45 protein-coding genes and 3 rRNA genes (1 of these 48 cut by a window edge) are annotated in these 57,671 nt (G+C 53.0%); 43 read left to right on the top strand and 5 right to left on the bottom strand.

Annotated features, from left to right (window positions below; genetic code table 11):
• Nucleotides 1-162 precede the first annotated feature (162 nt).
• Both ACXM2N_RS05610 and ACXM2N_RS05615 read right to left on the bottom strand, forming a co-directional pair.
• Complete coding sequence (locus ACXM2N_RS05610; protein ID WP_458490829.1) at nt 163-1,104, bottom strand: DoxX family membrane protein; 942 nt, start codon at nt 1,102-1,104, stop codon at nt 163-165.
• A gap of 280 nt (nt 1,105-1,384) precedes the next feature.
• The gene (locus tag ACXM2N_RS05615) at nt 1,385-2,029 is read right to left on the bottom strand and encodes an MBL fold metallo-hydrolase (protein ID WP_458490831.1); all 645 of its coding nucleotides are present in this window, start codon (nt 2,027-2,029) and stop codon (nt 1,385-1,387) included.
• A gap of 248 nt (nt 2,030-2,277) precedes the next feature.
• Between ACXM2N_RS05615 and uvrA the strand changes: the two genes are divergently transcribed.
• Nucleotides 2,278-5,130 (top strand): excinuclease ABC subunit UvrA, encoded by a 2,853-nt coding sequence (gene uvrA, locus ACXM2N_RS05620; protein ID WP_458490833.1) that lies wholly within the window; start codon nt 2,278-2,280, stop codon nt 5,128-5,130.
• 71 nt (nt 5,131-5,201) lie between these two features.
• On the opposite strand, the gene ACXM2N_RS05625 is transcribed toward uvrA, so the two are convergent.
• Complete coding sequence (locus tag ACXM2N_RS05625) at nt 5,202-5,933, bottom strand: M23 family metallopeptidase (RefSeq protein WP_458490835.1); 732 nt, start codon at nt 5,931-5,933, stop codon at nt 5,202-5,204.
• A gap of 625 nt (nt 5,934-6,558) precedes the next feature.
• Between ACXM2N_RS05625 and infC the strand changes: the two genes are divergently transcribed.
• The 34 genes from infC (at nt 6,559) to bioD (ending at nt 45,477) form a co-directional block, all read left to right on the top strand.
• A complete protein-coding gene (gene infC / locus ACXM2N_RS05630) occupies nt 6,559-7,080 on the top strand; it encodes a translation initiation factor IF-3 (RefSeq protein WP_458491030.1) in 522 nt (173 codons plus the stop codon).
• Nucleotides 7,081-7,113: 33 nt separating this feature from the next.
• On the top strand, nt 7,114-7,308 hold the full coding sequence (gene rpmI, locus ACXM2N_RS05635; RefSeq protein WP_458490837.1) for a 50S ribosomal protein L35: 195 nt from the start codon (nt 7,114-7,116) through the stop codon (nt 7,306-7,308).
• Nucleotides 7,309-7,369: 61 nt separating this feature from the next.
• Nucleotides 7,370-7,753 (top strand): 50S ribosomal protein L20, encoded by a 384-nt coding sequence (gene rplT / locus ACXM2N_RS05640; protein WP_458490839.1) that lies wholly within the window; start codon nt 7,370-7,372, stop codon nt 7,751-7,753.
• Nucleotides 7,754-7,852: 99 nt separating this feature from the next.
• Nucleotides 7,853-8,668, top strand: coding sequence for a TrmH family RNA methyltransferase (locus ACXM2N_RS05645; RefSeq protein WP_458490841.1), 816 nt, complete (start codon nt 7,853-7,855; stop codon nt 8,666-8,668).
• A 179-nt stretch (nt 8,669-8,847) separates the two neighbouring features.
• The gene (gene pheS / locus ACXM2N_RS05650; RefSeq protein ID WP_458490843.1) at nt 8,848-9,903 is read left to right on the top strand and encodes a phenylalanine--tRNA ligase subunit alpha; all 1,056 of its coding nucleotides are present in this window, start codon (nt 8,848-8,850) and stop codon (nt 9,901-9,903) included.
• A gap of 55 nt (nt 9,904-9,958) precedes the next feature.
• A complete protein-coding gene (gene pheT, locus ACXM2N_RS05655; RefSeq protein WP_458490845.1) occupies nt 9,959-12,478 on the top strand; it encodes a phenylalanine--tRNA ligase subunit beta in 2,520 nt (839 codons plus the stop codon).
• Between the two features lie 193 nt (nt 12,479-12,671).
• Nucleotides 12,672-13,715, top strand: a complete 1,044-nt coding sequence (gene argC / locus ACXM2N_RS05660; RefSeq protein WP_458490847.1) for an N-acetyl-gamma-glutamyl-phosphate reductase — start codon at nt 12,672-12,674, stop codon at nt 13,713-13,715.
• Between the two features lie 191 nt (nt 13,716-13,906).
• Nucleotides 13,907-15,067, top strand: a complete 1,161-nt coding sequence (gene argJ, locus ACXM2N_RS05665; protein WP_458490849.1) for a bifunctional glutamate N-acetyltransferase/amino-acid acetyltransferase ArgJ — start codon at nt 13,907-13,909, stop codon at nt 15,065-15,067.
• Between the two features lie 33 nt (nt 15,068-15,100).
• The gene (gene argB, locus ACXM2N_RS05670; RefSeq protein ID WP_458490851.1) at nt 15,101-16,042 is read left to right on the top strand and encodes an acetylglutamate kinase; all 942 of its coding nucleotides are present in this window, start codon (nt 15,101-15,103) and stop codon (nt 16,040-16,042) included.
• 83 nt (nt 16,043-16,125) lie between these two features.
• On the top strand, nt 16,126-17,337 hold the full coding sequence (locus ACXM2N_RS05675) for an acetylornithine transaminase (protein WP_458490853.1): 1,212 nt from the start codon (nt 16,126-16,128) through the stop codon (nt 17,335-17,337).
• A gap of 75 nt (nt 17,338-17,412) precedes the next feature.
• Entirely contained in the window at nt 17,413-18,375 is a 963-nt protein-coding gene (gene argF, locus ACXM2N_RS05680) for an ornithine carbamoyltransferase (protein ID WP_458490855.1), read from the top strand.
• Between the two features lie 379 nt (nt 18,376-18,754).
• Nucleotides 18,755-19,240: an arginine repressor gene (locus ACXM2N_RS05685; protein WP_458490857.1), complete on the top strand. Its 486-nt coding sequence runs from the start codon at nt 18,755-18,757 to the stop codon at nt 19,238-19,240.
• A 150-nt stretch (nt 19,241-19,390) separates the two neighbouring features.
• Nucleotides 19,391-20,590 (top strand): argininosuccinate synthase, encoded by a 1,200-nt coding sequence (locus ACXM2N_RS05690; RefSeq protein ID WP_458490859.1) that lies wholly within the window; start codon nt 19,391-19,393, stop codon nt 20,588-20,590.
• Between the two features lie 153 nt (nt 20,591-20,743).
• On the top strand, nt 20,744-22,177 hold the full coding sequence (gene argH / locus ACXM2N_RS05695) for an argininosuccinate lyase (RefSeq protein WP_458490861.1): 1,434 nt from the start codon (nt 20,744-20,746) through the stop codon (nt 22,175-22,177).
• 149 nt (nt 22,178-22,326) lie between these two features.
• Nucleotides 22,327-22,509, top strand: coding sequence for a Trm112 family protein (locus ACXM2N_RS05700; RefSeq protein ID WP_458490863.1), 183 nt, complete (start codon nt 22,327-22,329; stop codon nt 22,507-22,509).
• 67 nt (nt 22,510-22,576) lie between these two features.
• Nucleotides 22,577-23,857 carry a tyrosine--tRNA ligase gene (gene tyrS / locus ACXM2N_RS05705; protein ID WP_458490865.1) on the top strand — a complete coding sequence of 427 codons (1,281 nt, stop codon included), beginning with the start codon at nt 22,577-22,579 and terminating at the stop codon, nt 23,855-23,857.
• A gap of 578 nt (nt 23,858-24,435) precedes the next feature.
• A 16S ribosomal RNA gene (locus ACXM2N_RS05710) occupies nt 24,436-25,962 on the top strand.
• A 444-nt stretch (nt 25,963-26,406) separates the two neighbouring features.
• A 23S ribosomal RNA gene (locus ACXM2N_RS05715) occupies nt 26,407-29,495 on the top strand.
• 121 nt (nt 29,496-29,616) lie between these two features.
• Nucleotides 29,617-29,733 (top strand): 5S ribosomal RNA (gene rrf, locus ACXM2N_RS05720).
• The 16S, 23S and 5S rRNA genes sit together here, the layout of an rRNA operon.
• Nucleotides 29,734-29,839: 106 nt before the next feature.
• Entirely contained in the window at nt 29,840-30,952 is a 1,113-nt protein-coding gene (locus tag ACXM2N_RS05725; protein ID WP_458490867.1) for a hypothetical protein, read from the top strand.
• A 72-nt stretch (nt 30,953-31,024) separates the two neighbouring features.
• Entirely contained in the window at nt 31,025-32,011 is a 987-nt protein-coding gene (locus tag ACXM2N_RS05730) for an HAD-IIA family hydrolase (protein WP_458490869.1), read from the top strand.
• A complete protein-coding gene (locus ACXM2N_RS05735) occupies nt 32,011-32,205 on the top strand; it encodes a hypothetical protein (protein WP_458490871.1) in 195 nt (64 codons plus the stop codon). The genes ACXM2N_RS05730 and ACXM2N_RS05735 overlap by 1 nt, the downstream gene beginning before the upstream one ends.
• Before the next feature lie 89 nt (nt 32,206-32,294).
• Nucleotides 32,295-33,113, top strand: coding sequence for a TlyA family RNA methyltransferase (locus ACXM2N_RS05740; RefSeq protein ID WP_458490873.1), 819 nt, complete (start codon nt 32,295-32,297; stop codon nt 33,111-33,113).
• Between the two features lie 4 nt (nt 33,114-33,117).
• Nucleotides 33,118-34,068: an NAD kinase gene (locus ACXM2N_RS05745; protein WP_458490875.1), complete on the top strand. Its 951-nt coding sequence runs from the start codon at nt 33,118-33,120 to the stop codon at nt 34,066-34,068.
• A gap of 57 nt (nt 34,069-34,125) precedes the next feature.
• Nucleotides 34,126-35,865 (top strand): DNA repair protein RecN, encoded by a 1,740-nt coding sequence (gene recN, locus ACXM2N_RS05750; protein WP_458490877.1) that lies wholly within the window; start codon nt 34,126-34,128, stop codon nt 35,863-35,865.
• Nucleotides 35,866-35,948: 83 nt separating this feature from the next.
• Nucleotides 35,949-37,142 carry a putative cytokinetic ring protein SteA gene (gene steA, locus ACXM2N_RS05755; protein ID WP_458491032.1) on the top strand — a complete coding sequence of 398 codons (1,194 nt, stop codon included), beginning with the start codon at nt 35,949-35,951 and terminating at the stop codon, nt 37,140-37,142.
• Nucleotides 37,143-37,151: 9 nt separating this feature from the next.
• Nucleotides 37,152-38,087 (top strand): copper transporter, encoded by a 936-nt coding sequence (locus ACXM2N_RS05760; protein ID WP_458490879.1) that lies wholly within the window; start codon nt 37,152-37,154, stop codon nt 38,085-38,087.
• Between the two features lie 407 nt (nt 38,088-38,494).
• On the top strand, nt 38,495-38,764 hold the full coding sequence (locus tag ACXM2N_RS05765; protein ID WP_458490881.1) for a hypothetical protein: 270 nt from the start codon (nt 38,495-38,497) through the stop codon (nt 38,762-38,764).
• A 515-nt stretch (nt 38,765-39,279) separates the two neighbouring features.
• Nucleotides 39,280-40,938, top strand: coding sequence for a CTP synthase (locus tag ACXM2N_RS05770; protein ID WP_458490883.1), 1,659 nt, complete (start codon nt 39,280-39,282; stop codon nt 40,936-40,938).
• Nucleotides 40,939-41,013: 75 nt separating this feature from the next.
• The gene (locus tag ACXM2N_RS05775; RefSeq protein ID WP_458490885.1) at nt 41,014-41,670 is read left to right on the top strand and encodes an NUDIX domain-containing protein; all 657 of its coding nucleotides are present in this window, start codon (nt 41,014-41,016) and stop codon (nt 41,668-41,670) included.
• Between the two features lie 26 nt (nt 41,671-41,696).
• Nucleotides 41,697-42,647, top strand: a complete 951-nt coding sequence (xerD, locus tag ACXM2N_RS05780) for a site-specific tyrosine recombinase XerD (RefSeq protein ID WP_458490887.1) — start codon at nt 41,697-41,699, stop codon at nt 42,645-42,647.
• A gap of 368 nt (nt 42,648-43,015) precedes the next feature.
• Nucleotides 43,016-43,897, top strand: coding sequence for a ParA family protein (locus tag ACXM2N_RS05785; RefSeq protein ID WP_458490889.1), 882 nt, complete (start codon nt 43,016-43,018; stop codon nt 43,895-43,897).
• Nucleotides 43,898-43,925: 28 nt separating this feature from the next.
• Nucleotides 43,926-44,744, top strand: a complete 819-nt coding sequence (locus tag ACXM2N_RS05790) for a segregation and condensation protein A (RefSeq protein WP_458490891.1) — start codon at nt 43,926-43,928, stop codon at nt 44,742-44,744.
• A gap of 121 nt (nt 44,745-44,865) precedes the next feature.
• The gene (gene bioD / locus ACXM2N_RS05795; RefSeq protein ID WP_458490893.1) at nt 44,866-45,477 is read left to right on the top strand and encodes an ATP-dependent dethiobiotin synthetase BioD; all 612 of its coding nucleotides are present in this window, start codon (nt 44,866-44,868) and stop codon (nt 45,475-45,477) included.
• 127 nt (nt 45,478-45,604) lie between these two features.
• Here the strand turns inward: bioD and ACXM2N_RS05800 are convergent, their stop codons facing one another.
• Nucleotides 45,605-46,423 (bottom strand): alpha/beta hydrolase family esterase, encoded by an 819-nt coding sequence (locus ACXM2N_RS05800; protein WP_458490895.1) that lies wholly within the window; start codon nt 46,421-46,423, stop codon nt 45,605-45,607.
• Between the two features lie 554 nt (nt 46,424-46,977).
• Between ACXM2N_RS05800 and scpB the strand changes: the two genes are divergently transcribed.
• The 6 genes from scpB (at nt 46,978) to ACXM2N_RS05830 (ending at nt 54,685) form a co-directional block, all read left to right on the top strand.
• The gene (scpB, locus tag ACXM2N_RS05805; RefSeq protein WP_458490897.1) at nt 46,978-47,544 is read left to right on the top strand and encodes an SMC-Scp complex subunit ScpB; all 567 of its coding nucleotides are present in this window, start codon (nt 46,978-46,980) and stop codon (nt 47,542-47,544) included.
• A gap of 142 nt (nt 47,545-47,686) precedes the next feature.
• Nucleotides 47,687-48,658, top strand: a complete 972-nt coding sequence (locus tag ACXM2N_RS05810; protein ID WP_458490899.1) for a pseudouridine synthase — start codon at nt 47,687-47,689, stop codon at nt 48,656-48,658.
• A 15-nt stretch (nt 48,659-48,673) separates the two neighbouring features.
• A complete protein-coding gene (cmk, locus tag ACXM2N_RS05815) occupies nt 48,674-49,381 on the top strand; it encodes a (d)CMP kinase (protein WP_458490901.1) in 708 nt (235 codons plus the stop codon).
• A gap of 20 nt (nt 49,382-49,401) precedes the next feature.
• On the top strand, nt 49,402-51,051 hold the full coding sequence (gene der / locus ACXM2N_RS05820) for a ribosome biogenesis GTPase Der (RefSeq protein WP_458490903.1): 1,650 nt from the start codon (nt 49,402-49,404) through the stop codon (nt 51,049-51,051).
• A gap of 182 nt (nt 51,052-51,233) precedes the next feature.
• Nucleotides 51,234-52,877, top strand: coding sequence for an ABC transporter transmembrane domain-containing protein (locus ACXM2N_RS05825; protein WP_458490905.1), 1,644 nt, complete (start codon nt 51,234-51,236; stop codon nt 52,875-52,877).
• 5 nt (nt 52,878-52,882) lie between these two features.
• Nucleotides 52,883-54,685 carry an ABC transporter ATP-binding protein gene (locus tag ACXM2N_RS05830; RefSeq protein ID WP_458490907.1) on the top strand — a complete coding sequence of 601 codons (1,803 nt, stop codon included), beginning with the start codon at nt 52,883-52,885 and terminating at the stop codon, nt 54,683-54,685.
• Here the strand turns inward: ACXM2N_RS05830 and ACXM2N_RS05835 are convergent.
• Complete coding sequence (locus tag ACXM2N_RS05835; protein ID WP_458490909.1) at nt 54,682-55,521, bottom strand: class I SAM-dependent methyltransferase; 840 nt, start codon at nt 55,519-55,521, stop codon at nt 54,682-54,684. The two genes, ACXM2N_RS05830 and ACXM2N_RS05835, sit on opposite strands and share 4 nt — an antisense overlap.
• A 553-nt stretch (nt 55,522-56,074) precedes the next feature.
• Between ACXM2N_RS05835 and ACXM2N_RS05840 the strand changes: the two genes are divergently transcribed.
• Both ACXM2N_RS05840 and ACXM2N_RS05845 read left to right on the top strand, forming a co-directional pair.
• Nucleotides 56,075-57,064 carry an ABC transporter substrate-binding protein gene (locus ACXM2N_RS05840; protein WP_458490911.1) on the top strand — a complete coding sequence of 330 codons (990 nt, stop codon included), beginning with the start codon at nt 56,075-56,077 and terminating at the stop codon, nt 57,062-57,064.
• A protein-coding gene (locus ACXM2N_RS05845) for an ABC transporter permease (protein ID WP_458490913.1) crosses the window boundary here: on the top strand, nt 57,061-57,671 show its 5' portion. 292 nt of this gene lie beyond the right edge of the window; only the first 611 of its 903 coding nucleotides appear in the window; it begins with the start codon at nt 57,061-57,063; its stop codon lies beyond the right edge, outside the window. Before ACXM2N_RS05840 ends, ACXM2N_RS05845 begins: the two co-directional genes overlap by 4 nt.

Raw genomic sequence — 57,671 nt, forward strand, 5'->3', positions numbered from 1 at the left:
ATTTAACACGAGATGGACCTGTGTTATTTCAGATGAAGAACGAAGTGACTATTTTAGCGAAAACTAGACAGTGTCCGGAGACTCTCGCACTTTCCTACAGAGAAAAGAGGTGTGACGGTCAGTGACCATCACACCTCTTACTAGCTAACTAATTAGTGAAGATTAAATGTTCTTGATCTTCTTCTGTGCCTTAGACAGGGTCTTGTCAGCCTTCTTCTGCAGCTTGTCAGCGCGCTTGCTAGCCTTCTTAGCGGAACGGCCAGCAGACTTTTCTGCCTGAGCGTAAGCTTCGGTTGCGCGTTCCTGAGCGGCGGAAGCAGCCTTTACGGCCTTCTTCTTAGCTACCTTGGCGTTCTTTTGAGCGGTAGCCAACCAATCACCGGAGTTGTCCTTTAGGAAGTCCTGAGCCTGTCCGGATGCCTCACTAACAGACTTCTTTGCGGTTGCTGCGGCGTCGGCAGCAGTAGCCTTCCAGTCATCCTTGTTGTCATTTACGTAGTCGGTAGCCTTCTCGGCGTACTCGGATACCTTATCTGCGGCTTCGCCCAACCAACCCTTGGTTGCAGTAGCCAAAACAGCAGCGTTCTCGCCAGCAGCTTCGGTGAACTTCTCGGTTTCCGACTTGGTAGGAAGAGCCTTCTGAATCTTCTTGTTGGCACGCTGCGCTGCCTTCTCGGTACGCCACTTCAGGCCTGGCTTTCCGGCAGTGTCAGCGGAAGTGATGAACAGACCTCCAAGGAGGGCAACGGAGGTTAGGAAGCCCTGACGACGAGCGACTTTCTCTTCCTTGTCCTGGGTCTCCCAGAAAGCGTGGCGAGCCAAGATGGTTGGGACGGAAGCGAGAGCCAACGTTGCAGCGGAAATGCGTGGCGCCTTGCCAAGTGCCAGCAGCGAACCAGCGCCAACCTTGGTAGCGCCAAGAGCGCGAGTTACGGTCTCAGCATCCTTTGGAAGCTGGCGCGCGTACTTGCGCGGGAGAATGGTGCGAGTGCGATCGAGAACCGCCTTGGTTCCCTCGACATGCGCCTGAGTATTCATAATGGTGTCAGCGCCGTCAGCGATGTAGACAGATGCAACCATTGGTCGTGCAAGCTTGCGGATCATGTGGGATTAGCTCCTTAAGAAGTTGTTTATTAGTGCGGTGAGCAAAAATGTGCGTTGACGGCGTGTGATCACGCCGTTGGCGCAGATAATTAAAAACCGCCTTAGTTAATCGTACCTATCTTTAAACGCCAGCGTGGGAGACTAATGCCTTTTGTAGGGAAACTGTTGGGGCCAGATTTGGTCGTCTCGACCGCCACACCCTGCTCGTTGCCCTGAGGCGTTGTCCACTACTGTGTCGTCAGAAATTGGCTATTTTACGAGGTCTAGCAGGAGTTGTTTACTAGTACCTGCGGTCCCACCATTCCTGGAGATGTGAGCGTTCTGCCCCGATAGTGGTGTTCTTGCCGTGGCCCGGCCACACAATGGTGTCATTGCTAAAAACATCGAAAATAAATGTCTTCACATCAATAAACAGGCGCTCGAAGTCGCTCTCGCTGGTCGTTTTTCCAACTCCTCCAGGAAAGAGCGAGTCACCGACGAAAAGATTGTTCTTGCCGTCGATCTTTACGTTAATTGCAGCGCCACCAGGGGTGTGACCTCTGAGGATCATGACCGGGATTTCGTGGCCGCCGAACTCAATGATGTCGCCGTGATTGAGCTCAACATCTACATCAGCCGGCAATGCGGGGGCGTCAAGGTACGGTGCGTAATGTGTGGCCCCGGTGTGATGGAGCACGTCTTTGAGGGCGCGGACATGGTCCCAGTGGCGATGAGTGGTAAGGACTTTAGTGATCTTGACGCCGGCGTCCTCTGCCATTTTAAGAAGGCCGAGAGCATCGTCAGCAGCATCAACAAGCAGCCCCTCGTCCTCGGTATGGATGAGATAGCAGTTATTGTCCATCTCCGATACGGAGATCGTCTTGAGATGAAGTGTTTGAGGTTGCGCCGTGCGAGATTCTTCTTGCGAATTATTGTTGTCAGTCATAGTGCCCAGATTAGCGAAAACTCGAATTTCGATGTTACGTTCGAAAAGTGGGAATAATATTGTGGCCTAGTCGTTAGAGTAAGGGAATTAAGATTGAGCACACCTCAATTGTGCGAGGGATCGCAGTGATGACTCGCTCATTCGGTATCTTCCAAGGGGGACAGCCGTTGAGTGGTACTGACGCACGTAGTTCCCTTCTTAACAGCTGAGTTGCCAAAACGTAAAACAAAACTAGGAAAGTAGTTGTAGTGGCAGAACGTCTTGTCGTCCGCGGAGCCCGTGAACACAATCTCAAGGGAGTTGATATCGATCTCCCGCGTGATGCGTTAGTTGTATTTACTGGCCTATCTGGCTCTGGTAAGTCATCGCTAGCTTTTGACACGATTTTTGCCGAGGGGCAGCGCAGATATGTGGAGTCCCTGAGCTCCTACGCTCGCATGTTCTTAGGGCAGATGGATAAACCGGATGTGGATTTCATTGACGGTCTCTCTCCTGCGGTGTCGATTGATCAGAAATCCACTAACCGTAATCCTCGCTCAACGGTGGGTACCATTACCGAGGTTTATGACTACTTGCGTCTTCTTTTCTCCCGGGCTGGTACAGCTCACTGCCCGGTGTGTGATGAGAAAATCTCTAAGCAAACGCCACAGCAAATTGTGGATCAAATTTTAGAGATGGAAGAGGGCCAAAAATTCCAAGTCTTGGCTCCAGTAGTGCGCAAGCGTAAGGGCGAGTTTGTTGACCTATTCCAGGAACTAGCCTCCCAAGGTTTCGCTCGTGTGTCTGTAGATGGTGAAACCCATCAACTTTCAAATCCGCCGAAGTTAAAGAAGCAGATCAAACACGACATCGACGTGGTTGTTGATCGCCTTCAAGTAAAGGAGTCCCAGAGGCAGCGCCTTACGGATTCCGTAGAAACTGCCCTAAAACTGGCGGACGGAATTGTCACCATGGATTTTGTGGGTCTCCCAGACGGGGATCCGCTACGGTACCGCAGGTTCTCCGAGAAACTGGCGTGCCCCAACGGCCATGAAATCGGTGTGGAGGAATTAGAGCCCCGCGCCTTCTCCTTCAACTCACCCTTCGGTGCCTGCCCAGCATGTGATGGATTGGGGACGCGAACTGAAGTGGACGTGGATCTTTTAATTCCGGACAAGGATGCTCCGGTCATCGAATCCGTCCAGCCGTGGAACTCAAGCCCAAACAAGTCCTACTTTGGCAAGCTCATTGAAGGACTAGCCAAGATACGCGGGTTTGATCCGAAGACTCCTTACAGTGAGTTGTCTAAAGATGATAGGGACGCGCTTCTCAACGGTTGTGACGAGGTAGTGACTGTCCGCTACAAGAATCGTTACGGGCGCGTACGCACCTGGAGTGCACCATTTGAAGGCGTCCTCAATTACATCACTCGTCGAATTGAGAATTCAGATTCAGAGAGCCAAAAAGAAAGGCTTCTCGCATACACCCGTGAGATTCCGTGCAGCACGTGTAACGGTGCGCGTTTGCGACCTGAAATCTTGTCAGTTCGCCTCGAATCCGAATCCATGGGGGAATTGTCTATCGCTGGTCTTGCGGAACTCTCGGTGGACAAGGCTGCCGAATTCCTAGACTCGCTGAAATTGGGCAAGCGGCAAGAGATCATTGCTGGTGCAGTTTTGCGCGAAATTCAGGCACGGTTGAAGTTTCTGCTGGACGTGGGCTTGAATTATCTCACGTTAAGCCGCAGTGCTGGAACCTTGTCCGGTGGCGAGGCACAGCGTATTCGTCTGGCCACTCAAATTGGGTCTGGTCTCGCAGGAGTCCTGTACGTTCTTGACGAGCCATCAATCGGTTTGCACCAACGGGATAACCAGCGCTTAATATCCACGCTGGAGCGCCTCCGTGATATAGGAAATACCCTGATTGTGGTTGAGCATGACGAAGACACCATTAGGGCGGCTGATTGGCTTGTGGATGTGGGGCCTAAAGCCGGAGAATACGGTGGCGAGATCGTCTACCAAGGGGAGCCGAAGGGCATTGAGAAGTGTTCCGAGTCAATCACTGGCGCCTATCTTTCAGGTAAGAAGATCCTTGGGGTGCCGGACACTAGGCGTCCAATTGACAAGGACCGCATGCTGAAGGTTGTGGGAGCTTACGAAAACAACCTTAAGAACATTGACGTTGACATCCCTCTAGGTGTTCTCGCATGTGTCACTGGTGTTTCCGGGTCAGGAAAATCCACCGTGGTTAACCAGATTCTTGCGAAAACTTTGGCTAATAAGTTGAATCGAGCACGCCAAGTGCCTGGCCGCGCAAAACGCGTTGAGGGCACGGAGCACTTGGACAAATTGGTGCAGGTTGATCAGTCTCCAATCGGTCGTACACCTCGATCCAACCCTGCTACCTACACTGGCGTGTTCGACAAGGTCCGTAACCTGTTTGCAGAAACCACCGAGGCGAAAGTTCGTGGCTACAAGGCAGGACGTTTCTCCTTCAACGTCAAGGGTGGGCGCTGCGAAGCATGCCAAGGTGATGGCACTCTCAAAATTGAGATGAACTTCCTCCCAGATGTTTACGTTCCGTGTGAAGTGTGCCATGGTGCACGCTACAACCGAGAAACTCTCGAAGTGAAGTACAAAGGTAAAAACATCGCTGAGGTACTCGACATGCCAATTTCTGAAGCAGTGGAATTCTTCGAGCCAATTACCTCTATCCATCGTTACCTCAAGACCCTGGATGAAGTTGGTTTGGGCTATGTTCGCCTAGGCCAGTCTGCAACTACTTTGTCTGGTGGTGAAGCTCAGCGTGTCAAGTTAGCCGCGGAGCTTCAGAAGCGTTCGAATGGCCGCACGGTCTACATTCTTGACGAGCCAACAACCGGATTGCATTTCGAAGATATCCGGAAACTCATGATGGTTATCCAGGGGCTTGTGGATAAGGGAAATTCGGTCATCGTCATTGAACACAACCTCGATGTGATTAAGGCTGCTGACTGGATTATTGACATGGGTCCAGAAGGCGGAGCCGGTGGCGGCACCGTCGTTGCCGAAGGCACCCCGGAAGACGTGGCTAAGGTTGACGGTTCCTACACTGGACAATTCCTCAAAGAAGTGTTGGCCTAATTTCGTCCCGGTACTGAGTACGTAAAAAGGTGGCTAGTTCACATGAACTAGCCACCTTTTTACGTCTTAGATTAGTGCGCTACTGAGATCCCCTGGTTTCCGAACCAAGTAACTGGATCAACTGGCGTGGACTCATTTGACCGGATTTCGAAGTGTAGGTGTGGGCCGGTAGAGTGGCCGCGGTTGCCCATCGTTGCGATCTGCTGGCCGGCAGTCACAGTCTGTCCTACTGATACGTTAAACGACTCTACGTGCCCGTAAACTGAGTACTCGCCATTAGCATGGCGTAGGCGAACCCACTGTCCGAAGCCCTGCGCCTGTCCTGCATCGGTGACGGTGCCATCCATGACGGCGTAGATAGGAGTGCCTACGTTGTTTGCAATGTCGATGCCTTGATGCATCCTTCCCCAACGTGGGCCGTAAGGTGAAGTAAACCCACCAGTTGTAGGGAAGACGACCTTGCGGCCGTCAGCAGTCTTACCAACCTTGACGGTGTTCCACGGTGCAAGAGCTGAACCGATTATTGATCCGACTCCCGGAAGCGAGCGAGGATCCAAAATGATGTTGACAGTGCCATTCTGTGTCTTGACCTGAGGGATTACTTCGCCGGCACCAATCGCCTGAAGGCTGGACGCAAAACCGACTGCGGAACTGAGAATCTGGGACACGTCCAAGTTGTGGACATCAGTTTCTGATGATGAATAGACGTTGATAGAAACTGCGTTTGCAGCGGTGGTGGAGCCGAGTGCGGTCGCCATGATCATTCCGAGTGCGATCAGGGCTCGGCGAAGGTATCGCAGCATTATGTTCCAATCTTGAGATGCATATGTCGTTCTCTACAAAGTAATTCCTTTTATATGGCTCCGCAAAGGAAAAAACGCACGTCAATGGGCATAAGTGTTCGAAAACTTTAGGAAATAAGCTGGTAAGCAAGATGTTACTGGTGTGAAAATTGATGTTTAGAGTGACGTAGTTTCAACACCAAAAGGGGGTAAGCTGCGTGTTGCTCTCCTAAATGGCGTGCGCCTGTGCCTAGGGGAGAGTGCTGAGACTTAAAGGTCTGGATTGCATTAAAATTCGATTAATCTGGTTCGATAGATTTCGTTCACATCAAAACCGTCGGCGTGTTTGGCTTGCGCGTTGTGTTATAGCTGTGTAAACTCATTCCAGCTACCGCCTAATTGTGTAGATGCAAATCAACACAGTTGGGTCGCAAGTGGAGATCTTCCCACCTGAAGCCGCCAATCGGTTGGATTAGGGTTAAAGGTACGGCAATAAAACCTTTATGGTTTTCTAGTCGATATTGAGCAAAGATCTCCCGTTCATCCAAAAATGGTGGACGGGTTTTCTACTGCCTAGCCTAGATTTTAGATATCTGCTTTCGAGTACGGTACTTCACATTTTCCATCCGCTACTTGAGGAGTTCCCATCAGCGCTGAAGCTCGTATTAATGAGCGCATCCGAGTTCCCGAGGTCCGCCTTGTCGGCCCTAACGGCGAACAGGTTGGCATCGTTCGAATCGATGATGCTCGCAAGCTCGCTTATGACGCCGACCTTGACCTAGTTGAGGTTGCGCCAAATGCAAAACCGCCTGTCTGCAAGATCATGGACTATGGAAAGTTCAAGTATGAGCAGGCTCAGAAGGCTCGCGAAGCTCGCAAGAACCAGCAGCAGACGGTCGTCAAGGAGCAGAAGTTCCGTCCGAAGATCGATGATCACGATTACGAGACGAAAAAGAACAATGTGATCCGGTTCCTTGAAAAGGGTTCCAAGGTTAAGGTCACCATCATGTTCCGTGGACGTGAGCAATCTCGTCCGGAGCTTGGTTTCCGCCTTCTGGAGCGCCTGGCTGATGACGTTGCCGAGTTCGGCAACGTTGAGTCAAAGCCTAAGCAGGACGGCCGTAACATGACCATGGTCTTCGGCCCGGCTCGCAAGGGCAAGAAGTAAATCTTAAATAAGACGTAAAAGGACGTAAAATCCATGAAGCAGAAGACCCACAAGGGCACCGCTAAGCGAATCAAGGTCACCGGCTCCGGCAAGCTGCGCCGCGAGCAGGCTAACCGCCGCCACCTCCTCGAGGGTAAGCCTTCTACCCGCACCCGTCGCCTGAAGGGCACCGAGGATGTCGCTAAGGCAGACACCAAGCGCGTTAAGCGTCTTCTGGGCAAGGCTTAATCAGCCCCTTCCCACTAAAAATTCAATCATTAGACTTTTAAACCAGTAAGGAAGTATCACAGTGGCACGTGTAAAGCGCTCCCTGAATGCTAAGAAGAAGCGTCGCGAAATTCTGAAGTCCGCAAAGGGCTACCGTGGCCAGCGTTCCCGCCTCTACCGCAAGGCTAAGGAACAGTGGCTGCACTCCATGACTTACTCCTACCGCGATCGCCGCGCTCGTAAGTCTGAGTTCCGCAAGCTGTGGATCACCCGTATCAACGCAGCTGCACGCATGAACGACATCACCTACAACCGCCTGATCCAGGGTCTCCGCCTGGCTGGCATTGAGGTTGACCGCAAGATCCTTGCTGAGCTCGCTGTAAACGACTTCGCAGCTTTCTCCGCAATCTGCGAGGCTGCAAAGGCAGCTCTGCCAGAGGATGTTAACGCTCCAAAGGCTGCTTAAGTATTTGCCTAGAGGCTTTCTTACCCCGTGTTACTTTTTCGAGTAGCACGGGGTTTGTTTTGTGCTTGCATAGAGTAAGGGCTGCTAATCTCTTTATTTATGCACTTGGACTTTGAGAATGCTTTTACGGAACGAACACCACGCATTGTGAACGCGGCTAAACTGCACCGAGCAGCGGCGCGGAGGAAGGCGAAAGCCTTCATTGTGGAGGGAGAAAACTCCGTGGAGGCAGCGGTGGCAACTGGCGCGGCAAAGGACGTGTTTGTCACCGAACAGGCGGCGCAGCGCTTTGAGCCCATCGTTCGGATGGCTGGTCATATGAATGTGTACGTTCACCCAATTACCGATCGTGCGGCAAAACACCTGTCGGATACCACGCAGACAACTGGATTGTTTGCGGTTTGCGAGCCGGTGTTGTGGACAACCGGCAAGGCGTTGGCCGGCAAACCTCAATTGGTGTCGGTGCCTGTATTGACCAATGATCCAGGCAATGCCGGAACGTTGATTAGGGTGTCTGATGCCGTTGGTGCAGACGCCGTGATTTTTGCTGGAGAGACTGTGGATCCGCAATCATGTAAGGCGGTACGTTCGTCGGCTGGCTCCTTATTCCACTTGCCGGTGGCGCGAGACGTCAACGTGAAGGATGTGGTGGGCCAGCTTCGAGCGCAGGGCCTCACAATTTTGGCGACTGCAGCAGACGGTGAAGTAAACCTTGATGAAGCAGGGGAGCTGCTCAAGCAACCAACGGCATGGTTGTTTGGTAATGAGGCGCATGGTTTGGGGGCAGAGCTGTTGGAGCTGGCTGATCACCGCGTGCGGATCCCCATTCGTGGGCGAGCAGAGTCCTTAAATCTCGCTACGGCGGCATCTATTTGTCTGTACGAATCCGCCCGCGCCCAGAATGAGGAAGGGTAATTAGCTTGCCTGCTTAAACCAGCATCGCATCCAGCGGTGCTGGTTTCATTCATTATTGGGGTGGTAGGGGCTTAGATTGTTTCGTGCTTGGCTAATTGGGGTAGTAAGGTATTGGGTTTGAACCCTGTCCAATTTGAGGGCATGAAACTAAAATAATTTGGCTAGAGGAGCACACGAAAGTGTCTGAAACGACGGAAACTTCAGCGATCGAGTTGACCGAAGCAAGTTTGAACGCCGCTGCAGATAAAGCGGAACAGGCGTTTAAGGCCGCGACTAACCTTGAAGAGCTCGCAATCGCACGTCGCGATCACTTGGGTGACAGCGCCCCGATCCCAACCGCGCGCAAGTCTTTGGGCACCCTGCCAAAGGATCAGCGTAAAGAAGCTGGTCGTATTGTGAACATGGCCAGGGGCCGTGTGGAAAAGGTTTTTGCAGAAACCAAGATTGTGCTGGAAGAGAAGCGTAACGCAGAGGTTTTAAAGGCTGAGCGCGTTGACGTCACGGTTCCTACCACTCGTGGTCAGGTTGGCGCACAGCATCCAATCACCACCTTGACCGAGCAGATCGCGGATATCTTCATTGCGATGGGTTATGAGGTAGGAGAGGGCCCTGAGCTTGAGGCAGAATACTTCAACTTCGATTCCCTGAACTTCATTCCAGACCACCCAGCGCGTACGTTGCAGGATACTTTCCACGTTGGTGAGCCAGGCTCTAAGCAGGTTCTTCGTACTCATACCTCGCCTGTGCAGATGCGCACCATGCTTTCCCGCGACGTCCCAATCTATGTCGTAGTGCCAGGTCGCGTATTCCGTACTGATGAGCTCGACGCAACCCACACGCCTGTATTCCACCAGATCGAGGGTCTAGCAGTGGATAAGGGACTAACCATGGCGCACTTGCGCGGCACACTGGACCACCTGGCAAAATCCCTGTTTGGTCCAGAAACTAAGACCCGCATGCGTACCAACTATTTCCCGTTTACAGAGCCTTCTGCGGAGGTAGATGTCTGGTTCCCTAACAAGAAGGGTGGTGCTGGCTGGATCGAGTGGGGCGGCTGCGGAATGGTGAACCCAAATGTGCTCCGCGCTGCTGGCATCGATCCTGAGGAATACTCAGGTTTCGCTTTCGGCATGGGTATTGAGCGTACTTTGCAGTTCCGCAATGGCCTGAACGATATGCGCGACATGGTTGAAGGCGATGTCCGCTTTACCCTTCCATTCGGCGTTCGCGCCTAAGTCCGAGCATTATTGCTCACTTTATCCGTAGATTTTTAATTAGGAGAGAACATCAATGCTTATCACTCAAGGCTGGGTGACTGGACTTCTAGGCCGCAAGAATTCCGGTTGGAAGGTAACCCCTGAGGAACTTGATTCCGGTTATGTTCGCGTTGGATTTGAAACCGAAGGCTACGAGCCGATCCCTGAGACTACCGGCCCGCTGGTCATTGGTCGTGTTGAGTCAATTGAGGAATTGGAAGGATTTAAGAAGCCGATCCGACACTGCATGGTTAATGTCGGCGATGCAAACGGCACTGGCGAGTTGCAGTCCATTGTCTGTGGTGCTCGCAATTTTTCCGAGGGAGATCTGGTAGTTGTTTCGCTGCCGGGCACGGTTTTGCCAGGCAACTTTGTCATCGCTGAGCGTGAGACTTACGGCAAAATGTCTGCTGGCATGATTTGTTCCGCAGCTGAGTTGGGTATGGCCAATCAGCAGACCTCGGGCATCATGACCTTGGATGAGTCCTACGGCAAGCCAGGTGACTCGGCTTACGAGGTGCTCGGTCTTGACGATACCGTCTTCGACGTCAACATCACTCCGGACCGTGGCTATGCACTTTCCGCGCGTGGACTGACCCGCGAGCTCGCCTCTGCCTTTAACCTTGAGTTTGCTGATCCGGCGCAGGACCCATCAATTGCCGGTATCGATGTTTCCGGAGTTCCTTCCGCAGCCGGTTCGTTAATCTCTGTTGACTTGCGAGCTGAGACCAAAGCCCGCCGCTTTGGTCTTCGTAAGGTTACCGGCATCGACCCAACCGTAGAATCCCCACTATGGATGCAGCGTGAACTACTTCTATCCGGTCTCCGCCCTGTCAATGCCGCCACGGACGTCACCAACTACGTGATGTTGCTGCTGGGGCAGCCAATGCACGCGTTCGATGCGGACAAGGTCGCTGGCAACTTGGTGGTTCGTAACGCTACTGAGGGCGAGAAACTGGAGACGCTTGACCACGTAAAGCGTGAGCTTCACTCTGAAGACGTTGTTATTTGCGATGACAACGGCATCCAGTCTTTGGCCGGTGTGATGGGCGGTACGTCCTCTGAGATTGCTGATGACACCACTAATGTCTACTTCGAGGCAGCGACGTGGGATCAGATCACTACTGCGCGTACGTCCCGTCGACACAAACTGTCTTCTGAGGCGTCCCGCCGTTTTGAGCGCGGTGTTGACCCAGCAATTGTTGAGGTTGCGCTTGATGTTGCGTGTGCTCTGCTTGTCGATATCGCCGGCGGCACCATTGTGGCTGGCCGCACCATCGTGGGTGACGTTGAGCAGATGCCTGTGATTGAGATGGCCGCTGCGCGCCCATCCCAGATTGCTGGCGTGGAGTACTCCTTGGAAACCGTTGTCTCCCGCCTTGAGGAGGTTGGCTGCACCGTTGAGGTCAACGGTGACCGCTTGTCTGTGACCCCACCAACGTGGCGTCCTGACTTGGGAGAGTCTGCAGACTTGGTGGAAGAAGTCCTACGTCTTGAAGGACTCGAGGAGATCCCTTCCATCGTTCCTTCGGCGCCAGTTGGCCGGGGCCTCACCCCTGCGCAGAAGCGTCGTCGCGCTATCAATCACGCCCTGGCGTACTCCGGCTATGCGGAGATCCTGCCTACCCCGTTCATTCGACAGGATACCTTTGATGTCTGGGGATTGGATGCCGAGGATGACCGCCGGGACGTAGTTAAGGTTCAGAACCCACTGGATGCTGACTACGCAGTTCTGGGTACTACTTTGCTACCGTCCATGCTCGAATCCTTGGGGCGCAATATTGCTCGCGGACAGGGCCACGTATCGCTCTATGGCGTCCAGCAGGTCACCATCAAGGCCGGCCGAGATAAGTCCCCAATGCCTTCCGTTAAGACACGTCCTAGCGATGAAGAGATCAATGAGGTTCTCGATTCTTTGCCACTGCAGCCGCTGTATGCTGCCACGGTCGCGGCGGGCAACATCGAGTTCGAGGGCCCTTGGGGCACGCACCGCGAATACACCTACGCAGACGCGATCGAGTCTGCGCGAATTGTTGCACGTGCAGCGGGCGTAGAGCTTGAACTCCGCAATGTTGGTGAGGAAGGCTACATGCCGTGGCACCCTGGCCGTTGCGCAGAGCTCATCGTGGACGGCATTGTTGTCGGACATGCTGGCGAACTGCACCCTCAGGTGCTCGAGCGTCTCGGTTTGCCAAAGCGCACCTGTGCAATGGAAATCAATATTTCGGCTATTGCGATTACCGAACCTACACCAGCGCCAGTGTTGTCTGCGTTCCCAACGCTGAACCAGGACCTTGCACTAGTGGTAGATGATGTAACCCCTGCTGAGGATGTTCGCAAGGTAATCGTTGAAGCTGGTGGAGAGCTCTTGGAAAAGGTAGAGCTCTTTGATGTGTACCGTTCTGAGTCCTTGGGAGAGGGCAAGAAGTCTCTAGCTTTCTCGCTCACATTCCGTGCGAATGATCGTACGCTGACTGATGACGAGTGCTCCGAGTTCCGTTTGGCAGCAGCAAAGCTGGCGGAGGAGCGTTTTGGCGCTAGCATGCGCGCGTAGGATCCAGTAGGAAACGCAGTTCAAGGATTACCTTGAACTGCGTTTTTCTGTCTCGGGCGGTTGTACGCTCACTATAGGCTGATTCACCAGCTGGGGGGCGCAGTGTATGTCGACGAATGTCGGAGTGGTATCGGCGTGGATTCACTTTTAATAATAGTTTACATTCTGCTGCATAATATGTAATGTGTAGTGCATGGCAATCAAAGTAGCAATCGCTGGTGCAAGCGGGTACGCGGGCGGGGAGATTCTGCGTATCCTTCTCAATCACCCTGCTTATCTTTCCGGTGACTTGGAAATTGGCGCCCTTACTGCGTCTTCGACGGTGGGCACTGATGTGTACGAGCTTATGCCGCATCTTCCTCAGTTGGCTGGACGCGTCATTGAGCCAACTGATCAGGACACTCTGTCGGGGCATGATGTGGTGTTCCTAGGTCTCCCGCACGGCCACTCCGCGGAGATTGCAGAGCAACTGGGTGATGACGTGGTTGTTATTGACTGCGCTGCTGATTTTCGTCTCAAGGAGGCCTCTGCATGGGAGAAATTCTACGGATCTGAGCATGCGGGATCATGGCCTTACGGTATTCCTGAGCTACCTGGGCATCGTGAACAACTCAAAGGAGCCAAGCGAATTGCCGTGCCAGGATGTTTTCCCACAGGGGCAACTCTAGCTTTGTGGCCAGCTGTTCAGGCGGGTCTCATCCAACCGGACATTTCTATCGTCTCTGTCACTGGCGTCTCCGGAGGTGGCAAGAAGGCTTCAGTGGCACTCTTGGGTTCTGAGACCATGGGCTCGCTGAAGGCATACAACACTGCTGGTAAGCACCGCCACAACCCGGAAATTGTTCAGAACTTGCGGGAAGTTACGGATCAGGACGTGACCGTATCTTTCACACCGGTCTTGGCGCCGCTTCCTCGTGGAATTCTCACCACCGCAACGGCAAATCTGGCGGACGGTGTTGATCTCCAAGCCGCTAGGGATGTGTACCTTAATGCATACGATAATGAGACCTTCATTTACGTTCTGCCAGAGGGTGTGCAGCCTCAGACACAATCGGTCGTGGGGTCAAATATGTGTCATGTGCAGGTAGAAGTTGACGAGCAGGCAGGCAAACTGCTGGTTACTTCCGCCATTGACAATCTCACTAAGGGCACTGGTGGTGCTGCAGTTCAATGTATGAACCTGGCGCTTGGCTTCGATGAAGCTGCCGGTTTATCCCAGGCGGGTGTAGCACCGTAAGGGTGACAGCGGTTGAGGTGTAAGAATTCGGCGTAGTCAGACTGCATTATTTTGTATGAAGGCAGACTAAAATTATGAGTAACGTTTGTAGTCCCGATTCTGCTTTATGCCCCACGTGGTGGGCGTAGCGTGTAGGAGGATGTCATCTGACTTCTGCGTCGGGATTTCGTTACTTTTAAGGATCAGTATTTATGAGCAATATCGGTATCACCGCCCCACAGGGTTTCGTGTCTTCTGGCCTCGTTGCAGGCATCAAGGCCTCTGGAAACAAAGACATGGCGCTTGTGGTCAATCAAGGCCCTGAATTTGTTGCAGCGGGTGTTTTTACCCGCAATCGAGTAGTTGCGAGCCCCGTGAAACTGTCTAGGAAAGCTGTTGAAGACGGTCAGCTGAAAGCGGTTATTTACAATTCCGGTAATGCTAACGCCTGCAACGGTAAGCAAGGCGACGCTGATGCTTTGGAAATCGTGGAGGCAGTAGCGAGCGCCCTGGGTGTTGACGTTTCAGACGTCGCAGCGTGTTCAACCGGTCTCATCGGCGAACCACTGCCCATGGATATTCTGCGGAAAGCGATTGACCCACTCGTGGAGGGGCTGGGGGACAACGGTAAGGATTCTGCGGAAGCGATTATGACCACGGACCTCGTATCTAAGCAGGCGCTTGCTCAAGGCGATGGCTGGAGCGTCGGCGCGATGGGTAAAGGCGTTGGAATGATGGCGCCTTCCTTGGCCACCATGTTGGTATGTCTTACCACTGACGCCATCGTTTCTCCAGAGGTCGCCCAAGAGGCTCTGGTCAAGGCATCCGCTACTACCTTCAATACCCTAGACATCGATGGTTCCACCTCCACCAATGACACCGTCTTTCTACTGTCCTCCGGCGCATCCGGGGTAGAACCCAGTGTTGAGGAGTTCGAGACTGCGGTGCACCAGGCTTGTGCGGACATCGCTGACCAACTCCAAGCAGATGCAGAGGGGGTTACCAAGCGGGTGCGCATCACGGTTAAGGGCACCACTAGCAATGAGCAGGCGTTGAATGCGGCTCGCACCTTGGGGCGTGACAATCTTTTCAAATGCGCCATGTTCGGTTCTGACCCTAACTGGGGACGTACCCTCGCAGCAGTAGGTATGGCTGATGCCGATATGGATCCGGAGAACATCTCCGTCTACTTCAACGGTGAGGCTGTCTGCATCGAATCTACTGGTACGCCTAACGCTCGAGAAGTTGATCTCTCTGGCGCAGACATTGACGTGGTGGTAGATCTCGGTACTGGGGGACCGGGAGAAGCTTTCGTACGCACCACTGACTTGTCCCATGATTATGTGGAGATCAACTCCGCATACTCCACCTAAAGCCCTAATTTCCCCAGATCGAGGTATTTCGCAATGACTGACGCTTACAAGGCACTCGGTAACCAGGATCGTGCAACTGTATTGGCTGATGCGCTTCCATGGCTACAGCACTACCGAGACAAGATTGTGGTAGTTAAGTACGGTGGCAACGCCATGGTTGATGAAGAGTTGAAGTCAGCTTTTGCAGCGGACATGGTCTTCCTGCGCACCGTTGGTGCAAAGCCTGTAGTGGTTCACGGAGGTGGCCCACAAATCAATACTATGCTCGGCAAGCTGGGTATTAAGGGGGAGTTTAAGGGCGGATTCCGTGTAACCACCCCAGAGGTCATGGACATTGTGCGCATGGTTCTCTTTGGCCAAGTTGGCCGTGATCTGGTGGGGCGCATCAACTCTCATGGCCCGTACGCCGTAGGTACTTCCGGTGAAGATGCTGGCTTGTTTATGGCGGAGAAGCGCTTAGTGGACGTGGACGGAGAGCTGACTGATATCGGTCAGGTGGGAGACATTACGCACGTTGATGCCTCCAGCTTGATGGACATTATTGAGGCTGGCCGCATCCCGGTGGTGTCTACCATTGCGCCAGGTTTGGACGGAAGCGTGTACAACATTAACGCTGACACTGCGGCAGGTGCTCTTGCAGCGGCTATTGGCGCCGAGCGTTTGATGATTCTCACCAACGTGGAAGGTATGTACACGGATTGGCCAAACAGGGATTCCTTGGTTTCTCAGATCAGTGAGTCTGAGCTCACTGAGGTTTTACCGACACTGGATAGCGGGATGATCCCAAAGATGGAATCCTGTCTCCGCGCGGTTCAAGCTGGCGTTAAGGCATCTCACGTTATTGATGGGCGTATCGCGCACTCAGTGCTTTTGGAACTTCTCACCTCAGGCGGTATTGGCACCATGGTTGTACCTGATGACCACGTGGGCTTTGGCCTGCCAAGTACCGTGTACCGCGAAGGCAATAAAGCCTAGGCCGTAGACATCCACTATCACATAGTCGACAAAGACCGCTCTCTCACTCCCAGGGCGGTCGCACCTATTTTCAAAGGACACTTATGTCTCAACCTGAATCCACGTTCGATGCGCTGGCTACTTGGCCAGAAGTCATCATGGACACCTATGGCACGCCGGCACTGTCTTTGACGCACGGTGAAGGTTCCAAAGTTTATGACGTCAATGGCAAGGAATACATCGACTTGCTCGCAGGTATTGCCGTTAACGCCTTGGGCCACGCGCACCCAGACATTGTGGCGGCTGTGAGTTCCCAAGTAGCTAAGTTGGGTCATGTTTCCAACCTTTTTGTTCACCAGCCTGTGGTGGAGGTTGCAAGCGAGCTCATCAAGCGTTTTTCTGGCGAGGATAAGGCGCTCGCGGCTAACACCCGCGTATTCTTCTGCAATTCCGGAGCGGAAGCTAATGAGGCTGCATTCAAGATCGCGCGCCTTACCGGCAAGCACCGAATTCTTGCTGCTGTGCACGGGTTCCATGGTCGCACTATGGGATCGCTTGCTTTGACTGGGCAGCCTGACAAGCAGAAGCCTTTCGCGCCGCTGCCGTCTGGGGTGGAGTACTACCCGTACGGTGACATTGACTATCTGAAGAAGCTGGTGGAAGCGAATCCAACTGATGTAGCAGCTATCTTCCTAGAACCAATTCAAGGCGAAACCGGCGTTGTTCCAGCTCCTGAGGGATTTCTTACTGCTGTCCGCGAGCTATGCGATGAGCACGACATACTGTTTGTCTGCGATGAGGTTCAGACAGGCATCGGCCGCACTGGAGATTTCTTCGCTCACCAGCACGAGGGTGTGCTTCCCGACGTCGTCACGATGGCAAAGGGCCTGGGTGGCGGACTGCCGATCGGCGCGACCCTTGCCACCGGCAAGGCCGCGTCGCTTATGACCCCAGGCAAACATGGAACCACCTTCGGTGGTAATCCCGTTGCGTGCGCCGCGGCGAAGGCCGTGCTGAGCAACGTCGATAAGCAATTCATTGCGGACGTGAAGGCGAAGGGGGAGAAGTTTGCCAACGAACTTGAGAAACTTCCTGGTGTTGACCACGTGCGTGGTCGTGGCCTCATGTTGGGTGTAGTGCTGGAGCAGCCGGTAGCTAAGAAGGCAAACGCTCGGGCAGCCGAATTTGGTCTGATTATTAATGCTCCCAGTGACACGGTTATCCGACTTACCCCGCCACTGGTCATCACTGAAGCTGAGATCAGCGAATCAGTAAAGCGCATTGGTGAGCTCCTGGAATCCGTCACAGAGAAGTAATTCCATTGCGATTACCATCGCACCATAACGCTGCTCGTTTACGCTGGGCGGTAATTTGTAGAAAGGGAAACAACAATGACCACTGAAGGCAAGGTCCGGCACTTCTTAGCCGACGATGATCTTTCGCCACAAGAACAGGCCGAGGTTCTTGAGCTGGCCGCGCAATTGAAAAAAGATCCATACTCGAAAAAGACCTTTGAAGGCCCGCAATCCGTTGCTGTGTTGTTTGATAAGACGTCAACGCGCACGCGCTTCTCCTTTGACGCTGGTATCGCGGCCTTAGGCGGAAACGCAATCGTTGTTGATTCTGGCAAAACACAAATGGGCAAGGGGGAGACCTACCAAGATACGGGCGCAGTGTTGTCCCGTTTTGTATCGGCGATTGTGTGGCGCACCTATGCGCACCAGAACTTCCTTGACATGGCGGAAACTGCCACAGTGCCCATCATCAACGCCTTAAGCGATGACCTTCATCCGTGCCAGATCCTAGCTGACCTACAAACCTGCGTTGAAGCGTTGTGTCCTTCTGAAGGGCCAGCAGGCCTACACGGCAAAAAAGCAGTGTACCTAGGCGATGGTGACAACAACATGGCTAACTCCTACATGCTCGGTTTTGCTACCGCAGGCATGAACATTTCCATCATTGCACCTGCAGATTTCCAGCCTAAGCAGGAGTTTGTAGAGCGCGCCGTAAAACGAGGCCAAGAAACTGGGGCAACTGTTACCGTCACGGACAGCCTTGATGAAGTAGCAGGCGCTGACGTTGTCATTACCGATACCTGGGTCTCCATGGGTATGGAAAACGATGGAATTGATCGCCGTACGCCGTTTCTTCCTTATCAGGTCAATGATGAGGTTATGGCTCTAGCTAATGACGGCGCAATTTTCCTTCACTGTCTGCCGGCTTACCGTGGCAGTGAGGTGTCGGCCTCTGTGATTGACGGTCCGCAGTCTTGGGTATTCGATGAGGCGGAAAACCGCTTGCACGCTCAGAAAGCTCTGATGGTGTGGCTCATGGAGCGCAACCGCGAGGCCTAGGACGGGCCACAGTCACTACTGTCTCTCAAGCATCACTAAAAATTCATAAAGTTAATGATTTATGACGGCATAAAATTAGCTAAACTAATTTTTACTGCATATTCTTTGGTGGTATTTTTGAGGGTAGTGAACGAATGCGCTTTCAAGCTGAGAGGAATGATTAAGCCTGTAGCCCTGCATTTCAAGAACACGCTGGCTTTTAACGGTGCTGTTAATACAGTGAAGTTCCCGCCAGTGATTGAGGGAATGTTTGCGCGTTGGTTTAATGATTTATTAATAACGGCTTGGGTTCTTGGGTCACGGGAATGTCTTCTAAAGGGAACAACATTCCAGGCCCTCTACCTCGTCCGAGCAACCGCACAATACGAAAGGGAGCTTAGTGAGCACCAGTCCAATCACGCGCACTGTGCGTCAAGCGCTCATTCTTGATCTGCTGGAACAAAACCAAGTGTCCAGCCAGATGCAGCTTTCTGAACTTCTGAAATCAAAGGGTGTTGAGATCACTCAGGGCACTCTCTCGCGTGATCTAGATGAGTTGGGGGCTAAGAAGGTTCGACCTGACGTGGGTCGGGCTTTCTACGCTGTAGGCCCAGTGGATGAGTCCGCAGCTAACGCTGGAGCCGGTACTCGTGAAAAGCTCCGCAAGATGTTGGATGACTTGTTGGTATCCACCGAGGCATCTGGCAATATTGCCGTCCTTCGCACGCCACCTGGGGCTGCTCCATTCTTAGCTAGTTTTATTGACCGCGTGGGGATGGAGGAAGTGGTAGGAACCATCGCTGGTGATGACACCGTTTTTGTTCTCGCTCGTGACGGCATGACCGGCCGCGAGCTGGGCGATATGCTCGCACAGAGAAAGGCTTAGCCGAACGCTCTGTGTGTTTTATTGCAAATTTTAAACGCAGATTCGCATAAAATGCAGAATCGTGTGTAAAATGCAATGAGCAACAATAAGTACTGTCAAAAGCAGTGCTAAATATCTTTCATTACTTCATTTCAGTAGGAGAAAACCTAAATGACTAACCGCGTAGTGCTCGCATACTCCGGCGGCCTCGATACCTCCGTTGCAATTCCTTACCTCGCAAAGATGACCGGCGGTGAGGTTGTAGCAGTTTCCTTGGATCTTGGCCAGGGTGGCGAGGATATGCAGAGCGTTCGCCAGCGTGCGCTTGACTGTGGTGCAGTTGAGTCCATTGTTATCGACGCAAAGGATGAGTTCGCAAATGAGTACTGCCTGCCAACCATCAAGGCAAACGGCATGTACATGAAGCAGTACCCACTTGTCTCTGCTATCTCTCGCCCCCTGATCGTGAAGCACCTCGTTGAGGCCGCTAAGGAGCATGGGGGTACTCACATCTCCCATGGTTGCACCGGTAAGGGCAATGACCAGGTTCGCTTTGAGGTGGGATTCCGTTCCCTTGCACCTGAGTTGGAGATCATCGCCCCTGCACGTGACTACGCGTGGACACGCGACAAGGCTATTGCGTTCGCTGAAGAAATCAACCTTCCGATTGAGCAATCCGCCGCTTCTCCGTTCTCCATTGACCAGAACGTGTGGGGTCGCGCAGTCGAGACCGGCTTCCTTGAGGATCTGTGGAATCCACCAACCAAGGACCTGTACTCCTACACCGAAGACCCTGCACTGGGTAATGCTCCAGATGAAGTGATCATCTCCTTCGAGGCTGGTGTTCCAGTTGCCATCGATGGCCGCAAGGTCACCGTTCTCGAAGCTATCGAGGAAATGAACCGTCGTGCAGGTGCTCAGGGTGTTGGCCGCCTAGACATGGTTGAGGATCGCCTAGTGGGCATCAAGTCCCGTGAGGTCTACGAGGCACCAGGTGCCATCGCTCTGATCAAGGCACACGAAGCACTTGAGGACGTCACGGTTGAGCGTGAACTCGCTCGTTACAAGCGCCAGATCGACGGCCGCTGGTCTGAAGAGGTCTACGACGGCCTCTGGTACGGCCCGCTGAAGCGCTCTCTTGATGCGTTCATCGAGTCTACTCAGGAGCACGTCACCGGTGACATCCGCATGGTTCTCCACGCAGGTGCTTGCGTTGTCAACGGCCGCCGTTCCAACCACTCCCTGTATGACTTCAACCTAGCGACCTACGACACGGGCGACACCTTCGACCAGACCCTGGCAAAGGGCTTCGTTGAGCTTCACGGCCTGTCTTCCAAGATCGCAAACAAGCGCGATCGTGACGCACGCTAAGCTGTCCTTTCTCAGCGCATTCATACACCTTTAGGAAAGCGGCCAAGTCTCGCCTCGCGATAGTGGGGAAGGCTTGGTCGCTTTTGCCAAGGTGTGACAGACTTTAGGTACTCGATTTTCACTAAAATAGCTTTAAGGAATCAGGCATAACACATGGAAAAGCACGGCACTAATCAAGGCGCCCTATGGGGCGGTCGATTCTCCGGCGGTCCGTCTGAAGCAATGTTTGCCCTCAGCGTATCCACGCATTTTGACTGGGTACTCGCGCCGTATGACGTTCTGGCATCCAAGGCGCACGCGAAGGTTCTCCACTCCGCAGGACTGCTTTCCGACGCCGACCTCGAGACCATGTTGGACGGCCTGACCAAGCTCGGCGAGGCCGTTGCCTCAGGCGAGTTTGGTCCAGAGCCAACTGACGAGGACGTCCATGGAGCCATGGAGCGAGGCCTCATTGATATTGTCGGCCCTGAAGTAGGTGGCCGCCTCCGTGCCGGCCGTTCCCGCAATGATCAGGTTGCAACCTTGTTCCGCATGTGGGTTCGCGACGCCATCCGTGACATAGCCGCTCAGGTCTCTGACCTCGTAGAGGCCCTGAGTAAGCAGGCTGCTGATCATCCAGGCGTAATCATGCCGGGTAAAACCCACTTCCAAGCAGCCCAGCCAGTGCTTCTTGCACACTCTTTACTCGCGCATGCGCAGCCACTGCTTCGCGATATTGAACGACTCCAGGATCTGGACAAGCGCCTAGCTGTAAGCCCGTACGGTTCTGGTGCGCTCGCGGGTTCTTCCTTGAAGCTGAACCCTGAGGCTATTGCCCAGGAGCTGGGTTTTGATTCTGCAGCGGATAATTCGCTGGACGCTACATCCTCGCGCGATTTTGCCTCGGAGACCGCCTTCGTTTTGGCACAGATAGGTGTAGACATGTCCCGTTTGGCGGAAGAAATTATCGCATGGTCCACTCCGGAGTTTGGTTACATCACTCTGCATGATTCTTGGTCTACTGGATCGTCGATCATGCCGCAGAAGAAGAATCCAGACGTCGCTGAACTTACCCGAGGCAAGTCTGGTCGCTTGATTGGTAATCTGTCTGGCCTCATGGCAACCCTGAAGGCAATGCCTCTGGCATACAACCGTGACTTGCAGGAAGATAAGGAGCCGATCGTCGATTCGGTAGCGCAGCTTAACTTGTTGCTACCAGCCATGACCGGTCTTGTTTCCACGTTGGTATTCCACCCAGACCGAATGCTGGAGCTCGCACCAGCCGGCTACACCTTGGCTACTGACTTAGCCGAATGGATGGTTCGCGAGGGCGTACCGTTCCGAGAGGCACACGAGGCATCCGGAGCCTGCGTACGTATCGCCGAATCCCGTGGTGTCGGCCTTGATGAGCTCACTGACGACGAGCTCAAGAGTGTCGACGAACGCCTTACGCCAGCAGTGCGCGACGTTCTCACGGTCGAAGGCGCTGTCGCATCCCGTGCCACCCGCGGTGGCACGGCCCAGGTTCGCGTCGACGAGCAGCGTGGACGCGTTGACGAGCTCAATGCCCAGTATCGTGAGTGGGCAAACACGAAAGTAGTTGGCTAGCAAAAGCAGGCTGCGTGAGGCCGTGAACATCCATTCAACGATGTTCACGGCCTCACTCGTTATCGTTCTCAGTAAAGTGGCGAAGCTACGAACTTCAACAGGGGAGTTGGGCACCACTTTCTATCTACCATGAGGTAATGTTTCAACACATGAGTCTTGATCCACAATTGTTAGAGATCCTTGCGTGCCCTAAGGACAAGGGGCCCCTGACTTACAACGAGGAAAAGCAGGTGCTGATCAACGAGCGCCTAGGTATTGCCTATCGTATTGAGGACAACATCCCAGTGTTGCTCATCGATGAAGCCACCCCGTGGCCGCCACAGCAAGCGTAAACAGGTAACACCAAAACTCCTTTTGCCTAACAATCCCTTAGTTATCAAGAAACGAGCTGACCTAACAATGTCTTCCTCAGCCAACATTATCGACGAACTCTCCTGGCGTGGCCTGATCAACCAGTCCACCGATCTGGACGCACTACGCGAAGCATGTGAAAACCCAATTACTCTCTACTGTGGGTTTGATCCAACCGGAGACTCCCTGCATGCTGGACACTTGGTGCCACTGATCATGCTGAAGCGATTCCAGCAAGCCGGGCACCGCCCACTGACCCTCGCCGGCGGAGCCACAGGCTTCATTGGTGATCCTCGTGATGTAGGAGAGCGGTCAATGCTTTCCCAGGAAACGCTCGAGCACAACCTTGAGGCTATCAAGAGCCAGCTTAGGAAGTTCGTTGACTTCGAGGGATCGGAGAATAACAACGACGCAATCATGGTCAACAATGCTGACTGGACCATGAAGATGTCCGTGATTGACTTCCTGCGCGATGTGGGCAAGAACTTCTCACTCAACACGATGCTGGATCGTGACACCGTTAAGCGACGCCTGGAATCCGATGGCATTTCCTACACCGAGTTTTCCTACATGCTCCTGCAAGCTAACGACTACGTGACGCTGCACAATGAGTACGACTGTGTTCTCCAGATCGGTGGTGGTGATCAGTGGGGAAACATTGTTTCCGGTGTTGATCTCAACCGACGCGTCAACGGAGCTAAGGTCCACGCTTTGACCGTGCCATTGGTCACGGACGCTCAGGGGCAGAAATTTGGTAAGTCCACCGGTGGTGGAAAACTGTGGTTGGATCCGGAAAAGACCAGTGCGTACTCCTGGTACCAGTACTTCCTCAACGCTGGTGACTCTGTAGTTATCGACTACATGCGTTGGTTCACATTCCTGTCACAAGAGGAGATTGCGGAGTACGAGGTAGCTGTATCCGAGCGACCATTCAAGCGAGAGGCCCAGCGTCGCCTTGCTCAGGAGATGACCAATCTGGTTCATGGTGAGGATGCGACGAAGGCAGTGGAGCTAGCCGCTCAAGCTCTCTTTGGCAAAGCTGAACTAACTGAACTTGACGAGGCCACTTTAGCGGGCGCACTGTCTGAAACCAGCGTCGCGGAAATCGCAGCCGATGAACCACGCACCATTGTTGATCTACTAGTAGCAACGGGGTTGGTGGATTCAAAGGGAGCCGCACGCCGAACAATCAAGGAAGGCGGCGCCTACGTTAATAATCAGCGAATCGAATCCGATGACTGGGAGCCGCACAACGATGATCTCCTTCACGGTTCTTGGCTCGTCCTCCGCAAGGGCAAGAAGAACTTTGCCGGAGCAAAGCTTGGATAAGTCCTAAAAAACTTTTCGCCGCCCTTCATTTCCCTTAGTGAAATGAAGGGCGGCTTTCTTAGTGTTTACTAAAATGCATCGTTACCTGCGGATTTGTGTGAAACAACAGTGGGGTGTAACTTTATGTGAGTCGCCGCGACCGACAGCGCCCCCTGATTGCAGGAGATGGCGGGAGGAAAACGAGCGGGACGGTAATCATTTCCCTTGAAGCTTTCGATCATGTTGTGTGGTTGTGTGGTTTTGAGTGGGTGTGTTGTTTGAGAACTCAATAGTGTGCCAATGTACTTTTTATTTTGTTTTGTTGGCTTTGTGGGGCTTGTTGTTTGGTGTGGCCGGCAAGGGTTGTTGTTTTTTCGCCCTTGTTAATCATGTTGAATTAACGTTGGATGGTTCCCGCTTAGTTGTGACGAAGCGTGCAAGAGCAGTTTTTCCTCGTCGGATTGTGTTCTTGTTTTTCATCTATTTATTTTTTTGGACAATCATTTGTGAACAACGTTGTGTTGTTTGTGCTGGTTGTTTGTTTTTTGCCAGTTTTGGTTGGGCTTTTCACGAAGCCTAATAGGTTTTTTAACTTATTTTTTGTGGAGAGTTTGATCCTGGCTCAGGACGAACGCTGGCGGCGTGCTTAACACATGCAAGTCGAACGGAAAGGCCCAAGCTTGCTTGGGTACTCGAGTGGCGAACGGGTGAGTAACACGTGGGTGATCTGCCCCTAACTTCGGGATAAGCTTGGGAAACTGGGTCTAATACCGGATAGGACAGCCATTTAGTGTTGGTTGTGGAAAGTTTTTTCGGTTAGGGATGAGCCCGCGGCCTATCAGCTTGTTGGTGGGGTAATGGCCTACCAAGGCGTCGACGGGTAGCCGGCCTGAGAGGGTGATCGGCCACATTGGGACTGAGATACGGCCCAGACTCCTACGGGAGGCAGCAGTGGGGAATATTGCACAATGGGCGCAAGCCTGATGCAGCGACGCCGCGTGAGGGATGACGGCCTTCGGGTTGTAAACCTCTTTCGACAGGGACGAAGCGTTTTGTGACGGTACCTGTATAAGAAGCACCGGCTAACTACGTGCCAGCAGCCGCGGTAATACGTAGGGTGCGAGCGTTGTCCGGATTTACTGGGCGTAAAGAGCTCGTAGGTGGTTTGTCGCGTCGTCTGTGAAATCCCGGGGCTTAACTTCGGGCGTGCAGGCGATACGGGCATAACTTGAGTGCTGTAGGGGAGACTGGAATTCCTGGTGTAGCGGTGGAATGCGCAGATATCAGGAGGAACACCGATGGCGAAGGCAGGTCTCTGGGCAGTAACTGACGCTGAGGAGCGAAAGCATGGGGAGCGAACAGGATTAGATACCCTGGTAGTCCATGCCGTAAACGGTGGGCGCTAGGTGTAGGGGTCTTCCACGACTTCTGTGCCGTAGCTAACGCATTAAGCGCCCCGCCTGGGGAGTACGGCCGCAAGGCTAAAACTCAAAGGAATTGACGGGGGCCCGCACAAGCGGCGGAGCATGTGGATTAATTCGATGCAACGCGAAGAACCTTACCTGGGCTTGACATACACCGGACGGGTGCAGAGATGTATCTTCCCTTTGTGGCTGGTGTACAGGTGGTGCATGGTTGTCGTCAGCTCGTGTCGTGAGATGTTGGGTTAAGTCCCGCAACGAGCGCAACCCTTGTCTTATGTTGCCAGCGCGTTATGGCGGGGACTCATGAGAGACTGCCGGGGTTAACTCGGAGGAAGGTGGGGATGACGTCAAATCATCATGCCCCTTATGTCCAGGGCTTCACACATGCTACAATGGTCGGTACAACGCGCTGCGAGCCTGTGAGGGTGAGCGAATCGCTGAAAGCCGGCCTCAGTTCGGATTGGGGTCTGCAACTCGACCCCATGAAGTCGGAGTCGCTAGTAATCGCAGATCAGCAACGCTGCGGTGAATACGTTCCCGGGCCTTGTACACACCGCCCGTCACGTCATGAAAGTTGGTAACACCCGAAGCCCATGGCCTAACCACATTTTGTGGAGGGAGTGGTCGAAGGTGGGATTGGCGATTGGGACGAAGTCGTAACAAGGTAGCCGTACCGGAAGGTGCGGCTGGATCACCTCCTTTCTAAGGAGCATTATTTTAAGTCCGCATGGTGGTTACCGTGCGGCATATTTATCCGGGTGGAGCACACCCAAAGGTGTCATGACTGGGAAACACTGATTGTTTCCGGTGGTGCCTGGTTCAGTTAAGTCTTTTAAAGTCAACGTTATAAAAAGACAAAATAAGTTTGAAGTGGTTGGCATGCTGTTGGGTGTCTGGGGCAACATTGTTTGTTCCTGTGGCCAACGATAATAAGTATCGGCACGGTTTGTGTTGGTGGTTGTTGTGGTTGGTGTGTTGTGTGAGAACTGTATAGTGGACGCGTATTTTTTGCATTTTCATCGTGGTCAAAAATTGTGTTTTTTGATTGTGATGTGTGTGAATATGTTTTTTCTTCATTTTTTTGAGTGAAAAGATTCTATTCTTTTTTGTTCTTAGTGTTTTTTGTTTGTGAGTATCTGTTTGTTGTGTTGTTTGGTTAAGGGCACACGGTGGATGCCTTGGCATGCTGAGCCGATGAAGGACGTGTAAGGCTGCGTTAAGCCTCGGGGAGTTGCCAATAGAGCGTTGATCCGAGGATGTCCGAATGGGGAAACCTGGCCGTGGTTATGTGCGGTTACCCTTCAGTGAATTCATAGCTGTTGTGGGGGTTACGCGGGGAAGTGAAACATCTCAGTACCCGTAGGAGAAGAAAACAATTGTGATTCTGCTAGTAGTGGCGAACGAACGTGGATGAGGCTAAACCATGTGCGTGTGATACCTGGTAGGGGTTGCGTGTGTGGTGTTGTGGGGCATGATCGTCAGTGGGCTACCGACTGCTGGAAAATTGCTTGTTGTGTTAACGGAAGTGGCTTGGAATGGTCTACCGTAGTGGGTGAGAGTCCCGTACGTGAAAGCATGATGGTGTTTTTTGATTGTGTTCCCGAGTAGCAGCGGGCTCGTGGAATCTGCTGTGAATCTGCCGGGACCACCCGGTAAGCCTAAATACTCAGTGTGACCGATAGCGGATGAGTACCGTGAGGGAATGGTGAAAAGTACCCCGGGAGGGGAGTGAAATAGTACCTGAAACCGTGTGCTTACAATCCGTCAGAGCCTCCTTGTGGGGTGATGGCGTGCCTTTTGAAGAATGAGCCTGCGAGTCAGCGGCATGTCGCGAGGTTAACCCGGGTGGGGTAGCCGTAGCGAAAGCGAATCCTAATAAGGGTGTGTGAGTGGCATGTTCTGGACCCGAAGCGGGGTGATCTACCCATGGCCAGTGTGAAGCAGCAGTAAGATGCTGTGGAGGCGCGAACCCACTTAGGTTGAAAACTGAGGGGATGAGCTGTGGGTAGGGGTGAAAGGCCAATCAAACTCCGTGATAGCTGGTTCTCCCCGAAATGCATTTAGGTGCAGCGTTGTATGTTTCTTGCCGGAGGTAGAGCTACTGGTTGGTTGAGCGGGACCACAATCTTAGCAATGTCAGCCAAACTCCGAATGCCGGTCAAAGTGAGAGTACAGCAGTGAGACTGCGGGGGATAAGCTCCGTTGGTCGAGAGGGAAACAGCCCAGATCGCCGGTTAAGGCCCCTAAGAGTGTACTAAGTGGAAAAGGATGTGGGATCGCGAAGACAGCCAGGAGGTTGGCTTAGAAGCAGCCACCCTTGAAAGAGTGCGTAATAGCTCACTGGTCGAGTGGTTCTGCGCCGACAATGTAGTGGGGCTCAAGTACACCGCCGAAACCGCGGCAATAACACCACTTTGGTGTTGTTGGGTAGGGGAGCGTCGTGCACGACTGTGAAGCACCAGGGTAACCTGCGGGTGTGGAGTGTGTGCGAGTGAGAATGCAGGCATGAGTAACGAATGATAAGTGAAAAACTTATCCGCCGAATGACTAAGGGTTCCTGGGTTAAGCTAATCTTCCCAGGGTGAGTCGGGACCTAAGGCGAGGCCGACAGGCGTAGTCGATGGACAACCAGTTGATATTCTGGTACCCGTGTGTGCGCGCCCAGTGGTGAATCAATGGTACTAACCACCCACCCACTACCACTGCTTTTCTTTGATTAGTTGTGGTGTGTGTGTGCGTGGGACCTTCGTTGGTAGTAGCCAAGTGATGGGGTGACGCAGTGTGGTAGCCGAGCCACTTATTGGATTGTGGTGTAAGCGTGCAGCCCGTGGCATAGGTAAATCCGTGCCACATTAAAGGGTGAGGCGTGATGCGTACCCATTTGTTGGGGATGTTGGTGATCCTGTACTGCCGAGAAAAGCCTCTAGCGAGTGCACATATGGCCCGTACCCATAACCGACACAGGTGGTCAGGTAGAGAATACTAAGGCGATCGGGTGAACTGTGGTTAAGGAACTCGGCAAAATGCCCCCGTAACTTCGGGAGAAGGGGGACCACTGCTGGTGACAGACTGGTTGAGCTGGTGGTGGTCGCAGAGAATAGAGGGAAGCGACTGTTTATTAAAAACACAGGTCCGTGCGAAAACGTGGAAGTTGATGTATACGGACTGACGCCTGCCCGGTGCTGGAAGGTTAAGAGGACCTGTTAGCAACCCTTGTTGGTTGCGAAGCGGAGAATTTAAGCCCCAGTAAACGGCGGTGGTAACTATAACCATCCTAAGGTAGCGAAATTCCTTGTCGGGTAAGTTCCGACCTGCACGAATGGCGTAACGACTTCCCTGCTGTCTCAACCACAGGCCCGGTGAAATTGCAGTACGAGTAAAGATGCTCGTTACGCGCGGCAGGACGAAAAGACCCCGGGACCTTCACTATAGCTTGGTATTGGTGTTTGGTTCGGTTTGTGTAGGATAGGTGGGAGACGTTGATTCATCATCGCTAGGTGATGCGGAGTCGCAAGTTGAAATACCACTCTGATCGAATTGAGCATCTCAACCTTGGCCCATGATCTGGGTTGGGGACAGTGCCTGGTGGGTAGTTTAACTGGGGCGGTTGCCTCCTAAAACGTAACGGAGGCGCCCAAAGGTTCCCTCAGCCTGGTTGGCAATCAGGTGTTGAGTGTAAGTGCACAAGGGAGCTTGACTGTGAGAGCGACAGCTCAAGCAGGTACGAAAGTAGGGACTAGTGATCCGGCACCTACGAGTGGAAGTGGTGTCGCTCAACGGATAAAAGGTACCCCGGGGATAACAGGCTGATCTTCCCCAAGAGTCCATATCGACGGGATGGTTTGGCACCTCGATGTCGGCTCGTCGCATCCTGGGGCTGGAGTAGGTCCCAAGGGTTGGGCTGTTCGCCCATTAAAGCGGCACGCGAGCTGGGTTTAGAACGTCGTGAGACAGTTCGGTCTCTATCCGCCGCGCGCGTTGAAACTTGAAAAAGGCTGTCCCTAGTACGAGAGGACCGGGACGGACGTACCTCTAGTGTGCCAGTTGTCCCGCCAGGGGCATAGCTGGTTGGCTACGTACGGAAGGGATAACCGCTGAAAGCATCTAAGCGGGAAGCCTGTTTTAAGATAAGGTTTCATTTGAGGTACCCCACAGACTATGGGGTTGATAGGCCAGACCTGGAAGCACCGCAAGGTGTGAAGGCGACTGGTACTAATTTACCAACAAACAACCAACAACAAACCCACAACCAACCAAGAACAAAAACTAGAAGCAACTACGCGTCCACTATGCAGTATCTGACACAACACAACACACCCCACCAAGGCGGTTGTGTCCACACTCAGTAATAGATGTGTCGGTGGTTATAGCGTCGGGGCCACGCCCGGTCCCATTCCGAACCCGGAAGCTAAGCCCGACAGCGCTGATGGTACTGCACTCGGGAGGGTGTGGGAGAGTAAGTCACCGCCGACCAAAAACTTAAAAGTGAACGACAAGAGCGTGTGTAGTGATACAAGGTAGTACCCTTGTCACTACACACGCTCTTTCGTTTTGATTAGATATTTTAGGACTAGTAACAATGGCTGATTTCGAATCCCGTAACAACCGCTCTGGCGGTAACCGCGGACATCGCGGCAACAGTGATCGTCGCTCCAGTGGCCGGGGCGATGGCGAGCGTCGCTACGGTCACCGCAACGATCGAAACGACCGCGTAGGCTACGGCAATCGGGACAGCCATGACGGTGAACGCCGCTACGGTAAGCGCAACGACCGACGCGACAATGATCGCAGGAGTTATGGCGAACGCAATGACAGCCGTGATGAGCGCCGTTCCTACGGCGATCGCGATGACCGTCGTAATGGCCATGGCAAGCGCAATGAGAATCGCGTTGAACGTGGCAATCAGGAAGGCCAGAAGCGTTACGGTGCCAAGGGACGTTCTCACGCCCAGCGTGGCGGCAAGAACCGTGATCACAATAAATCCGGTCCACATCGCAACGGTTACCGCGATGAGCGAATGGCTAAGCGCGCTAACGAGCCGGATTTACCAAGCGATATCGACGTAAAAGATCTAGATCCTCTAGTCCTCCAGGATCTTCGCGTTCTATCTAACGAGAATGCCGATGCAGTTGCTAAGCACCTCATTATGGTGGCTACCTGGTTGGCAGACGATCCACAACTAGCGTTACGTCACGCTCGCGCAGCTAAGGATCGTGCAGGTCGTGTCGCAGTCGTTCGTGAAACCGCAGGTATCGCTGCTTACCACGCTGGCGAGTGGAAGGAAGCGCTCTCTGAGCTTCGTGCAGCTCGTCGTATGAGCGGTGGCCCAGGGCTCATTGCTGTGATGGCTGATTGCGAGCGTGGACTTGGCCGTCCAGAAAAGGCAATCGAGATTGGTCGAGAGATTGATCCGCAGGAGTTGGATGAGGAAACTCGTCACGAGCTCGCTATCGTAATTGCCGGCGCTCGTCAGGATTTGGGTCAGCTTGACTCTGCTGTCACGACTCTAGACCGTGAACGCCCTGATGCTTCTAAGAAGGGTGTTTCCTGGGCACGACTTTCTTACGCCTATGCAGATGCATTAGCTACTGCTGGCCGCATCGATGAGGCTCGCACTTGGTTCAAGAATGCTGATAAGCAGGACGAGGATGGCCTCCTCGACGCCGCAGAGCGATTGAAGGAACTCGGCTAAGATACAAAATCCTCTTACGCACGGTTTTGCCGTGGGTAGGAGGATTTTCTTGTATCTACTAGTGTTAGGTGCATGAGTTTTGCAACTGAGTACGATGCATGGCTTTTCGACTTAGACGGAACGGTCTGGGAAGGAGGGCAGTTGCTGCCTCACGCCCAGGAAGTCATTAATAATTCTCCCGTACCAGTTGTGTACATCACCAACAATGCTTCCCGTAGTCCCTCTGATGTTGCCTCAATGCTGTCGGACTTCGGTATTCCAACGGCTAACGACCAAGTGATTACATCGGCTCAAGCAGCAGTTGAAATGGCGCTCCATCACCTTGAGCAAGGTGACAAAGTCTACGTTCTTGGTTCAGACTCTTTTAAGGCACTGGCGTCCGAGGCTGGATTGGAAGTAGTAGACTCCGCTGCGGACGCACCACGTGCTGTGCTTCAAGGCCACAATCCTGAGACAGGATGGGCACAGATGTCAGAAGCTGCGCTTTCAATCCGGGGCGGTGCGCGTTACTTTGCTTCAAATTTAGACACCACATTGCCAAGCGAGAGAGGTCTTCTCGTTGGTAATGGCTCAATGGTAGCCGCGGTTGTTAGCGCAACGGGGGTATCGCCTGAATCAGCTGGAAAACCTGGTCCAGCGATGTTTCTTTCTGCGGCCGGCAAAGTAGGTTCCAAGAAACCACTGGCTATTGGCGATCGCCTAAACACCGATATTGCGGGAGGTGTCGCTGCTGGCATGGACTCGTTCCATGTTCTTACCGGTGTCTCAGGACATTTCGACGTCCTCCGAGCTAGCCCGGCCGAACGCCCTTCATTCTTGGCAGATTCCTTACAAGCACTAAACGGCCCCGTGGACGAATTGCGGCCTGCCAAGCAAGGTGGTTTCTCAGCTGTGATCAATGGCAACGGTGATCTCGTGGTCTCCGGAGGGGATCCGAAGGGCACTGCCATGAATGCTTTCCGAACGGCTTGTGCTACCGCTTGGTCCTCGCCACTGTTTTCTGGCGACGTAATCCCAGAAGGGGCTAAAGCGACAGAGGCACTGAAAGAGTGGAGATAATGAGCCTAGAACCCAATCCATCCATGATGGCACAGCATTCCCCTAAGCCTCACGATCCTCGCGAGCTGGGTGCTTCGCCGCAGGAAATCCAAGACAGGTTCAACGCTGCTCTGGAAGCAGTGCCTGCCGATCTGCAAGAAGAGGCTGAGATGCTCTCGCGAGCTCACGATATTCTTCACGAAGGTCTTCAGTAGCATTCAGTGCCAAAGCGTTGTAGTTTAAATTGGTTAAACAATTGATACAACAGTAGTTGTATTACCACTTCTGGAAGTCTGGAGTCTTTGTGGCTGGCCGATACCGCCTTGATGCTGAGCTTGTTCGTCGTAAAATTGCCCGCAGCAGGGAACAGGCTCAAGAGATGATCCGCGGCGGACGTGTATACGTAGGCGGAATGTTGGCTTCTAAGCCCGCAACTCAAGTCACCCCTGACGTCTCCATTAGGGTTGAGAATGCTGATGTGGATGACTGGGCTTCCCGTGGAGCTCATAAGCTCTTGGGGGCATTGGAGCACTTTGAGCCTAAAGGACTTAAAGTTTCTGGGAAGAAAGTACTGGACGCGGGTGCTTCCACAGGTGGCTTTACGGATGTTCTTCTTCGCCGCAACGCTTCACAAGTAGTTGCGGTTGACGTTGGATATGGCCAGTTAATTTGGCGTCTCCAAAATGATGATCGAGTAAAGGTGTTGGATCGCACAAATATCCGCCACCTTACTCCCGAAATGACTGATGGTCCGTGTGAGATGATGGTAGGAGACTTATCATTCATTTCGTTGAAGCTCACGCTCCCCGCCATCGTTGAATCCTTATCCGATGGTGCTGATTTATTACCGATGGTGAAGCCCCAGTTTGAGGTTGGAAAAGATCGGCTTGGCAGCGGTGGAGTCGTCCGCAGCTCGCAGTTGCGGGCAGAAGTTACTGCTGATGTTGCACGATTTGCACAAACGCTTGGCTTGAGCTTGATTGATGTGGTGGCAAGTCCTCTGCCTGGTCCTTCTGGCAACGTTGAATACTTCTTGTGGCTCAAGAAAGACGGAGGAGACCAGGCTCCGGCAGAAGATAAGTTAGTTGAGATGATATCGCGAGCTGTGGAGGAAGGTCCCTAAGATCATGGTGCAAGAGATAAAGGCGCCAAAGAAGGTACTGCTTGTCCCACATACCGGTCGATCACGCAACGTTGCATCCGCAGCTTTAACCGCGGAGCTGCTGCATGATGCTGACATCCACGTGAGAGTCGGTGCCCACTCTGCAGATACTGTCATAGAAACCCATCCTGTCCTAAGCCAATTTGAACGAGTTCCTCGTGATGAAAACGCAGTTCGTGATATTGACCTGGTTTTGGTTTTGGGCGGTGATGGTACCTTCCTTCGTGCTGCCGATTTATCGTTTGCGGCAGACATTCCAGTTCTAGGAATTAACCTTGGTCACGTTGGATTTCTTGCAGAGTGGGAGGAAGAATCCCTCAACGAGGCTGTGAATCGCGTGACGTCAGGTGATTACCGGATTGAAGAGCGCATGACCATTAAGGTCACAGTGCGCGATGCTAGCGGTAAAAAGTTGGGTTCAGGATGGGCTCTCAATGAAGTCAGTGTTGAGAACAGCACCCGCAACGGCGTTTTAGATGCAATCTTGGAAGTTGACGGGCGTCCAGTGAGCTCTTTTGGATGCGACGGCGTGCTGGTGTCTACACCGACGGGTTCCACTGCTTACGCATTCTCAGCCGGCGGACCAGTGCTGTGGCCTGAGCTGGACGCTATTTTGGTAGTGCCAAATAATGCTCACGCACTGTTTACTAAGCCACTAGTTGTGAGCCCGCACTCCATGGTTGCCGTGGAAAGCAATCCAGATTCTTATGACGCCATGGCAGTCATGGATGGTTTTAGGAAGCTCCCAGTTCCTCCTGGTGCGCGTGTGGAGGTCACTCGCGGAGAGAAAAGCGTCAAGTGGGTTCGTTTGGACGATCGCCCTTTTACTGATCGATTGGTTACCAAGCTGAGATTGCCTGTTGAGGGGTGGCGCGGTCCATCTGCAGAGGCGGAATCTGAGGTTCAAGACTATTAGTCGTTTCTTTCGCACGGATGTTCGTTAATAGTGGTTGGTTGATGTACCATTGTCCCTATGCTCGCCGATATTGCGATTGAGAATCTAGGTGTTATCCCAAAGGCCACCGCTGAACTCAGTGATGGCCTTACTGTCTTGACCGGTGAAACTGGTGCCGGCAAGACTATGGTGGTTACCGGCCTCAGGCTTCTGAGTGGTGGCCGCGCTGATGCATCTCGTGTGCGCACAGGTTCTGCTCAAGCAAGCGTGGAGGGGCGCTTTGTTATTGATGCGCTTCCAGGGTCTGCAAAGCAGCGGATCGCAGAGATAGCGGAAGCTACGGGAGCCCAGGTCGACGAGAATGGTGAATACATCGCGTCACGCGTAGTCAATGCCTCTGGTAGGTCGAAAGCTTATCTCGGGGGCCGAGCAGTCCCAGCTTCGAGCCTTGGCGATTTTTCGGGCGAGTTGCTCACCATTCATGGTCAAAATGATCAGCTGCGCCTGTTAGGAGCAGATAAGCAGCGGGAGGCCCTCGACCGTACGGATCCAAAAATTGAAAAGCTTCTTGCTGACTACAGAGTTAAGTACGAGCATTGGAAAACCTTAGCTCGAGATCTGGAGGAGCGAACGGCCTCCAAGCGCCAGCTGGCTCAGGAAGCAGATCGCTTAGAGTTTGCTATCAACGAAATTTCCACCATCGACCCTCAACCTGGCGAAGAAGCAGAGCTCATCACCTCGATCAAGCGTCTACAGGATGTGGATGAGCTAAGAGAACAAGTAGTGACGGCGCTCGCTGCTTTGGACGGATCAGCTGCTCTTGCGGAGATCAGCGGGGAGACCGGGGAGGAAGCCTGTGCTTCTGATCTTTTGGGAAAGGCTGAACAAGCTTTAGGTAATAGCGAGGATCAAGACCTCAAAGAGCTTTCCTCTCGACTGTCCGAAGCGACGGCGATTGTGTCGGAAGTAGCAGGCGAGCTTGGCATCTTTATGTCCGATCTACCCGCGGACTCATCAGAGCTTGAAAAATTACTGCAACGTCAGCAGGATCTCAAGGGCCTTACCCGGAAATATGCCCCTGACATCGAGGGCGTAATCGCGTGGAGAGATAAGGCAGCTCGAAAGCTTGCCAAGATTGATATCTCACCTGAAGCGCTGGAGCAGTTAAAAAAAGAAACTGTGCAAGCAAAAAAGGTTATGCTTGGCGCCGCCAAGAAGCTATCAGCTGCGCGTGTGCGCACGGCTTCTGATCTAGCTGGCAAGGTGACAGAGGAGCTCCACGGCTTAGCTATGCCTAAGGCTCGATTCGCTGTGGATATCAGTGAGGTAGAACCAGGCCCATGGGGAGCTGACGAAATTGAGTTCAAACTAGCGGCAAATTCCCAAGCAGAGCCTCGACAGTTAGCTACATCTGCTTCAGGTGGCGAGCTTTCGCGAGTAATGCTGGCACTCGAAGTCATTCTCTCTTCCGGGAGCTCTGGGTCTACGTTGGTGTTCGATGAGGTTGATGCTGGCGTAGGTGGCAAAGCGGCGGTCGAAATTGGGCGCAGGCTTGCCCGCTTGGCGCAAAGGAACCAGGTCATCGTAGTTACTCACCTTCCTCAGGTAGCGGCTTTCGCGGATACACATCTCCACGTAGCTAAGGATGTCACCGACACATCGGTGACATCTGGGGTTGAGACGTTAACTGATGAGCGCAGAGTAGAGGAACTAGCCCGCATGTTGGCTGGTTTGGACAATACAGAGACTGGCAGAGCCCACGCTCAAGAGCTGTTGAAGACTGCGCGAGAAGAAGTTAAGACTTTTCGCGGCGCATGAGGGTGGGGAAATAAGAATTTAGACAAACTTCCACGTCGAAATTCCTGCGCGCCTAACCTTATTTGGCAGACACATTCGCCAAAATTATTGCCATGAGTCTGTTCTCCCGATCTTCCGATTTGCCAGGTTTCGAAGGCGTAGCGCGTGATTGCCAAGTGACCGGCAAAGGTTTCAAAAAGCTAGGTAACGGCGATATAGCGGTCATCGATGCGCAGGATATTTCTCGCGCTTTTGCCCAAAAGCTTATCGACGCCAAGCCGGCAGCAGTAATCAATGCGGCTAGTTTCTCTTCCGGAGCCGTTCCAAGTTTCGGGCCTCAGCTGATGCTTGACGAGGGCATCACTCTTATTGAAGGCGTCGGCGCTGAAATTTGGTCTGGTTTTAAGGATGGCAAGAAACTCCGCATTACCGAAGACGGCGGATTATTCAGTGGCGACAAGATGGTTGCCTCCGGTACGGTGCTTACCCTCGATACTGCTGATAAAAACTTCAGTGAAGCTCAGCAGTCACTCGTAGACCATATGGAGGCCTACTTCGGAAACACGATTCAGTTTATTCACTCCGAGTCGCCACTGCTGATTGACGGCTTGGGTATTCCTGATTCGGGTGAGCTACTCCGTGGTAGGAAAGTGTTAGTTGTAAGCCCTGGAATAGGCCACCGTAGCCAGGTCAAAGATCTACGAAACTTTATTCGTGAATACACGCCTGCACTCATAGGTGTCGGAGGCGCTGCTGACACCTTGGTTGAGCTTGGTTACAAACCTGACTTCATTGTTGGCGATCCCGCTGATATTGGCAATGAAGCGCTGCGTAGTGGTGCTCGCGTAGTGTTACCAGCAGATCCGGATGGTCACGCTAATGGTCTCGAGCGAATTCAGGATCTAGGCGTGGGCGCTACGACGTTCCCTGCGGCGGTTGACTCACCAACTGATCTAGCGCTGCTCTTATCTGAGTACCACGGAGCCGAAATGATCGTTAACGCCGGTGCTCCACTGAATCTAGACGCGATTTTCGCGGGCAAGGAAGAAGCTTCGCCTGCCGCTTTGCTGACTAGGACAAAGCTCGGGCCAAAGCTAGTGGATGCTGCCGCGATTTCGAATCTCTACACCGTCCGCACCGGAACTGGACTCGGTTGGCTGTGGGCTATCCTCGGCATTCTTGTAGCGTTGGCAGTGATTGTTGTCATTGCTGGAACTAGTGGTGATAGCTCCTTCAGCCAGAACCTGATTGATACATGGAACAACTTCGTAGTGTGGTTCCAAGGTCTGTTTAGCTAGGAGATAGACGTGCCAAGGAAAACAAGTAAAGGCGCCATTATGGGGGCACTTGCGCTGGGTCTTGCCGGAGGCGTAGCGCTGAGCAATTACGTTATCACCCCAAACCTTCCAGGTGGCGCGAACTTTACGCAAGATCAGTTGACTCAAGAGCGTGACCAAAACAGAGAACGGGCTGAGATTGCAGAGTCTCAGGCGGGCACAGCGAACAGCTTCATTGATTTACTTGCTGAAGAAACCCTAGAGAACAAACTTAGTGACCGTGCTGTGTTGGTGTTGGCCAGCGCTGATGCTTTCCAAGATGATATTGACGCAGTTACCGAGCGCCTTGAATCCGCAGGTGCGGTAAATTCCGGTTTCATCAAGCTCGAAGAGAAGTTCTTTGCTCAAGACGGCGCCGATGCGCTGAAGAGTATCGTTGCGAACACGTTGCCGGCGGGGGCTCAGTTGTCCACCGACCAGTTGGATGCCGGTACTCACGCTGGTGAAGCGCTCGGCAGTGCACTCATGCTCGATGCAGACTCCAGTCAACCACAGTCGACTACTGAAGAGCGAGCGATCATCCTCCGTGCTCTGCGTGAGGCTGATTTCATTGACTACGAGGACGGAACAATCCTTCCCGCCCAAGCAATTGTCATTGTTACCGGTGATAAGGATCTATCTAATGATGAGTACGTAGCTACGGCTGAAGTCAATTTTGCCAAAGCGCTTGGTGAAGTTGGGGCAGGCGTAGTGGTTACTGGCCGCATTCACACAGCCGCGGATACCGGTGTAGTGGGACGACTACGGGCCAACGACGTGGCCAGAGAAACGGTATCCACTGTGGACTCAGTGGATACCGTAGTCGGGCAGGTTGCTTCCGTCTTAGCTGTGAAAGAACAACTCGACGGCGAATCAGGGGCGTACGGTTCTGCTGCATCTGCGGACGCAGCTTCTCCTACTCCTTAACTAACGAACAACTGCTTTTTCAACGGCGGCGTCGGTCCTACCGCGCCGCCGTTTTTCGCGCTTTAGTGGGCTGATCACAGTGTGGTGGAGTAGATGGTGTTGCCTACGACGGTGCTTGAAAGACCGTGGTGATCTGAACCGAACTAGCCCCTGAAAGCTGGTCAGGGTTAAGACTGGGCGGTCATGGGGTAGGGCTCATTAAGGATCACACTGCAGGCCAGCTCCACGCTCCATTAGCGTAGACAGTTCACCGGCCCGTAGCACTTGCATGATTCATCACGCCCAGTTTGTTAAGTCGTGACAATTTCCCATATTTAAAACAGATAGCTGATGTATTATTTTTCCAAGCGGGAAACTTCTTGCTCGCTCCCACCTCTTGGCTCAACTCATTTGGAGACGCTATGAAAATGAATCGTCGAATCGCTGCAGCCATCGCGGCAACGGTGATCGCGTGCGCCGCCCCGATTCCTGCAACTGCGCAAGAATCTTCTTCCGTTGCTGGTGTCCCGGTATACGGTGGCCCGTACGGCACTCGGATCGCTTGCAAGCTCTACAACACCGGAACTTTGGTCAGCGATCTTATCTACCGGGATGAATACTGTGTCACTCTGGGCTCATACCAGTTCTACTACATTCCATTCATTGGTCCGCTAGTGAAGGATCTTTTGGGTAAGTAGAAGGTTGAGACGCTCCCCATTATGAACAGCCTACTTGCAGGCTATTCATGATAGGGGGCGTTTTTTCGGGTCGCGGAAGGCTGTTGACTACTTATCCGGCCACAACTCCTACTTAACTTATAAGCACTATGGGGCTGATTTACTCTAGCTGTCTTTTAGCCTTGGGCGGTTTCTCCTCTTCAAGTGATGTCCAGACTGCCTTCTTCTGAAATGGTATTGGCCCTACCGACGTTTTTCTGATCTTTAGTTGATTTATCACGTAATAATTACCTGTCCACCAATTGTTATTGGGGACGGGGCATGTTAAGCTGAAGGCCCGTAGGTCATGACGATCTGCTTCAGCACTGCGCTACACGGGTGAAGAACCTCCGCAGTGGCTTTAGGCAGATCGTTGCGTATGAAGTAAGACCTGCGGATTGTGCTTTTTAGGGCTTATTCGCGCGTTTACGCTTCACGCAGCAGGCATTTTGCACCGTTATCGGGTGCAAAATTTTTAGGACGCTAGGAGAATACCCATGCCACATCGCACTAGTGAGCGTGAGACCAAGTACATTTTCGTAACGGGTGGCGTCGTGTCCTCCCTAGGTAAGGGCCTGACGGCAGCAAGTTTAGGGCAGCTTCTGATTTCGCGTGGGCTATCAGTGACTATGCAGAAGCTTGATCCCTACCTCAACGTGGATCCAGGTACCATGAACCCATTTGAGCATGGTGAGGTCTTTGTCACCGATGATGGAGCCGAGACGGACCTGGACCTAGGCCACTATGAGCGTTTTCTGGATCGAAACCTTACCCAGAACGCGAACGTCACCACCGGTAAGGTCTATTCCACTGTTATTGCAAAGGAGCGTCGCGGAGAGTTCCTGGGCAAGACGGTTCAAGTTATTCCACACATCACGGATGAGATTAAGTCTCGTATTCTTGCAATGGGGGAACCGGATGCAGAAGGTAACAAGCCTGACATCGTCATTTCCGAGATTGGTGGCACCGTAGGTGACATCGAGTCTCAGCCTTTCCTCGAGGCAGCTCGCCAGGTTCGCCATGAGGTCGGTCGCGAGAACATCTTCTTTATTCACTGCTCTTTGGTTCCTTACCTGGGGCCATCTGGTGAGCTGAAGACTAAGCCCACACAGCACTCCGTTGCTGAGCTTCGCTCCATTGGTATCATGCCCGATGCGGTTGTGCTGCGTTGTGACCGTGACGTTCCCCAGCCGCTCAAGAACAAAATCGCGTTGATGTGCGACATCGAGGAAGAAGGCGTCATCTCTTGTCCCGATTCTTCCTCCATCTACAATATTCCAGAGGTGCTGTTCAACGAGCACCTAGACACTTTCGTGATCCGGAAGTTGGGGCTTCCATTCCGCGACGTGGACTGGGCTGTATGGGGCGACCTGCTTGATCGTGTTCACAACCCACAGAAGGAAGTCAAGGTTGCCCTCGTTGGTAAGTACATTGACCTACCGGACGCCTACCTTTCTGTGGCGGAAGCTATCCGTTCTGGTGCATTCGCTCACCACGCTAAGGCAAACATTGAGTGGGTTGCTTCTGATGAGTGTGCTACACCTGAGGGGGCAAAAGAAGCGCTGGGTAATGTAGATGCGATCGTAGTCCCAGGTGGCTTTGGCTTCAGAGGTATTGAGGGCAAAATTGGTGCCATTACTTATGCTCGCGAGAACAAGATTCCAATGCTGGGCCTTTGCTTGGGCCTGCAGTGCACCGTTTTGGAGGCGGCACGCCAAGCTGGAATTGAGAACGCTTCCTCCACGGAGTTTGACCCAGAAACCACGGCTCCAGTGATCGCGACAATGGCAGAGCAGCAGGCTGCTGTTACTGGTGAAGCAGATCTTGGTGGAACCATGCGGTTGGGCGCTTATCCAGCAACTTTGGTTGAGGGTTCTCTCGTTGCTGAGCTCTACGGTGCGACAGAGGTTTCCGAGCGTCATCGACATCGTTACGAGGTGAACAACGCTTACCGTGGCCAGATCGAGGAAGGCTCTGACCTCGTCTTCTCTGGCACCTCACCAGACGGAAAGCTTGTCGAATTTGTTGAATACCCCAAGGACATTCACCCATTCCTTGTAGCTACCCAAGCGCATCCTGAGTACAAGTCTCGCCCAACCCGTCCGCACCCATTGTTCGATGGTTTAATCAAGGCCGCGTTGGAGCGACAAAACTAGGTGAAGAACTGGCACGGTGAAGCGTGGCTTTCCTAGAACCAGGAAAGCCACGCTTTCACGAGTACAGTTAGATGCATGGCTTTCGAATTCACCACTTCCTCATCTGAACTTCTCCTAGACGCACCTATTATCGCAGTGCGCAGGGATTGCGTGACCATGCCAGGCGGAAGAGAGGCAGCTAGGGAAGTGGTGGAGCACTTCGGTGCTATTGCAGTGGTTGCTTTCGACGGCAAGCGTATAGCCCTCGTGACCCAGTATCGCCACAGTGTTGGGAGGCGATTGGTCGAGCTTCCAGCTGGGTTGCTGGATGTAGCGCACGAGGACGAACTTGAATGCGCTAAGCGTGAACTTGTTGAAGAAGCAGGTCTGGAGGCAGCCACGTGGTCCGTTATTGCTGACTTGGTTACCAGCCCCGGTTTCGCGGACGAGGCCGTGCGAGTATTCCTAGCCCAGGATTTAACCGAAACAGCCCGCCCTGACGCTCAAGACGAAGAAGCAGACATGACCATGCAATGGGTGGATTTGGATCAAGCAGTAGAGATGATCCTGCGAGGAGAAATCGTTAACTCAATTGCAATTTCTGGAATTTTGGCTGCGAACCAAGTAATCAACCACGGTGGTAGTGCTCGAGGCGTAGATGCTTCTTTTGATCTCCGTCCACAGGCGCTAGCGAAACGTCGCATTAATGAGGGATTCACCGGAGACATGAAGAGAATCCCCAACAACCAGTAACTGTACTTTCCTCGAAGTCTAAAGACATGAGCGTTGATCCTAAAGTTGTAGCGCGTACGTGGCTAACGCACCTGAGCGTGGAGCGTGGTGTTTCCCCCAATACATTAAGCAACTATCGCCGTGACCTTGATCGCTACCTGAATTATCTCGATGCCGCGGGCATCGATGATCTTGAAAAGGTCCGTGCAACGGACCTAGAGAACTACGTGGCCTACCTCCGTACCGGAGATGGTGACACCGGCCGGGCGCCCTTGGCGGCGTCGTCAAGCGGGCGGGCGCTGGTGGTAGCTCGCGGGCTTCACAAGTTCGCCGTGCGTGAAGGACTGTTGGAAATCGATGCCGCCTCAGAGGTTTCTCCGCCCGCGACGGCTCAGCACCTGCCAGATACTTTAAGTGTGGGTGAGGTAGATCGATTACTTGAATCTATACCGGATGGTGACAGTGCATCTGTCATGGACTTGCGGGAGAAAGCGCTGCTGGAGGTGTTGTATGGTACGGGCGCTCGAATAACCGAGGTCCTGGACCTCATGGTGGATGACCTTTACGACATCATTAATTCCTCTCATAATGATGATCTCGCGATGTTGAGGCTTACAGGCAAAGGCAATAAGCAACGCTTAGTTCCGGTGGGAACGAAAGCAATCGCTGCCATCAAGTCATACGTAGTACGTGCCCGCCCCGCATTTGCCAAAGGTAAATCTGCGGCGTTGTTTCTGAACAATCGTGGCGGAGCGCTGTCGCGTCAAAGCGCATGGAAAATAATTAAGCAAGCTGCTGAGCGCGCAGGGATTGAGAAGGACATCTCCCCACACACCTTGCGCCACAGCTACGCAACGCATCTGCTCGAAGGCGGCGCGGACGTGCGAGTAGTGCAAGAGCTACTGGGGCACGCTTCAGTAAAAACTACGCAGATTTACACCCATGTAACCGCAGATAACCTCCGGCAGGTGTGGGCCACCAGCCACCCGCGTGCTTAGGCTTGGTGGGCACCATCGCTCGCGCGGTCGATCGGCGATCCTGCCTGTTTTAGCCGCCTAGGTGCGCAGTACGGTAACTAGTTTCAAGCGTATACAGAGATTGGTCTTGTAGTGGGCCTAGTTCTACGTCCGCGCGAGGCTCTAAGTACTGCGCTCCTGTTCGTGTTTTCAGTGATGAGTGCTCAATGTCTAGTGTGTAAGCTAGACAAAAAGAGCTGATATCTTACCTCGGGTATACGTTTTGCGCCCCTAGGTTGTAGGCTAGGGGGTAGTAGGAACTACACTGGTGTAAGTATCTATGTTCTCGCTGGCGTTAATGTGACGGGCAGGCGGGCGAGAAATTTCAAAGTCAAGTGAGAGGAATGGACATGAGTGACGCGGGACTGTTCGATGCCCCCGACAATGAGGTGGGCCTAACGGGTCGACCACTTCGTGTGTTCCCTGATCCTGAGCCGTTGACTAAGCATGGGCCCGCCACAATCATCTCGATGTGCAACCAGAAGGGTGGAGTAGGAAAGACCACCTCTACCATCAACCTTGGTGCATGCCTAGCTGAGGCTGGGCGAAGGGTCTTGCTAGTCGACCTTGACCCTCAGGGTGCACTGTCGGCTGGACTTGGTATCCCCCATGAGGATCTAGATACCACCGTTTACAACCTGATGGTGGACAATGAGGCCTCCATTCATAATGCCATTCACAAGACCACCGTTAGCGGGCTGGACTTGGTTCCAGCAAACATTGATCTTTCTGCCGCTGAAATTCAGTTGGTCAACGAAGTTGGACGTGAGCAAACCCTAGCCCGTGCTCTGCGCCCGGTGATGCGAGATTACGATTTCATCATCATTGACTGTCAGCCATCCTTGGGTCTGCTTACTGTCAATGCTCTGGCATGTTCTCACGGCGTTATTATTCCTATGGAATGCGAGTACTTCTCTCTTCGCGGTCTTGCTCTCCTTACTGACACGGTGGAGAAGGTTCGTGACCGCCTGAACTTCAACCTCGAGATCATGGGCATCTTGGTTACCATGTTCGATCGCCGAACTACTCATGCGCGCGAAGTCATGTCTCGTGTGGTTGAAGTGTTCGAGGACCGAGTTTTTGAAACCGTCATCACTCGCACCGTTCGCTTCCCTGAAACTTCCGTTGCTGGTGAGCCAATCATCACGTGGGCCCCTAGCTCGCCTGGAGCCGCGCAATACCGTCAACTGGCGCGTGAAGTCATTCAGCGTACGAACGAGGAATCCTACTAGTGGCTGTCTAGCTGTGAGATAACCAGTAGTGGCGAACAACCAAGTTTCAGACAACCAGCCGGAGATTACCGGCTTCCGAATCGTACTCAAAAACTTTGAGGGGCCATTCGACCTCCTTCTCCAGCTCATCTCATCCAAGAAACTGGAAGTAACGGATGTTGCTCTTGCCCAAGTAACTGACGAATTTGTTGCGTATACCCGCGAGCTCGGTGAGTTTGCTGAGTTGGATGAGATCACCGAGTTCTTGGTAGTCGCGGCGACGCTACTTGACCTCAAAGCGGCAAGCTTGGTGCCACGGGGTGAGGTTGATTCCCTGGATGATCTGGAGCTTTTAGAAACTCGAGATCTTCTCTTTGCTCGGCTGCTCCAATACAAGGCATACAGCCAAGTTGCCGATTTGTTTGCTCAGTGGCAAGCACAGGCGCAACGTAGGTATCCGCGCATTGTAGGTATGGAACAACAATTTGCTGAACTGTTGCCTCCAGTAGTTTTGGGGCATACCCCAGCAAGCTTCGCTGAGCTGGCAGCTGGGGTTTTTCGCCCTAAACCGCCAGAGACAGTGGCCACCAGCCATATTCATCAAGTTGCTGTCTCCGTGCCTGAGCAAGCAGGCAAGATTTTGGACACGTTGCGTATTGCCGGTAAAGATTCATGGTTGACGTTCGCTGCTTTGACACGCGACTGCAGCATTTCCATGCAGGTGGTAGGAAGATTCCTTGCATTGCTTGAATTGTATAAAGCAAAGGCAATTGGCGTGGAACAAGAAGAGTCCCTAGGTGAACTAAAAGTCGCATGGACAGGACTCGACGTTGATCCTGCCGTCGTAGCTGCAAGCAATTGGTCTTAAAAGCCGCTTTTAGTTTTCCACTGTTTTGGTTTCCTCTAGCGAACGCACTGTTTTTCCCGCAGCGGTTTGGTACAACTTAAGGAGGATGAGAAAGCTTACGCTCACAACATGAGGAGTTAGGGTGGCTGGGGTAATTGTGATCGCAGGTATTGCCACTGATGTTGGTAAGACTACTGCCGCTGCCGCTATCTCTAATCTGCTTCGCTCGAGGGGGCGAGATGTAGTTGTAGTGAAGGTAGCTCGCCTCGAACCACGCCGGCCGATCAAGGATATGGGGACAATCGAGAAGCTCACGGGTGTGCCTGGGATTGATTTATCCGAGGAGCCGGATCCTATTGAAGCAGTGAAAGAATTGGCTGCTGAAGGAAAGACCGTGGTGGTCGAAGGCTCAGGTGGATTGCATGTTCCATTGTTGGGTGAGGACACAATCGCTCACGTAGCAGCTCGTTTAGACGCCCCACTAGTAGTTGTTTCCGGAATGACCCAAGATGCAGTCGCGCTCGCTGTCGAGGCCGTCAACTTCGCTCGCAGTTGCGGCGCCAATGTAATTGGCGTGCTGGGCGGAAAACTTCCTCGAGGGGCTGACTTGAAGACCCGCCTCATTTTGATGCAAGTATCCCGTGCAACAGGGGTTCCTTTCATTGGCAGTATTAAAGAAGGCGCAGGAAATTTGGACTTTGCCGATGAATTTAGGCATCAATTATCCACAATTCACTTACCCGAAGAGCTCTAAAGGCACCTGCTAAGTTTTTGGATTAGTAGGTGCCCGCTGTTTGGCCATTAAATGAGGGTAAGGGTCAAAAAGGGGATGCGGACGAAATCCTGGAGGATTTTCCGCATCCCCTTTTGACTCTTAACCCTTAAATGATGGATTTGAAGAAGCTCCATACTTCGCGTTGGGCCAATCCCGGGAACCAATTGTGACCACCATTTTCCACCCGAATGTGCTTGGTTGGAGCGCTACACCCAGCGGAGGTGTAAGTGGTAGTGCCACTACCAACCGTGCCAGTTCCGCTGATTCCACTCACAGAGCAGTTATTCTTCATTTGGAATTGGCGCACGACTGCATCAATGGAACGGAACGGTGCTCCGTGTCGTGTCCCTCCGTTGTATCCCACCACATCATCATTGGGAGCATGCATGATTAATGCTGGGACTGGAGTCTGGGAACAATTATTAGTAGTTGGGTTGTAGTAGGCACCTGCCACTCCTGCTACTCCGGCTACCAAATCAGGCGCGTGGCAGGCAAGCGCGATGGCCATACCACCGCCGTTGGAATGGCCAACTGCGAACACCTTGTCCCTGTTAACGCTGTAACGGGATGCGAGATCGTTCAGGGCTGCTCTGATGAAGCTAGCATCGCTGTGAACAGTGGTACGCGAATAAGGTGCACCGCCCCAAGCGAAACGAAAATCACTGACAGCTGCCTGAGGGTATAAGATGATTGCTTCTTGTCCTACTTCTGCTTTCAGGCCTGAATAGCCACGAAAAACAACATTAGCGTCTTGCCAACCACCCATGCCTATGATCACAGGGTATTTCTTGGTGGAGTCATATCCTGAAGGAATGTCTGCAATATAGGAACGACCCTTAATGAAACCGATGATAAGGGTGCTGGAGTTGTTTATTGATGAGTTGTATATTGACGCGGTGTTTATTGATGAGGTGCCGTTGGTCAATTCCTCTGGTAAGAAGCTAGAACCATATGACGAAAGTGACGATAGGGGGGGGGCTACTTTGCGCAGTGGCCAAAGGAGGGTTTAGGCCCGTGGCCATAGTTAGGCTGGCGACTAAGGCCAAGAGTTGTTTTTTAATCTTCACCCGATAAATGATACAACAATAACGGGCTAACTTCCGCATACCTTGGAGCTAATTGTAAGAGGATGGGGATCTAAAAGGTGCAACGGGCAATCGGGTATTTAGGCTGGTTAATTGAATGGTGGAAGGAATTTGTCCAATATTTTAGGCCAATTTATTAAACGTCTGTCTATAAAGGGCGCGAATGATTTCGGTGGGAAGAACGTAGCTTAGAACCGAAAACTTCAGGCACATTGGGTGGGAGTCAGGAATAGACCGCCGTAGTAATCATAGGAAGTTGGCTGACGTTGGAGGGCTAGACGCTCCTAGAGGAATCTGTTTGATTAAGAGCGCGTCAGCCGTCTGTAATACTAATTTGTTAGCCTTAAATCTTATAGATGCAGTGTGCATCACACTTTCGAAATCATGGCAGGAGATGACTGTGACAGCAGCAGGATTTGTTTCACGGATTCGGTCTAGTATTGAGTCCATCCTGCTGGTAGTTGATACTCCAGTAACCCCTAGCCAACTCGCAGCAGCAACCGAAGCTGACGTCTCTACGGTCGTTACGGTCTTGAGGGATATTGCCCGCGAATTTGATGACCGTGGCATGGGTTTCCAACTGCGTGAGAGTGAAGAAGGTTGGCGCCTCTATACTCGCCGTGAAAACGCACAGGTAGTGGAGAAGTTCTTGCTTGGTGGGTCCCAAACGAAACTCTCTCGTGCGGCGTTAGAAACCTTGGCCGTCATCGCGTACCGTCAGCCAGCTACTCGTGCGCAGGTATCTGCAGTGCGTGGGGTGAATGTGGATGGCGTTATGCGTACTCTGCAGTTACGTGGGCTCATTAGAGAAGTAGATATGGGTGAAGGGGAACAGCGTGGAGCTCACCATTATGAGACTACGGAGCTCTTCTTGGAGTTGCTTGGAATTGATTCCCTTGAACGCCTGCCTGATTTGGCACCGCTGCTGCCGGATATTGACTCTATTGATGAGGAGTTTTAAATCTTCGTTGTAAACCCTTGTCCATGCTTTCGCAGCATGTGATCTTAAGCGTTTAGGCAGGTTGCATTAGCAAGGGAATGAGTTGTGGGGTAGAGTGGTTGGGTATTTCATAACCTAATATTTTCGATCGATAAGGATTATCGTGAATTCACCCGCTCGCCGAGATGGCACACCGGACAAGGGCAAGCGCCCACACCGTGGACAGGGAAAGCGTTTCAATCAGGAAGCACCTGTCGCGAAGAATCGTAAAGGTAAAGCGAAGCAAGCTAAGCCACAGAGGCAACAGAAGACTCGTAATGATGAGTTCCTAGTCTCCAATGCTCGACCATCGCGCAAACAGCATGTTCGTCGTAGTGACCTTAAAGCCGGAAACTCTTCTGGCGAGGGCATCCGACTGCAAAAGGTTCTAGCTCAAGCAGGTGTAGCATCGCGTCGTCATGCAGAGATCATGATTGACGCCGGCCGTGTTGAAGTAAACGGCAAGATTGTTATTGAGCAGGGCGTTCGTGTGAATCCAAACACGGATGTTATCCGTGTAGACGGTGTTCGCGTTAACGTGAACGAGGATCTTCAGTACTTTGTTCTGAACAAGCCTCGGGGCATGCACTCCACCATGAGTGACGAGCTCGGCCGCGCCTGCATTGGTGACATCATTGGTGAAAAAATCGTTTCAGGACAGCGCCTTTTCCACGTTGGTCGCTTAGATGCAGATACGGAAGGTCTGATCCTTCTCACCAATGACGGCGAGCTAGCTAACCGCCTCATGCACCCTAAGTACGAGGTTTCCAAGACTTATCTTGCCACCGTTCTTGGCGAGCCGGATAAGAAAGCTATCGCGCTACTGAAGAACGGCATTGAATTGGATGACGGCCCTGCTAAGGCAGACTTTGTTCAGGTCGTCGACGCTCACCAAGGCAAGTCCTTGATTCGTATTGAGCTGCATGAAGGTCGCAAGCACATTGTTCGACGCATGCTGAAAGCAGCCGGCTATCCGGTTCAGCGCCTCGTCCGCACCAAGCTTCACACAGTGCAGCTTGGCGAGCAGACTCCTGGCGCTTTCCGTGCACTGAATTCAGCTGAGCTCACGAGCTTGTTCAAAGCTGTAGGCATGTAAAGACGGTGCATATCAATGACTAATTCTGAAATCCACAACTGCGCTGACAACGGCTTGATCGTTGCTGTTGACGGTCCGTCCGGTGCAGGTAAGTCCACAGTATGCCGTGCGGTAGCTCAGCAACTTAACGCGAAGTACCTGGACACGGGTGCCATGTACCGAGTAGCAACCCTTCACGTGCTTCGTCAGGGAATCGACCCATCTAATGCTCAGGAGGTCATCGAGGCGACTGCATCGTTACCACTGCAGGTCAACGATGATCCACAGTCCCGCGAGGTCTTGCTTGCAGGAGAGGACGTTTCGAGGCAGATCCGGGGCCCGGAAGTAACCAAGAATGTCTCCGCGGTGTCAGCTATTCCTGAGGTCCGCGCGAACCTAGTGGATCTCCAGCGTCGGTTGGCTAAGGAAGCGAACCGCTGCATCCTTGATGGTCGTGACATTGGCACGAACGTGCTCACTGATGCGCCAGTGAAAATCTACCTCACGGCATCCGCGGAGGTTCGAGCACAGCGCCGACATGATCAAGACGTAGCCGCTGGGCGCGAGTCCAACTTTGAGGAAGTATTGGCTGACGTAATGCGCCGCGATCACGCTGATTCCACCCGCAAGGTGGCGCCACTTCGTCCTGCCGACGACGCCATCATCGTTGACACGTCCGAACTTGAGCTGGAACAGGTCATAGAGACCCTCCACACCCTGATCGAAGAATCCGCCATCAAGTAGCAACCTTGTAGGAGAACCCCATGACTAATGAAAACACTAAGGGCCACCCACAAGATGGTGGCGAAGAGGAAGAAACCGTTTTCGTCTACAACACCTCTCAGGGTGAAGTCGATGCTGAGAGCGCTTTCGTCGAGGAAGAGGTTTTGGCGCCTGGACAAGGCTATGGAGCCCGTGATTTTGATGAGTCCGAATTCGCTGATTATGACTTCGGCGAGGAAGAACTCGATGATGACTTCGAGCCTGTCTTTGATGAGTCTGACTTTGCGCAGCCAGACTTCGGAGATGATTACTCCGACGAAGACTGGGAGGAATTAGAGCGTGCCTTCGGTATCAATAGCCAAGGGCACCTCGAAGAAAACCTCTGCACTGTGGCCATCGTCGGTCGCCCAAATGTGGGCAAGTCCTCACTCGTCAACCGCTTCATCGGCCGTCGAGAAGCCGTTGTAGAGGATTTCCCAGGCGTTACTCGCGACCGTATTTCTTACCTAGCGGACTGGGGCGGACAGCGTTTCTGGGTGCAAGATACCGGCGGTTGGGATCCCAACGTAAAGGGAATCCACGCCGCTATCGCGCGTCAGGCCGAGGTAGCGATGGAGACTGCAGACGTCATCATCATGGTTGTCGACACCAAGGTCGGCATCACAGAGACTGACTCGGTCATGGCCCGCAAGCTCCAGCGCTCTGAAGTTCCGGTAATCCTCGTTGCCAACAAGTTCGACTCGGATAACCTTTATGCAGACATGGCCGAGTTCTACGCTCTCGGATTGGGAGATCCGTGGCCAGTTTCCGCTCAACATGGCCGCGGTGGTGCGGACGTACTTGAAGAAGTCCTTCGCCTGTTCCCTAAGGAGCCACGTCATCCATCCATCGTAGAGGGACCTCGTCGAGTAGCGCTGGTGGGCAAACCTAACGTGGGCAAGTCTTCGCTGTTGAACAAAATCACTGGTGAGAACCGTTCCGTAGTAGACAACGTTGCCGGTACCACAGTGGATCCAGTGGACTCCTTGGTACAGCTAGAGAAGAAGCTGTGGAAGTTCATCGATACGGCGGGTCTGCGCAAGAAAGTTAAGAACGCCAGCGGGCACGAGTACTACGCGTCTCTGCGTACCCGCGGTGTTATTGACGCCGCCGAGGTTGTTCTGTTCATGATTGACTCTTCGGAGCCAGTGTCCGAGCAAGACCAGCGTGTTCTGAACATGATTCTGGAGGCCGGCAAGGCCCTAGTACTGATCTTCAACAAGTGGGATCTCATGGATGAGGAACGTCGTTGGGAACTTGACAGAGAAATCGATCAGCAGCTTCGACACATTCCTTGGGTGAAGCGCATCAACATCTCCGCGAAAACGGGACGCGCCTTGCAGCGCTTGGAACCGTACATGGAGGAGGCACTAGCTAACTGGGATAAGCGCGTAACCACTGGCCAGCTCAACAACTGGCTTCGCGCTACAATCGCCGCCAATCCGCCAGCTATGAAGGGCGGTCGCGTTCCGCGCGTACTGTTTGCAACGCAGGCGTCTACCCGCCCTCCAACAATTGTGCTGTTTACCACTGGTTTCTTGGAGCATGGTTACCGCCGTTACCTGGAGCGTAAGTTCCGTGAGAACTTTGGCTTCGAAGGCACTCCGGTTCGAATCGCCGTTCGAGTGCGTGAACGTCGCGGTAGAAAGTAACGAATATTCAAAATAGCGCCTCGTAGGAGGCGCTATTTTCATGACCTGCAACCTTTTTCAGTAGTTTCACATTGGTGGACTACCAGAACGGAAAAAGGCTGAAGGCGTAAAGTTAAACGTCGGTTTGTGCCTTATCTGCAGGGCCACTAACTACCAGAGTTGATTGAGGAAGTGACATCAGAGTGAGCAGACCCGTAACGCAGCGACCCTACGGCGAGGAATTTGATTATTCAGTTCTTCCTGGTGTGGGCGCGCAAAAATCAAAGCTTCCTCAGCCTGATGATAAGCGGTGGCTGATTAAGACGGTATTTTCTCAGCGCCCGTGGTCCGTGTTCGCTTCGATATGCATGGCGTTGGGTTTCTTGTGTCAAGGCGTTATTCCAGTCTTGGTAGGTAAGGCCATTGATCAGGCAATCGGCGGAAATGATATTTCTAGGCTCTGGTTTTGGGTAGCCATTCTTTTTGCCGTGTTCGCTTTTAACTGGTGCACACAGTGGTTTGCGCGCTTTTATGCTGCACGCTCTGAAATGCTGATAGGCCATGATCTCCGTATGGCTGTCACTGACCGCATTCAGGATCCCAAGGGCCTTGGTGGAAAGCGTCGTACTGCTGGTGGCTTGTTGTCTATTGCCAGCTCAGACACCCAAAAGGTATCTCACGCAGTAATCATGACTATCATGCCGGTGGCCGAGATTGCCTCTATTACGTATGTGTCTGTGATGATGTTTCTGATTAATCCATGGCTCGGACTTGCGATGATTGCCGCTGGGCCGTTAATCACCGTAATTGCTATTTATTCCTCTCGTCCCCTGCAGGAGCGTAGCGGCAAGCGTCAGCGAGCTTTGGCGCAGACCGCCGCCACTGCAACAGACGTGGTTGACGGTCTTCGAATCCTTAAGGGCCTGGGAGCTATCTCGACCGTTCAGCGCCGTTATAAGTTGGTGAGCGACAACGCATATGAGAAAGTGGTTCAGGCGAATTCCGCGCAAGCGCGTTTGAACGGTATCACGGAAGCTGTGGGTTCTCTATTCACGATTTTCATTGGTATTGCCGCTGGCTTTTTAGCAGTCAATGGTCGTGTAACGCTAGGTGAAGTGATTACCTTGGTTGGTCTGACTCAGTTCATCATCACCCCAATGACCATGTTTGGACGCAACATCGCATCAGTGTGGGCCTCGGCCAGTGCGAGTGCGATACGGGTAACTGAGGTACTGAACGCCCCACCGTCTCGTGTGGAGCAAGAATCTGTAGATTTTGCTCGTACAGTCTTGGCTCGGTTGCCACAGGGGCTCACGGTGGTGCATTGTTCGGACAAGGACATCAAGCATCGCGTTCTACGGCAGTTCGAGTCTCTGCCAATGCACTTGGTCACTGTAGCTCCTCATGCGGCCGAGTTGTTTGAGGGTAGCGTCGTAGATAACGTGTATCCGGACCGCAAGCGGGCAGAGGATGCCCTCTATGCAGCATCGGCGTTGGATATCCCCGGTGGTATTGATCGGGAAGTAGGCGAGGAAGGCTCCCACCTGTCAGGTGGCCAACGCCAGCGCGTGGCCTTGGCTCGCGCTATAGCTTTCGACGCTGAACTCATTGTTTTTGACGAACCCACTACGGCAGTCGACTCGGTTACCGAGTCCCAGATTGTGGAGCGTGTGAATGCTCGGCGGGCGGGGAAGAAAACACTCGTGTTCACCGACGCACCAAGCTGGCGTGCGGCAGCCAGCACAACCATGAGCATCCATGATGATCGTCTTGAGTCCTTGTTTGACGGCGCTGCGTCCAGGGCGAGAGCTGAGTTCGATTCCGTAACAGAGAGCGAAGGGGAGTAGAGGTCATGAGTGCAGCTAGTTCTGTAGAGACTACGGTAAATACACACCAAGAGCTCCGATTCCCACTGGCTTCTGGTAGGCAAGTTTGGACTGAGCTCAAGGCTCAAATCAAGGCCGTTAACAACGCCGGCTGGTTGTTCCTACTTGCGGTCGTCATTTTGAGTGTTGGAGCGTGGCTAAACGTGCTGGTCCCACAGTTGTTGGGACGCATTGTTGACGTAGTGCGCGATTCCGGCTCTGGGGCGCAGACCCAGCTTTGGAAACTGTGCTCCATCATGGCAGTGGTAGCCATCCTCTCGGCGATTTTTAACGCTCTCGGTTTCTTTTTAGTTTCCAAGATTGTGGAACGAGTGATAGCTAATCTTCGCGAATCCATGGTGGTAACGGCTCTCGGTTTACCAACCCATCAGGTTGAGGATGCCGGCACCGGTGATCTTGTGTCTCGGTCAACGGATGATGTATCAATGGTTTCGTCTGCGGTAACGGAAACGCTACCGATGCTCACGGGGGCGTTGTTTACCATCATTGCGACAGTTATTGCGCTGCTGACGATCGATTGGCAGTTCATTATTATTCCGCTGGTTATTGCTCCGGTCTATTACGTAGCTACCAAGTGGTACCTACGTGTTGCGCCACCTAGATACGCTGCCGAACGAGCAGCAATGGGCGAGCGTGCCCGCCGCTTTCTGGAAGCCATCCGCGGACGTAATTCAGTTCGTGCTTACCAGATGGAAAACAAGATGCATCGGCGCATTTTCGAAAGCTCATGGGACGTTGTGGCACATGGCGTTAGTGCGCGCATGACCATGATTCGATTGAATCAAGTGACCTTACTGTGTGAGTTCCTCATGGTCACTGGGGCCATCGTGATCGGTTTCTTTCTTGTCCAGAACGGGTCCGTCACCGTGGGCGCCGTAACCGGTGCTGCCTTAATGATGATTCGTGTCCGCGGACCACTCATGCACCTGATGCGTGTGTTGGATACGATCCAGTCGGGTTATGCATCTCTTGCACGCATTGTGGGGGTGACGCTCAACCCTCCAATGGCTGTCCCAGACGCTGGTGCACCAATGGCGAAAGGTGAGGTCGATTTACGCGACGTTAGTTTTGGATACGGTGATGGCTGGGCGGTTGACAGCGTTAACCTCCATCTCGAGCCGGGGCAGTCTGCAGCCCTTGTGGGTGCTTCTGGCGCGGGCAAATCCACTGTCGCGGCTTTGCTAGCGGGCCTGCGTGTCCCTAGCAAAGGCGAGGTACTCATCGATGGGATCCCAGTTGCGGCGTTGTCTGATGCAGAACGCAGATCTCGTATAGCACTAGTGAGCCAAGAGGTTCATGTGTTCTCCGGTACGCTGCGTGAAGATCTCACGCTGGCGCAGCCTGATGCTACTGATGAGGAACTCATTGATGCTCTTCGTCGTGTCAACGCAATGGATTGGTTTGAAACGTTGGCGGACGGTTTGGATACTGTCGTGGGTGCGCAGGGCACCGCTATTGAACCACTGGAGGCCCAGCAACTAGCCTTGGCCCGAGTGCTGCTACTCGATCCCAAGGTGATCGTTATGGACGAAGCAACCGCTGAAGCTGGTTCCGCTGGTGCTAGTGCCCTGGAAGAAGCCGCTTTGGAAGTGCAAAAGGGACGCACCTCTGTAGTTGTTGCGCACCGCCTCGACCAGGCTAGTCGTGCAGACGTAATTCTGGTGATGGAGCACGGCAGGGTTGTGGAACAGGGAACCCACGATGAATTGGTAGCAATCGGTGGAAGGTACGCTACCTTGTGGGAGGCTTGGCAGAGAGGCCGGTCCTAAACCTTGCTGAGCAGGAAAGCATCTGCGCGGTACGGCAATTGCACCTCCTGGCTAGGCTGATAGCCTAAGTGTTCGTAAAGATACCAATTTAAGTTGGCTGTGACCTTGTCTCGGGTCCGTTCGTTAGATCGAAGCCAGTAGGACCGGGTATGGGTGAGGTCGTGTAGTTGGCGCGCTTGGAGTGTTTGATTCCACGTCAAACGAAGAGTCTTCTCAATAGTCCATGGTGCGTGAACTTCAGGGATAAACCCTTCCTTTAGGGTGTCGCCTGAATGCATGATGCGGGATAACCGATGCACCCAGGGGATGGCTACATTGAGTGTATTCCACACCAACAGAACGTGCCCCGTAGCGGTAGTAATCCGGTCAAACTCCGCGCATGCTTCGGCGGGGTCCACCCAGTGCCATGTTTGAGCGCAGGTAACTAACTCGCACGAATGTGACCGTAGGCCTGTGGCCTCGGCAGTTGCGCACCACGCCGGAACACCAAGCCGCGAGCTCAGAACGTTAAGCATGTCCATACTGGGGTCAATGCCTACGACTTGCCTTGATGGGCCTACCATGGCCTCAGTGAGCTTACCGGTTCCGCAGCCAACGTCAGCGATGAGCCCTGCGTTTAGATCTACGAGGTCTAACACTGCTCGTGGGTAACCAGGCCGTATCTCGTCATACTCGCGTGCCCCTTTCTCAAATGCGCTGGCGGAACGTTTGCGGTGATCTGCGCCGGAGAATTTCGGTTGATTTCTACCGCTGACAGGTGGTGGAGGAGGATCGGTGGGCAAGTATGCTTCGCGTAAGGGGCCTTCAGCAGTTTTGTTGTGATCGTGTGCGTTCATATCTGTTGATAAGACTAGTACTAGGGGCGCGAAGCGCAGGAATTACCCACCTTTTGCTCGTGCTGCAGATCTGCAAAATATGTAGGAGTTAATAAAAGGATTTTTAGCTCCCAGCGCTTACCCACCCGAAGCAGCATAAAGTTTGTGAAACTATGAAGAAAAAATTCCGTTTGGCAGTGCCCGGCAGGCCCAGTGTTATAAACTGTCAAGAGCGTGAAGAAATCAGACGTCTTACGATAGGCGTTCTTCAACGCCCACTGCACACATGAGTTTGTGCGCGCCGAAATCGCTCGAGCGTCTTCGGCTTTTTAAACAGTACGCAGCTGATTCGCTTCAGGCCCTTTCGTACGCCGACATATTTGGTTCATGGCTACTGGGGGATTAGTAGCTATGAATCCGCAGCGTAGGGTGAGGAAAGCGGGGAGCGCGATCGCTTTGTCGCTGCTCACTGGTGAGTGCATTTTCCACCTGTTCACCGACCATCGCCTGATCGGATAGCCCACAGGGCCAGATTGCTTGATGTGTCTTTGATGAAGATAAGTGAAATCCCGCTATGTTTACTTCCCGCACCAAGATTCTTGCAGCTGTTTCTGCAGCCTGCGCATTGACCCTCACTGCTTGTTCTTCTGATTCTTCCGGAACCGGATCTTCGGATTCTGCATCTGATGCTGCCTACCAAGTAGGTATCAGCCAGCTTGTGCAACACCCAGCTTTGGACACTGCGACCGAAGGTTTTAAGGCTGCTTTCGAAGAGGCTGGTATTGAAGTCGAGTTTGATGAGCAGAACGCTAACGGTGAGCAAGCTACAGCATTGACGATTGCTCAGACGTTTGCCGGTGCTGACCTCGACCTTACACTCGCCGTTGCTACTCCTGCGGCACAGGCCTTGGCCCAAAACATCCAAGACAAGCCTGTTCTGTTCACCGCAGTCACTGATGCTGTTTCCGCTGAGCTCGTTGAATCCAACGAAAAACCGGGTGGTAACCTCACGGGTACTTCTGACATGGCGCCTATTTCTGAGCAAATCGATCTGCTTAAAGAACTGGTCCCAGATGCTAAATCTGTGGGCATTGTCTACTCCTCTGGAGAAGTTAATTCTCAAGTACAGGTAGAAGAGTTCACTGAGATTGCCGGCGGCAAGGATCTCCAAGTCAAGACGCAGACAGTATCTTCTGCTAATGAGATTCAGCAGGCCGTAGAGGCTCTAGGTGATGTTGATGCAATCTACGTTCCAACTGACAACATGGTGGTAGCTGGTATTGCCTCTCTGGTTGGTGTTGCAGAGCAGAAGCAGATTCCTGTGATAGCAGCAGAATCGGGCACCGTAGAAGGTGGTGCGGCAGCTACTCTGGGCATCGATTACTTCGCGCTTGGCAAGCAGACCGGCGAGATGGCTATCGAAATCCTGGAAAATGGTGGCGATCCGGCTACCATGCCAGTTCAGACAGCAAACGAGTTCACCTACGTGATCAACGAGGAAGCAGCCGAGGCGCAGGGTATTACCATCCCATCCGAAATTCTATCTGAGGCTGAAACCGTATGATTGGCGCGCTTGAGGTAGGGCTGTTATACGGTGTGATGGCCATTGGTGTGTACCTCACCTTCCGCGTTCTCAATTTCGCGGATCTAACAGTTGACGGAAGTTTCACCACCGGGGCAGCTACGGCAGCAGTAGGTTTAGTGCAGGGCTGGAACCCGATTGTTGCTACCTTGGCTGGCTTTGGAACCGGTTTTCTTGCAGGTATCGTCACGGGCTTGCTGCACACCAAGGGCAAGATCGACGGGTTGCTGTCGGGTATTTTGACCATGATTGCTTTGTGGTCGGTGAACCTCAGGATAATGGATGGCGCAAACGTGCCGTTGCTGCGCACGGACACCTTATTTACACCACTGCGTGATGCGGGTGTCATGGGATCGTGGACCGCTGTAGCTATCTTCGCGGCGGCGCTGGTTGCCTTGAGCGCCGTGATGTACTGGTTCTTGTCTACGGACATGGGGCTGTCGCTGCGGGCTACCGGTGACAATGGCCCGATGATCACCAGCTTCGGAGTATCAACGGACTTCACCAAAATCTTCACTCTCGCACTAAGCAACGGTTTTGTTGGTATGTGTGGTGGTTTGGTCGCCCAATATCAGGGGTTCGCTGACGT

The organism is Corynebacterium sp. ZY180755 (assembly GCF_054331495.1).

What these genes read in the sequence shown, in the direction of transcription:
- ACXM2N_RS05835 (WP_458490909.1), bottom strand. Translation starts at nt 55,521, where the DNA reads ATGAACGCACACGATCACAACAAAACTGCTGAAGGCCCCTTACGCGAA.
- ACXM2N_RS05775 (WP_458490885.1), top strand. Translation starts at nt 41,014, where the DNA reads ATGGCTTTCGAATTCACCACTTCCTCATCTGAACTTCTCCTAGACGCA.
- ACXM2N_RS05615 (WP_458490831.1), bottom strand. Translation starts at nt 2,029, where the DNA reads ATGACTGACAACAATAATTCGCAAGAAGAATCTCGCACGGCGCAACCT.
- argF (WP_458490855.1), top strand. Translation starts at nt 17,413, where the DNA reads ATGACCACTGAAGGCAAGGTCCGGCACTTCTTAGCCGACGATGATCTT.
- recN (WP_458490877.1), top strand. Translation starts at nt 34,126, where the DNA reads ATGCTCGCCGATATTGCGATTGAGAATCTAGGTGTTATCCCAAAGGCC.
- argC (WP_458490847.1), top strand. Translation starts at nt 12,672, where the DNA reads ATGGCAATCAAAGTAGCAATCGCTGGTGCAAGCGGGTACGCGGGCGGG.
- rpmI (WP_458490837.1), top strand. Translation starts at nt 7,114, where the DNA reads ATGAAGCAGAAGACCCACAAGGGCACCGCTAAGCGAATCAAGGTCACC.
- ACXM2N_RS05675 (WP_458490853.1), top strand. Translation starts at nt 16,126, where the DNA reads ATGTCTCAACCTGAATCCACGTTCGATGCGCTGGCTACTTGGCCAGAA.
- xerD (WP_458490887.1), top strand. Translation starts at nt 41,697, where the DNA reads ATGAGCGTTGATCCTAAAGTTGTAGCGCGTACGTGGCTAACGCACCTG.
- ACXM2N_RS05730 (WP_458490869.1), top strand. Translation starts at nt 31,025, where the DNA reads ATGAGTTTTGCAACTGAGTACGATGCATGGCTTTTCGACTTAGACGGA.
- argJ (WP_458490849.1), top strand. Translation starts at nt 13,907, where the DNA reads ATGAGCAATATCGGTATCACCGCCCCACAGGGTTTCGTGTCTTCTGGC.
- tyrS (WP_458490865.1), top strand. Translation starts at nt 22,577, where the DNA reads ATGTCTTCCTCAGCCAACATTATCGACGAACTCTCCTGGCGTGGCCTG.
- ACXM2N_RS05770 (WP_458490883.1), top strand. Translation starts at nt 39,280, where the DNA reads ATGCCACATCGCACTAGTGAGCGTGAGACCAAGTACATTTTCGTAACG.
- scpB (WP_458490897.1), top strand. Translation starts at nt 46,978, where the DNA reads ATGACTGTGACAGCAGCAGGATTTGTTTCACGGATTCGGTCTAGTATT.
- ACXM2N_RS05765 (WP_458490881.1), top strand. Translation starts at nt 38,495, where the DNA reads ATGAATCGTCGAATCGCTGCAGCCATCGCGGCAACGGTGATCGCGTGC.
- cmk (WP_458490901.1), top strand. Translation starts at nt 48,674, where the DNA reads ATGACTAATTCTGAAATCCACAACTGCGCTGACAACGGCTTGATCGTT.
- der (WP_458490903.1), top strand. Translation starts at nt 49,402, where the DNA reads ATGACTAATGAAAACACTAAGGGCCACCCACAAGATGGTGGCGAAGAG.
- argB (WP_458490851.1), top strand. Translation starts at nt 15,101, where the DNA reads ATGACTGACGCTTACAAGGCACTCGGTAACCAGGATCGTGCAACTGTA.
- argH (WP_458490861.1), top strand. Translation starts at nt 20,744, where the DNA reads ATGGAAAAGCACGGCACTAATCAAGGCGCCCTATGGGGCGGTCGATTC.
- ACXM2N_RS05735 (WP_458490871.1), top strand. Translation starts at nt 32,011, where the DNA reads ATGAGCCTAGAACCCAATCCATCCATGATGGCACAGCATTCCCCTAAG.
- ACXM2N_RS05840 (WP_458490911.1), top strand. Translation starts at nt 56,075, where the DNA reads ATGTTTACTTCCCGCACCAAGATTCTTGCAGCTGTTTCTGCAGCCTGC.
- pheT (WP_458490845.1), top strand. Translation starts at nt 9,959, where the DNA reads ATGCTTATCACTCAAGGCTGGGTGACTGGACTTCTAGGCCGCAAGAAT.
- ACXM2N_RS05645 (WP_458490841.1), top strand. Translation starts at nt 7,853, where the DNA reads ATGCACTTGGACTTTGAGAATGCTTTTACGGAACGAACACCACGCATT.
- ACXM2N_RS05700 (WP_458490863.1), top strand. Translation starts at nt 22,327, where the DNA reads ATGAGTCTTGATCCACAATTGTTAGAGATCCTTGCGTGCCCTAAGGAC.
- ACXM2N_RS05785 (WP_458490889.1), top strand. Translation starts at nt 43,016, where the DNA reads ATGAGTGACGCGGGACTGTTCGATGCCCCCGACAATGAGGTGGGCCTA.
- ACXM2N_RS05625 (WP_458490835.1), bottom strand. Translation starts at nt 5,933, where the DNA reads ATGCTGCGATACCTTCGCCGAGCCCTGATCGCACTCGGAATGATCATG.
- ACXM2N_RS05610 (WP_458490829.1), bottom strand. Translation starts at nt 1,104, where the DNA reads ATGATCCGCAAGCTTGCACGACCAATGGTTGCATCTGTCTACATCGCT.
- ACXM2N_RS05725 (WP_458490867.1), top strand. Translation starts at nt 29,840, where the DNA reads ATGGCTGATTTCGAATCCCGTAACAACCGCTCTGGCGGTAACCGCGGA.
- ACXM2N_RS05690 (WP_458490859.1), top strand. Translation starts at nt 19,391, where the DNA reads ATGACTAACCGCGTAGTGCTCGCATACTCCGGCGGCCTCGATACCTCC.
- ACXM2N_RS05745 (WP_458490875.1), top strand. Translation starts at nt 33,118, where the DNA reads ATGGTGCAAGAGATAAAGGCGCCAAAGAAGGTACTGCTTGTCCCACAT.
- ACXM2N_RS05830 (WP_458490907.1), top strand. Translation starts at nt 52,883, where the DNA reads ATGAGTGCAGCTAGTTCTGTAGAGACTACGGTAAATACACACCAAGAG.